Source organism: Oceanisphaera sp. W20_SRM_FM3, from assembly GCF_052119705.1.
Taxonomy (GTDB): domain Bacteria; phylum Pseudomonadota; class Gammaproteobacteria; order Enterobacterales; family Aeromonadaceae; genus Oceanimonas.
On the sequence record NZ_JBGQOP010000005.1, the window covers coordinates 113,579 to 162,007 of the forward strand.

At 51.6% G+C, this 48,429-nt stretch carries 42 protein-coding genes (1 of these 42 running past the window's edge); 10 read left to right on the forward strand and 32 right to left on the reverse strand.

Going from position 1 to position 48,429, the window contains the following annotated elements; translation table 11 throughout:
- A protein-coding gene (locus tag ACEN2G_RS04610; protein WP_442020294.1) for an ADP-ribosylglycohydrolase family protein crosses the window boundary here: on the reverse strand, positions 1–923 show its 5' portion. The gene continues 193 nt to the left of window position 1, outside the view; 923 of the gene's 1,116 nt are visible here — the first part of the coding sequence; the start codon lies at positions 921–923; the stop codon falls past the left edge of the window.
- 372 nt (positions 924–1,295) lie between these two features.
- On the opposite strand from ACEN2G_RS04610, the gene ACEN2G_RS04615 reads away from it, so the two are divergent.
- Positions 1,296–3,569 carry a putative bifunctional diguanylate cyclase/phosphodiesterase gene (locus ACEN2G_RS04615; RefSeq protein ID WP_442020295.1) on the forward strand — a complete coding sequence of 758 codons (2,274 nt, stop codon included), beginning with the start codon at positions 1,296–1,298 and terminating at the stop codon, positions 3,567–3,569.
- Between the two features lie 3 nt (positions 3,570–3,572).
- On the opposite strand, the gene ACEN2G_RS04620 is transcribed toward ACEN2G_RS04615, so the two are convergent.
- Together ACEN2G_RS04620 and ACEN2G_RS04625 are read right to left on the reverse strand one after the other, a co-directional pair.
- Positions 3,573–4,838 carry a glycosyltransferase gene (locus ACEN2G_RS04620; protein ID WP_442020296.1) on the reverse strand — a complete coding sequence of 422 codons (1,266 nt, stop codon included), beginning with the start codon at positions 4,836–4,838 and terminating at the stop codon, positions 3,573–3,575.
- Between the two features lie 117 nt (positions 4,839–4,955).
- On the reverse strand, positions 4,956–6,479 hold the full coding sequence (locus tag ACEN2G_RS04625) for a mannose-1-phosphate guanylyltransferase/mannose-6-phosphate isomerase (protein ID WP_442020297.1): 1,524 nt from the start codon (positions 6,477–6,479) through the stop codon (positions 4,956–4,958).
- Between the two features lie 800 nt (positions 6,480–7,279).
- Between ACEN2G_RS04625 and ACEN2G_RS04630 the strand changes: the two genes are divergently transcribed.
- Complete coding sequence (locus ACEN2G_RS04630; protein WP_442020298.1) at positions 7,280–7,585, forward strand: hypothetical protein; 306 nt, start codon at positions 7,280–7,282, stop codon at positions 7,583–7,585.
- Between the two features lie 97 nt (positions 7,586–7,682).
- Entirely contained in the window at positions 7,683–8,651 is a 969-nt protein-coding gene (locus ACEN2G_RS04635; protein WP_442020299.1) for a porin, read from the forward strand.
- A gap of 106 nt (positions 8,652–8,757) precedes the next feature.
- On the opposite strand, the gene ACEN2G_RS04640 is transcribed toward ACEN2G_RS04635, so the two are convergent.
- Both ACEN2G_RS04640 and ACEN2G_RS04645 read right to left on the reverse strand, forming a co-directional pair.
- Complete coding sequence (locus tag ACEN2G_RS04640; RefSeq protein WP_442020300.1) at positions 8,758–9,186, reverse strand: GNAT family N-acetyltransferase; 429 nt, start codon at positions 9,184–9,186, stop codon at positions 8,758–8,760.
- 40 nt (positions 9,187–9,226) lie between these two features.
- Positions 9,227–10,330 carry an ADP-ribosylglycohydrolase family protein gene (locus ACEN2G_RS04645; protein ID WP_442020301.1) on the reverse strand — a complete coding sequence of 368 codons (1,104 nt, stop codon included), beginning with the start codon at positions 10,328–10,330 and terminating at the stop codon, positions 9,227–9,229.
- A 163-nt stretch (positions 10,331–10,493) separates the two neighbouring features.
- On the opposite strand from ACEN2G_RS04645, the gene ACEN2G_RS04650 reads away from it, so the two are divergent.
- A complete protein-coding gene (locus ACEN2G_RS04650) occupies positions 10,494–11,201 on the forward strand; it encodes an inorganic diphosphatase (protein WP_442020302.1) in 708 nt (235 codons plus the stop codon).
- 159 nt (positions 11,202–11,360) lie between these two features.
- Here ACEN2G_RS04650 and ACEN2G_RS04655 read toward each other — a convergent pair whose 3' ends face one another.
- The 5 genes from ACEN2G_RS04655 to zigA form a co-directional block, all read right to left on the reverse strand.
- Positions 11,361–13,709 carry a Tex family protein gene (locus ACEN2G_RS04655; protein WP_442020303.1) on the reverse strand — a complete coding sequence of 783 codons (2,349 nt, stop codon included), beginning with the start codon at positions 13,707–13,709 and terminating at the stop codon, positions 11,361–11,363.
- Between the two features lie 502 nt (positions 13,710–14,211).
- On the reverse strand, positions 14,212–14,700 hold the full coding sequence (gene greB, locus ACEN2G_RS04660; RefSeq protein WP_442020304.1) for a transcription elongation factor GreB: 489 nt from the start codon (positions 14,698–14,700) through the stop codon (positions 14,212–14,214).
- A 132-nt stretch (positions 14,701–14,832) separates the two neighbouring features.
- A complete protein-coding gene (locus tag ACEN2G_RS04665; RefSeq protein WP_442020305.1) occupies positions 14,833–15,840 on the reverse strand; it encodes a catalase family peroxidase in 1,008 nt (335 codons plus the stop codon).
- Positions 15,841–16,226: 386 nt separating this feature from the next.
- Complete coding sequence (locus ACEN2G_RS04670; protein ID WP_442020306.1) at positions 16,227–16,655, reverse strand: hypothetical protein; 429 nt, start codon at positions 16,653–16,655, stop codon at positions 16,227–16,229.
- A gap of 292 nt (positions 16,656–16,947) precedes the next feature.
- Positions 16,948–18,162 (reverse strand): zinc metallochaperone GTPase ZigA, encoded by a 1,215-nt coding sequence (zigA, locus tag ACEN2G_RS04675; RefSeq protein WP_442020307.1) that lies wholly within the window; start codon positions 18,160–18,162, stop codon positions 16,948–16,950.
- 110 nt (positions 18,163–18,272) lie between these two features.
- Between zigA and ACEN2G_RS04680 the strand changes: the two genes are divergently transcribed.
- Positions 18,273–18,986, forward strand: a complete 714-nt coding sequence (locus tag ACEN2G_RS04680) for a DUF1826 domain-containing protein (RefSeq protein ID WP_442020308.1) — start codon at positions 18,273–18,275, stop codon at positions 18,984–18,986.
- Between the two features lie 360 nt (positions 18,987–19,346).
- Here the strand turns inward: ACEN2G_RS04680 and ACEN2G_RS04685 are convergent, their stop codons facing one another.
- The 4 genes from ACEN2G_RS04685 to sodC all read right to left on the reverse strand — a co-directional run bounded on the left by ACEN2G_RS04685 (position 19,347) and on the right by sodC (position 21,779).
- Positions 19,347–19,712 (reverse strand): hypothetical protein, encoded by a 366-nt coding sequence (locus tag ACEN2G_RS04685; RefSeq protein ID WP_442020309.1) that lies wholly within the window; start codon positions 19,710–19,712, stop codon positions 19,347–19,349.
- Between the two features lie 337 nt (positions 19,713–20,049).
- A complete protein-coding gene (locus ACEN2G_RS04690) occupies positions 20,050–20,298 on the reverse strand; it encodes a Rho-binding antiterminator (protein WP_442020310.1) in 249 nt (82 codons plus the stop codon).
- Between the two features lie 60 nt (positions 20,299–20,358).
- Positions 20,359–20,844, reverse strand: a complete 486-nt coding sequence (locus ACEN2G_RS04695) for an Lrp/AsnC family transcriptional regulator (protein WP_442020311.1) — start codon at positions 20,842–20,844, stop codon at positions 20,359–20,361.
- 401 nt (positions 20,845–21,245) lie between these two features.
- Positions 21,246–21,779, reverse strand: coding sequence for a superoxide dismutase [Cu-Zn] SodC (gene sodC / locus ACEN2G_RS04700; protein WP_442020312.1), 534 nt, complete (start codon positions 21,777–21,779; stop codon positions 21,246–21,248).
- A 386-nt stretch (positions 21,780–22,165) separates the two neighbouring features.
- Between sodC and ACEN2G_RS04705 the strand changes: the two genes are divergently transcribed.
- Positions 22,166–24,730, forward strand: a complete 2,565-nt coding sequence (locus tag ACEN2G_RS04705) for an EAL domain-containing protein (protein ID WP_442020313.1) — start codon at positions 22,166–22,168, stop codon at positions 24,728–24,730.
- Positions 24,731–24,954: 224 nt separating this feature from the next.
- Here ACEN2G_RS04705 and pckA read toward each other — a convergent pair whose 3' ends face one another.
- From pckA to hslR, 3 genes are all read right to left on the reverse strand, one after another.
- Positions 24,955–26,568 carry a phosphoenolpyruvate carboxykinase (ATP) gene (gene pckA, locus ACEN2G_RS04710; protein WP_442020314.1) on the reverse strand — a complete coding sequence of 538 codons (1,614 nt, stop codon included), beginning with the start codon at positions 26,566–26,568 and terminating at the stop codon, positions 24,955–24,957.
- 168 nt (positions 26,569–26,736) lie between these two features.
- Positions 26,737–27,597, reverse strand: a complete 861-nt coding sequence (hslO, locus tag ACEN2G_RS04715; protein WP_442020315.1) for an Hsp33 family molecular chaperone HslO — start codon at positions 27,595–27,597, stop codon at positions 26,737–26,739.
- Between the two features lie 182 nt (positions 27,598–27,779).
- Positions 27,780–28,175 carry a ribosome-associated heat shock protein Hsp15 gene (gene hslR, locus ACEN2G_RS04720; protein ID WP_442020316.1) on the reverse strand — a complete coding sequence of 132 codons (396 nt, stop codon included), beginning with the start codon at positions 28,173–28,175 and terminating at the stop codon, positions 27,780–27,782.
- Positions 28,176–28,394: 219 nt separating this feature from the next.
- Here hslR and nudE point away from each other — a divergent pair, with 219 nt between their 5' ends.
- Positions 28,395–28,952, forward strand: a complete 558-nt coding sequence (nudE, locus tag ACEN2G_RS04725; protein WP_442020317.1) for an ADP compounds hydrolase NudE — start codon at positions 28,395–28,397, stop codon at positions 28,950–28,952.
- A 2-nt stretch (positions 28,953–28,954) separates the two neighbouring features.
- A complete protein-coding gene (gene cysQ, locus ACEN2G_RS04730) occupies positions 28,955–29,785 on the forward strand; it encodes a 3'(2'),5'-bisphosphate nucleotidase CysQ (RefSeq protein WP_442020318.1) in 831 nt (276 codons plus the stop codon).
- 182 nt (positions 29,786–29,967) lie between these two features.
- Here the strand turns inward: cysQ and metJ are convergent, their stop codons facing one another.
- Positions 29,968–30,300, reverse strand: coding sequence for a met regulon transcriptional regulator MetJ (metJ, locus tag ACEN2G_RS04735; RefSeq protein WP_442020319.1), 333 nt, complete (start codon positions 30,298–30,300; stop codon positions 29,968–29,970).
- 249 nt (positions 30,301–30,549) lie between these two features.
- Between metJ and metB the strand changes: the two genes are divergently transcribed.
- Positions 30,550–31,710: a cystathionine gamma-synthase gene (gene metB / locus ACEN2G_RS04740; RefSeq protein WP_442020320.1), complete on the forward strand. Its 1,161-nt coding sequence runs from the start codon at positions 30,550–30,552 to the stop codon at positions 31,708–31,710.
- Entirely contained in the window at positions 31,710–34,148 is a 2,439-nt protein-coding gene (gene metL, locus ACEN2G_RS04745; protein ID WP_442020321.1) for a bifunctional aspartate kinase/homoserine dehydrogenase II, read from the forward strand. The genes metB and metL overlap by 1 nt, the downstream gene beginning before the upstream one ends.
- A 603-nt stretch (positions 34,149–34,751) precedes the next feature.
- Here the strand turns inward: metL and ACEN2G_RS04750 are convergent.
- The 14 genes from ACEN2G_RS04750 to ACEN2G_RS04815 all read right to left on the reverse strand — a co-directional run bounded on the left by ACEN2G_RS04750 (position 34,752) and on the right by ACEN2G_RS04815 (position 48,119).
- Complete coding sequence (locus tag ACEN2G_RS04750) at positions 34,752–36,182, reverse strand: aspartate ammonia-lyase (RefSeq protein ID WP_442020322.1); 1,431 nt, start codon at positions 36,180–36,182, stop codon at positions 34,752–34,754.
- Between the two features lie 513 nt (positions 36,183–36,695).
- Entirely contained in the window at positions 36,696–37,136 is a 441-nt protein-coding gene (locus ACEN2G_RS04755; protein ID WP_442020323.1) for an NUDIX hydrolase, read from the reverse strand.
- A 55-nt stretch (positions 37,137–37,191) separates the two neighbouring features.
- Positions 37,192–37,440, reverse strand: a complete 249-nt coding sequence (locus tag ACEN2G_RS04760) for a GlsB/YeaQ/YmgE family stress response membrane protein (RefSeq protein WP_442020324.1) — start codon at positions 37,438–37,440, stop codon at positions 37,192–37,194.
- A 192-nt stretch (positions 37,441–37,632) separates the two neighbouring features.
- Positions 37,633–38,709: a DUF1513 domain-containing protein gene (locus ACEN2G_RS04765; protein WP_442020325.1), complete on the reverse strand. Its 1,077-nt coding sequence runs from the start codon at positions 38,707–38,709 to the stop codon at positions 37,633–37,635.
- Positions 38,709–39,755 (reverse strand): imelysin family protein, encoded by a 1,047-nt coding sequence (locus ACEN2G_RS04770; protein ID WP_442020326.1) that lies wholly within the window; start codon positions 39,753–39,755, stop codon positions 38,709–38,711. Before ACEN2G_RS04770 ends, ACEN2G_RS04765 begins: the two co-directional genes overlap by 1 nt.
- A complete protein-coding gene (locus tag ACEN2G_RS04775; RefSeq protein WP_442020327.1) occupies positions 39,752–41,137 on the reverse strand; it encodes a di-heme oxidoreductase family protein in 1,386 nt (461 codons plus the stop codon). Before ACEN2G_RS04775 ends, ACEN2G_RS04770 begins: the two co-directional genes overlap by 4 nt.
- A 147-nt stretch (positions 41,138–41,284) precedes the next feature.
- Positions 41,285–42,547 carry an imelysin family protein gene (locus ACEN2G_RS04780; protein ID WP_442020328.1) on the reverse strand — a complete coding sequence of 421 codons (1,263 nt, stop codon included), beginning with the start codon at positions 42,545–42,547 and terminating at the stop codon, positions 41,285–41,287.
- A 353-nt stretch (positions 42,548–42,900) separates the two neighbouring features.
- Entirely contained in the window at positions 42,901–43,629 is a 729-nt protein-coding gene (locus ACEN2G_RS04785) for an amino acid ABC transporter ATP-binding protein (RefSeq protein ID WP_442020329.1), read from the reverse strand.
- Positions 43,626–44,270, reverse strand: coding sequence for an amino acid ABC transporter permease (locus ACEN2G_RS04790; protein ID WP_442020330.1), 645 nt, complete (start codon positions 44,268–44,270; stop codon positions 43,626–43,628). Before ACEN2G_RS04790 ends, ACEN2G_RS04785 begins: the two co-directional genes overlap by 4 nt.
- 98 nt (positions 44,271–44,368) lie before the next feature.
- Entirely contained in the window at positions 44,369–45,142 is a 774-nt protein-coding gene (locus ACEN2G_RS04795) for a transporter substrate-binding domain-containing protein (protein WP_442020331.1), read from the reverse strand.
- Positions 45,143–45,466: 324 nt separating this feature from the next.
- Complete coding sequence (gene ybaK / locus ACEN2G_RS04800; RefSeq protein WP_442020332.1) at positions 45,467–45,928, reverse strand: Cys-tRNA(Pro) deacylase; 462 nt, start codon at positions 45,926–45,928, stop codon at positions 45,467–45,469.
- 77 nt (positions 45,929–46,005) lie between these two features.
- The gene (locus ACEN2G_RS04805; RefSeq protein ID WP_442020333.1) at positions 46,006–46,665 is read right to left on the reverse strand and encodes a TPM domain-containing protein; all 660 of its coding nucleotides are present in this window, start codon (positions 46,663–46,665) and stop codon (positions 46,006–46,008) included.
- On the reverse strand, positions 46,556–47,479 hold the full coding sequence (locus tag ACEN2G_RS04810) for a TPM domain-containing protein (RefSeq protein ID WP_442020334.1): 924 nt from the start codon (positions 47,477–47,479) through the stop codon (positions 46,556–46,558). The genes ACEN2G_RS04805 and ACEN2G_RS04810 overlap by 110 nt, the downstream gene beginning before the upstream one ends.
- Before the next feature lie 28 nt (positions 47,480–47,507).
- Positions 47,508–48,119, reverse strand: a complete 612-nt coding sequence (locus ACEN2G_RS04815) for a LemA family protein (protein ID WP_442020335.1) — start codon at positions 48,117–48,119, stop codon at positions 47,508–47,510.
- Positions 48,120–48,429 lie beyond the last annotated feature (310 nt).

A 48,429-nucleotide genomic window follows, 5' to 3' on the forward strand; every position in this document is an offset into this window, starting at 1 on the left:
TCAAAATCATCGCTAAAACGCGCCGCCAAGTAATAGGCGGCCGGCACTAGCTGATAAATAGAGCAGGCCATGCCATAAGCTTCTGACACCCGCCAAGCGGGCTCGATGCGTGTCTCTGAGCTCGCTGCTAAATTAGCCATGAAAGCGGGCGTAAGCAGGGCATCGGCACAACTTAAGTTAGTGTCTGACAAATCGTCTAGGTCGAGCTCTTGGTCAGCATTGGTAGTAGGCGATAAACAAAAGGGCAGCTCACCTTGATCCACTTGTGCCAGTAATTTATCGCTAAGGTCGGCATCTAACGCCTGACCTTCAATCAGTAAGCCGAGCACCCCGTTAAACGCCAAGGTGTGGGCTAATACCATCTCATCATCTTGGGTTAGTCGGGTGTTAGCGTAGACGGCTGCGCTTAATAATTTAGGCCGGCCTGCATAGCAGGCGGCAATTCCTAAGCTGCGTTCTAGTGCTTCTGTGTTGTCCGCAGGGCCTGCACATTTTTCCCAAGGTAGTTGCAGTTGCACCCGCTTATGCCAAGCCTCGCGTATTGACTGGCTGGTATAACCGCCAGGGCCTTGCTTGGCGCTATTATCAAGCTGGCTAAAATCAAGCTGCGTAAACAAGTCTTGCTCTAAGCGTTGGCAAAAATCAGCTTGTTTGTAACCTTGCTGAGCAATCAGTGACGCTAGGGTTAAACGTAAGATAATCCCAGACTGAGACGGTTCACCGGCCGTTAAACCTTCGTGATAATGGCCGGGCTTAGGCGCGGTGTAACCCTCAATCCAGTCGCCATACTCGCGGCGCAGCTCGGCTAGGTCGTAATACCAATGGGGGCCAACGCCCAAGGCATCGCCAATAAAGGCGCCGATAATGGCACCCATAGCGCGGTCGGCTCGCTGTGCATCAGATTGAGGTATAAGTTGAGACATAAATTGTTCCTGAGCTGAGAGGTAAGGAATATCGGTTAATTGTACTGGCCGCCAGCTAACTCAACAGCCAGATGTCACATTATTGCCTACTCACTGGGATATATTTTTAGCCAATAACAGCGCTAGTGATCTCAGATATTTTATATGGTAAAAACAATGATATGGTGGAAATACAGAGATTTCATGTTACAAACTAGCTAAATCAGGATAATAGTACTAGGTGCGTTAAGTCACTGAAGTGATTATTAAAGAACAGTGACAAAAAGTAGCTAAGTATTAATGATGGTATCTCAAGGCGCGTCTTATTTATTCGAAATCCTAGCCTTCGATTATTCGCGCCTTCTCTCACTGGGGTTCAAAGGACATTTATTTTTGATTATCCATTTTGTGGAACATTCTGCCCTCTTGCTAGCACTGTGCTGGCTGCTAACGCTGAATTCTCGTCGCTCGGAAAACTATAATCGCAGGGCTAAGCTGACCAGCGGTATCTTATTAGGGCTTACCTCTGTGGTAGGCATGCTAATGGCTGTTGAGTTGGAAAGTGGCTGGGTATTTGATGGGCGCAGTGTGATCTTAAGCGTGGCCGCCTTTGCCGGCGGGCCTTTAGTGGGCACAGTGGCGGGGCTGTTGGCCGCGGCCTATCGGATCTGGCTAGGCGGCGCCGGTGTGAACGGCGGGCTTATGGTCATCATATTGTCGGTGCTATTTGGCTTGGGCTACCGCTTTCTTTACCAGCGTGGCAAAGTCGGTAATGGGCTGGTGACGCTGTTTTGCTTTGGATTTTTATTGCATGCCTTAGTCTTGCTGCACTTTATCTTTTTACCCGTGGCTAACAGTGGCGATATCGCCTTGCAGATGGGCGTGCCCATGTTAGTGGTGCTGCCGCTGGCGACGGTATGTTTGGCGTGGATGTTGGAAGATATTAAGCGGCGCAGCCAAGACGAGCGGGAGTTGCGCATTGCCGCCACCGCCTTTGAAATGCATCAAGGCTTGCTGGTAACCGATGAACACAGTCGAATTCTCAGGGTCAATCAGACCTTTAGTGACATCACCGGCTATCAGCCTGATGAAGTGCTGGGCAAGCAAGCTAGCGTATTAAGATCCGATTTCCATGGCGCCGATTTTTATCAAGCTATGTGGCGCCAGTTATTGGCTAACGGTCGCTGGCAGGGCGAAGTGGTGAGTCGGCGTAAGAATGGCGACACCTATCCGGAATGGCTGTCCATAAGTACGGTGCGCAATTATAAAGGCGAAATCAGCCATTATGTGTCTGCCATGGAGGACATGACGGAGCGCAAGGCTGCCGAGGCACAGATCCGCGGCTTGGCGTTTTTTGATCCCCTTACCGAGCTGCCTAATCGCAGTTTATTGCTGGAGCGCATGCAACATGCGATGGATGCCGCCAGCGAAAGTGGCCGCTATGGCGCCTTATTGTTTCTTGATTTGGACAGTTTTAAGAGCGTGAACGATCTACATGGCCGAGGGACGGGTGATAACCTGCTGTGCCAAGTAGCGGAGCGCCTCAACAAGGCAATGTATGCCAGCGATACGGCGGCGCGCTTAGGAGCAGACCAATTTGTGATCCTGCTAGAAAACCTCAGCAGCACTCGTCAACATGCGGCGGGTCGCGCCGAGCAGTATGCAATGCGACTCAAACAAAAGCTGCGCAAACCCTATTTTATCGAACAGTTGGAGTTGCACAGAAGCGTAAGCATCGGCATCACCTTATTTAACGATGCCAGTGAGGTGGTAGATAAATTGCTGCAAGATGCGGAGCTGGCCATGCATCAAGCCAAGGTGTCGCTGAGGCAGGGGGTGCGCTTTTTTGACCCGGCGATGCAAGAAGCGGTGAACACGCGCTTGCTATTAGAAGAAGATATTCAGCGCGGCTTGCAGGCTCAAGAATTTATCCCCTATTTCCAGCCGCAGTTAGATGATGCGGGCCGAGTGACGGGCGCCGAAACGCTGGCGCGCTGGCAGCATCCCACCCGTGGCTTGCTGGCGCCCGCAGGCTTTATTGAAGTGGCTGAACAGGCTGGAATGGTCGAGCTCATTGACCTACAGATGTTGCGCCAAGCCTGTTTACAACTGGCGATATGGCAGTCAATACCGAGTACGGCGACACTGGAGCTGGCGGTTAACCTCAGTGCGCGGCTGTTATATCAGCCCAACTTTGTGACGACCTTATTGGGGTATTTGAGCGAGTCTGGTGCGGATCCCCATCGCTTAAAGCTGGAGTTAACAGAAACCATGCTGCTCGACGACGTATCGACGGCCATAGCGCGTATGCAACAGCTTAGAGGCCATGGTATTCGCTTCTCCATCGATGACTTTGGCACCGGTTATTCGTCTTTGGCCTATCTGCAGCGGCTACCCATAAACCAGCTAAAAATCGATCAATCCTTTGTGCGGGAGCTAAGCGAAAGCGGCGGTAGCAGCAAGGCCATTATCAAGGCTATTTGTGCGCTCGCCGATAGTTTACAGCTTGAGGTCATTGCCGAAGGCGTAGAAACCAATCAGCAACGCCTGCAGTTACTCGCGCTAAATTGTAAGCACTTTCAGGGTTACTTATTCGGTAGGCCCATGCCCTTAGCAGAATTTGAACGTTGGCTGGAAGAGACTTTAACTGCTAGCCAGGCCAACTAATGATTACGCCTTGGCTTGATTATCTGTGGGCGTGGCATTTTTAGCGGCAATCCACTGCGACATGTATTTAGTGCTCATCATGCTGTGATGACGCAACATACTGCCGGTAAAATTCGCTAATCTGTGCTCGTCTAATTGATTGGCAAGCGCCGTAATACGACTGATCAACTGCTCGCCGAGTTGCTCTCCATCATAGCGCTGCTTTAATAGCGCCGTGCCTGCTTGTTGGGCTTGCTGCCAGCGCGCTTTATCTTGATACAAACTCACGGCTGCATCGGCAATCGCTTGTGCGCTTTCTGCATCATGGTTCCCAGATATTACTGTGCCCGGCCAGGGCTGCTCGCCGTGCATGCCCTCGCTGCCAATGGCGGTGGTCACGCTGGGGGTTTGCATCATCATGGCATCCAGCAGTTTGCCCTTAATACCGGCGCCAAAGCGCAGTGGCGCTAAGCAAATGCGCGCCTGCTCCATCACCACAAAGGCATCATCTGCCCAGCCTTTAATAAAGAAACCGGTTTTAGGATTATGCAAGGCGGTGGCCTTAGGCGGCGGATAAGAGCCATAAATATGCAACTCGGTCTCGGGCAACTGCTGGCGGATCAGCGGCCAAATGTGTTGTAAATACAGCACCGCATCCCAATTTGGGGCGTGGCGAAAATTGCCGATAGTCATAAAATGCTGGCGCTGTTCAAAGCCCAAGGTTTGCGCGGGTAATTGGGCTAAATCCACCATAAAGGGCAGATGCTGCAGCAAGCTGGCATCAACCTTAAAGGTGTCTTGCAGCAGCTGCATTTCAAAGTCTGAGATGATCAGCGACAGATCACAGCGCAAAATGGCGGCAATTTCACGCTTGGCAATATCACTCAATAAATCGGCGCGGGTCAGGGCTCGGTTGGCTTTATGGGCCTGATGGCGCGCTTGGCGCAAAGATTGTAAGTCTTCGGTATCGAGCACACGTAGCGCATTGGGGCAGTGCTTTTCTACTCGCCAGCCAAATTGCTCTTCCATCATAAAGCGATCGAACATGACGACATCTGGCGCGTACTGGGCGATATAAGAGTCAAAGCTATCGCAATTTAGCACTATGCTTTGGCTGCTAATGCCCTCGGCGGCGAGATCTATCATATGCTCGGTGCGCTGTGCGGGCGTAGCAAACTCCACCTGCCAGCCTTGGCGCTTATAAAGGCGCAAGATCGACAACATATGGCTGCCCGCCGCCGACGAGTTAGGCTCGGGCCATACATAGCCAATTACCAATACTTTTTTCATGAAAAGCCTGCTTTATTTTTTGTTAAGAGTGAAGGGCAAAGGGTAAAGAGGACGAGATAACGGCAAGACTACAGAAAATGCATTGTATCCAAAGACAGATGCTTACTTCTTCACCCTTCACCCTTCACCCTTCACGCGCTCGGCTCTGCCATAACTGTCTGCAAAGCGCACTATGTCGTCTTCCCCTAAATAAGCACCGGACTGCACTTCTATTAGTTCTAACGGCAGCTGGCCGGGATTTTCTAGCGCGTGCAGCTGACCCACGGGAATATACACCGACTGATTTTCATAGACCAAGTGCACCTTATCACCTTGAGTAACGCGGGCGGTGCCGCTGACTACTATCCAGTGCTCGGCCCTGTGATGATGTAATTGCAGCGATAAACGTGCTCCCGGATCAACGGTAATGCGTTTGACTTGATAGCGCTCGCCCTTGTCTATGGCATCAAACTTACCCCAAGGGCGATGACATTCACGGTGCACAATATGTTCGGTTCGGCCATCTGCCGCCAGCCGTGCCACCAGTTTTTTAACCTCTTGCTCCCGGTCTTTATGGGCCACCAATACCGCATCTTTAGTTTCTATAATCACCAAATCCGTCACACCCAGTGCCGCCACCAATCTGTGCTCGGCCATAATTAAGCTATTACTTACGTCTTCGATTAATACATCACCGCGCAAGGTATTGCCTTTATTTTCACAGGCGTTGTTTTCATAGACGTTGTTGCCATTGGCTTGATTATTCGGCTCAAGTTGCTGGGCGAGCGCCGACCAAGATCCTACATCGCTCCAACCGGCTGCCAACGGCACCATGGCGGAGTTTGTGCTGTGCTCCATTACGGCGTAATCGACGGAAATACTGGGGCTAGCGGCAAAGGCGGCGGCATCTAAGCGAATAAAGTCTAAGTCGCGCTCACTCTTGCTTAGCGCCGTCTGGCACGCGGCCAATATTTTGGGCTGCAAGTGTGCCAGCTCGCTCAGGTAGCGGCTGGCCCGCATCATAAACATGCCGCTATTCCAGTAATAATTGCCCGAGGCCAAATACACTTCGGCGGTGGCTTGGTCGGGCTTTTCGACAAATTCATCCACCACAAAACCCTCGGTATTGGCAATGGCCGTACCTCGGCGCAAATAACCATAACCGGTTTCGGCATGGGTGGGCGTTATGCCAAAGGTCACCAATTTGCCTGCTTGCGCCAAGGGTAAGGCGGCCGCTATCGCCGCCTGAAAAGCCGGTACATCGCTAATGGCATGATCTGCGGGCAGCGCCAAGATAATGGGGTCGGCTGCTTCATGAAGCGCGCTAATCTGCTGAGTATATAAGGCTGCCACCGCCAAGGCGGGCGCGGTATTGCGGCCCTTTGGCTCTAACATAATCTGTGCTTTATCGAGCCCTTGGGGGGAGCGCTTTGCTAATTGGCGCAGTTGTTCGGCGGCTAAAAATCTGTGCTCTTCATGGCAAATCAACAGCGGTGTGTGTATGCCCAACCCCACTTCTAAGCCTATTAGGCGGGTAAGTGTGGTTTGCAGCAGGGAAAGTTGGCTGTCGAGCAGCGCTAAAAACTGCTTTGGATGCTGCTGGCGAGAAAGAGGCCACAGCCGAGTGCCGTGACCACCCGCCATGATAATCGGAAATAACATACATACTCTTTTACTGATAAATAGAGATAGCCATCCGCATAAGAGCAGAGCATGCCCGCCAGTTTATGCCGCATGATATAGCGAGATGAGCGTGGAGCTGTAGCAGATAAGCTTATCCAGGCGCATGTTTTACTCAAGGCAAAAGCGACATTAGCACACAGACTTAAGCTCAGCAGCACAATGACAGCTGATGTTTAAGCCTAGGGCTGCAAAAATATGGCGGTAGGCGTATTAGGGCGAGGAGGGCTGCGCATCATTTTGGAGTAAGCGGGAGACAGGCTTAGCGACTCGGTTGCTCGGTATTTGAAATAAAAATTCGAGGTTTTCGTATTCTCAGCATAACTAACTGTAACCACTTTGGTGTGAAGACTTAGTGCAAAAGTACTAATTTTAGTGTGTATGTAGTGGAAGTGACCATTCATATCTCCTTTTTATGCTATTTTTGGTATGAAAAATAACCATTTGTAGGTTAATAAAGTTAACTTTAGACATTATTTTCATGTTTTTTAAAGAAAGTTATTCAGCACAATCCACTTACCTGATTTATTGGTCAGGTTTTTTGTGCTGCTTGGTCGCTTTTGAGACCCTTTAAGCTCTGTGGAGCCGCCTAATGTCGCAAAATATGATTACGTTTACAGTTTGTATACAAACAAATAAATTATTGTACCCATTAAAAACGAAGAGTAAGCTTTATTTCGTTCCAGCGGATTGATTAATTATCAGACCCTGTAACAAGGCAACGAATTAGGTAATTTAAATATTCGTTGCGCCCTTATAAAAATATAAAAAGGAAAATAAAAATGAATAAATCTACATGGGTTATTTCTGCAGCTGCTCTTGTTCTTGCCGCTTCTGCTAATGCAGGTTTTGGTGGCAATCATTCTTACAACCACAGCTACAACAATGGCTATGCTAATGTTGAAGTTAGCAAAGATGTGACTGCCGGCCCTAATGGTGGTGTATCTTTCGACAAGACCATCACTAAAGCCAATGGCGAAACTATTACCATTAGTAAAGATATTCAACGCGGCCCTGATGGCAGCGTTACTGTTAACAAAAACGTTAATGGTCAGCAACACTCTTATACTAAAAACTTTAAGCGTTAATATTTATCTAGTATAAGTAGCTGGTAATAAAAAGGGCGCTAATTTAGCGCCCTTTTTTATGAGTAATAATTTACTGCGAATTCATAAGAGCTCAGATATGAAAGTGTTCACAATATGTGCTTTGTTAATCACTAGCCCTGCGATGGCCCTAACATTTAGCTCGGCCGATCAAAATGATACCTTAGCAGTTAACGCCAAATTCAAATACCAATTGGGTGCGCTCGGCTATCAATGGGCAGAGCCTGATAAGGCGCAAGCGGTGGGCGGAGCCGATCAGCTTTCTCTGGGCTTAGCCGGTAGTAGTAAGCTCAATGAGGCCGTGACCTTGATCGGCGAAATGAGTTGGGATGTGTTGACTCACGCGGACACATCCCAGCTGTATGCGGATCAAGTCTGGTTAGGCGCGCGATTTTACGACCGATTGGACTTAACGGTGGGCCGCAGCGAAAGTCCTTTTACCCAAGTGACAGACTTAACTGATGTATTTAATATCTTTGGCGGCCAAGGCTATCGTTATCAAGATCTCATCTTAGATGATCAAGTTAAAACCAGTTACTATTATAATAATCTAGATGTGCGAGTGGCATACGCCATGAGTGACCATGATGCACAGACTAATAATTACAATACCAAAGCCCAAGCTGGAATTTCGGTCGGTTATCGTGCTAACAATGGCTTAGGCATGGTCATAGCGTTAGATAATAAGGCGTCTCACGATAAAAAGAGTGATGTTAATTCAGTCGCTGTCGGTGTTAGTTATATCAATAATAATGGTTTTTATGCCGCGGTTACCCATAATCGTAATTATTATCAAGCGGCATGGGATGTGCGTGAATTCTCAGCTTGGGAATCGGTCGCCTCTTATAGTTTCAAAAAGTTTGCCTTAGGTTTGGGTTACAACCGACTCAGTTTACAAAAGCCAGCAACAGAAACTTGGACTAGTGAAGTGATACTGGCAGGTGAATACTATTTAATTCCGCAAGCTAAACTATATGCAGAAGTATTATTAAACCAAATAGAAAACAAAGACCCTTTATATGGCGTGGGCATGCAGTATACTTTTTGATCTTAAAATTTTAGGACTGTATTGGGTGAAGTGTAAAGGATAAAGGGGACCAGCCAGTCCCAAAATAATAGAAAAAAACACTGCTGCTGAAACAGAGCACTTTCCTTCACTCTTCACTCTTCACTGTGTACTCCATCGACAAATGCGGAATGCCCGCATCCATAAATTCGTCACCATAAGGTGTAAAACCGAGCTTGGCATAAAAACCGAGCGCTTGAGTTTGTGCGCCTAAATATACCCGCGGATAGCCTAAGCGTGCCGCCTCATCGACCAAGGCCTGCACCACCTTGGCGCCCAGCCCCAAGCCTCTAAACTCCTTTAAAATCGCGATGCGTCCAATATGACCATCGTCCAGCATACGACCGGTGCCCACGTATTGGCCGTCTGCTGCCACCAACACCTGCATGGCGCCTTCATCCAGGCCGTCGAATTCCAGCTCAACGGGCACGGCTTGCTCTTGTATGAATACCGACTCGCGAATGGCGCGAATGAAGGACTGATATTTGGGGGTGAAGGCAACGATATTAACGGTCATGCGGGATCCTTGAACGTGAGAGAAAAGGGGTATGTTACACCTAAGATGGCCCAGTGGCAGCGGCTTGTCCCGGCACCAGTTGCAAGGCGAGCTCTCTGGCCAGCCGACGCAGCTCGGCGGCGTCGCTCAGTCCGTCAATAAAGCGTGCGGGGATGCCGGAAAGCCCGACGTGTGCGCCGAGCAGCGCGCCGGTGAGCATGGCTCTGGCCTGGTTTTGGCCGCCACCGTTGATGGCGTGCAGTACACCAGACTCGAAGTCATCGCTAAAACGCGCCGCCAGATAATAGACGGCAGGCAGCAGGTGATAGGCGGCACAAGGCATGCCGTACACCAGCGATACCTTCCAGGCCGGCTCGATGCGCACGCCGGCATCGGCCACCGCCTGCGCCATATAGGATGGGGTGAGCAGGGCGTCGGGTGAGGCGAAACGACCGGCTCGAGAGGGCTCGGCTCCTGCCGCCGGTGGTTGCAACTGATGCCGAGTAACCGCATGAAAGGGCAGTTCGCCGCGTTCAACCAGCTGCATCAAGCGGCCCGAAAGTTGCTCATCCAGCGGCTGGCCCTGCACCAGTTGCCCCAACACGGCGGCAAAGGCCACCGTCATGGCGACTATGCTGTCGTCGTTCTGGGTTAGTACCGTATTGGCGGCCACTGTCTCTGCCAATCGGGTGGGCTGGGTGGCGTAGCGTACCGCCAACGCCAGGATGCGCTCTATGGCTTCTGTGGTATCGGCATGGCCGCCGCACTCGTTCCAGGGCCGCTGCTGCGCCACTCTTTTATGCCAGGCGTCGCGTATCGACTGGCTGGTGTAACCACCGGGGCCGGCGTTGGGCGTGCCGTCCAGCAGCGGTAGCAGCGCTTCGTCCATTCGGCGGCAGAAGTCGATGTGGTTGTAGCCCTGGCATTCAACCAGTGAGTTCAGGGTCAGTTTGAGAATAAAGCCGGGCTGGGAGGAGTCTCCGGCCTGCAGCCCCTGGTGATAGCGACCGGCCCGTGGTGTGGTGTAGTCGCTAATCCAGGGGCCGTGATCCCGGTGCAGGGCATCTAGGTCGTAATACCAGTGCGGGCCCACGCCCAGCGCCTCACCGATAAAGGCGCCCATCAGCGAGCCGGCGGCTCTGTCTTGTAGTGGTGTCATGGCCATGTCCTTATTTGTGGGTATGGGTTCACTATATGACGTGAGCGATAAAAGTGTCGCGCGCCACCCGGATTTCTTTTGCTCGTTATCGCGTGCTTGGCGTTTGTCATTCGGCCGTCATTGTTCATTCGCATACTGGTTCACTCATCATTCAAGGAAGTGGAACATCATGCAAAAAATTCTCACACTGACCGCAGCCAGCTGCCTGGCGGTATTGGCTAACACGGCCAGTGCCGATGCATTGGGCGGCCTGGCCTTCTCGGACACGACGCCTCATACCGTCGCCATGACACCCAAGGACAATTTCACGGTCGTGGGTACGAAAAACCTGATGGAGATGAAGGCCCTCAACCAGGATGGCACAGTGCGGGCGATTGTCGAAATACCGACCGGAACCTCAGCCAAGTGGGAAGTCAGCAAAGAAGACCCGAAAGCGGTCTACTGGGAATACAAGCAGGGCCAGCCGCGAGTCGTCAATTATCTTGGCTATCCGGGTAACTACGGTGCCATTCCGGGTACCGCCTTGCCGAAAGAACTGGGCGGCGACGGTGATCCGCTCGATGTGATTGTGTTGGGGCAGGCGGTGCCACGGGGTGAGGTGGTTGATGTACGGGTGATCGGCGTGTTGAAGATGCTGGATGATGGCGAGCAGGATGACAAACTGATTGCCGTGCTGACCAAAGACTCCCCGTTTGCGCATGTCGACAGCATGGCGCAGCTGGATGCAGAATTCCCCGCGGTCAGCCAGATTATTGACCTGTGGTTTGCGCATTACAAAGGGCCAGATGGCGGCATGGAAGGCTTGGGTTTTGAAGACGCCGAATCGGCGCGTACTGTACTGGAAGCGGCGGCGGCAAATTTTGAAGCCTTGCGCTGATGCCTATGTGACTTTTATATCTTTGATATTTTATTTTGCATAGATCGTATATGTAACTGAGATCCCTTTGGCCGAGTTAACTCCGGCCTGGTTACAGCCTAATCCTGCACTTGATGCAGACAGGCCCGCAATACGCCGGGCCTGCCAATTACGTCTAACTTACTTTTTCTTCTGCAAGGCGGCGGCCAGGGCTGCGCCCATGGCACCTTGCGGGGCGCTTTGTTCCTTGAGGGCAGGGCGAGGGGTGTTCTGGCTCTTGCCGCCGTTACCGGCAGTACTGCGATTCGCCGCTGGCTTGCGTTCTTCCCGTCGCTGACCGGCCTGATTAGCGCTGCCATGATCGGCGGCGTTCTGTTCCAGTCTCATGGTGAGCGCGATGCGCTTGCGCTGCAAATCCACTTCCATCACCTTGACCTTGACGATATCGCCGGCTTTCACCACTTCGCGCGGATCCTTGATGAAACGATCGGTCAGCGCCGAGATATGTACCAGACCGTCCTGATGCACGCCAATATCCACGAAGGCACCGAAGTTGGTGACGTTGGTCACCACGCCTTCCAGCACCATATCCGGGATCAGATCCGAGGGCTTTTCTACCCCTTCCATAAAGCGGGCGGCCTTGAATTCGGGGCGCGGATCCCGGCCCGGTTTTTCCAGCTCTTTCAGAATGTCCTGCACCGTGGGCAGACCGAAGTGCTGGTCGGTGTAGTCTTTCGGGTTCAGGGTGTTCAGCAGGCTGGCGTTGCCGATCAGGCTGTGTACCGGCTGTTGCAGCCCCTCCAGAATGCGCTTTACTACCGGATAGGCTTCCGGGTGCACCGACGAGGCATCGAGCGGGTTCTTGCCGTCGCGAATACGCAGAAAGCCGGCGCACTGTTCAAACGCCTTGGGGCCTAGGCGCGGCACCTTGAGCAGTTGCTTGCGATCGGTAAATACCCCCAGTTCGTCACGATAGGCGACGATATTCTGCGCCAGAGTCGGCGTGAGACCCGAGACTCGAGTCAGCAGCGGCGCCGAGGCCATGTTGACGTCCACGCCCACGGCGTTCACGCAGTCTTCCACTACCGCATCCAGGTTACGGGCCAGCTGGGTTTGTGATACATCGTGCTGATATTGACCCACGCCAATGCTTTTTGGGTCTATTTTTACCAATTCGGCCAGCGGATCCTGCAGGCGACGGGCGATGGACACGGCGCCACGCAGCGATACATCCAGATCCGGAAATTCGTTGGCCGCCAGCTCGGAGGCGGAATAAACCGAGGCACCGGCTTCGCTGACCACCACTTTTTGCAGCTTCAGCTCCGGACTTTGCTTGATCAGTTGCTCTACCAGACGTTCGGTTTCACGCGAGGCGGTGCCGTTGCCGATGCTCACTAAACTGACGTTATGGCGGCGGCACAAGTCATCCAGGGTACGTAGGCTCTGTTCGACCTTCTTGAAGGGTTCAAACGGGTAAACCGTATCTTGCGCCAGCAGCTTGCCGGTGCCATCGACCACCACTACCTTGACCCCGGTGCGAATGCCCGGATCCAGGCCCATGGTAACGCGGGCGCCTGCGGGAGCGGCCATCAGCAGATCTTGCATATTCAGGGCGAAGACCTTGATGGCTTCTACTTCGGCCTGCTCCCGAGCCTGGCCCAGCAGCTCGGTTTCCATCTGCAGCGACAATTTCACCCGCCAGGTCCAGCTGATCACACTGGCCAGCCAGGAATCGGCGGCACGGCCTTGCGCTTTCCAGCCGACAAAGCGGGCGATAATGGCTTCGCAGGGATGGGCGTTGGTTTCAGTTTCCACGGCGAGCGACAAGCTCAACACCCCTTCGTTACGCCCACGGAGCATGGCCAGCAGCCGGTGGGAGGGGACGCGGCTTATCGGCTCCTGATGTTCGAAATAGTCTTTGAATTTGGCACCGCTTTGTTCCTGGCCTGCCACTACCCGCGCCTGTAATTGACCCTGCTGCTGCAGGTATTGGCGCACCGCCTCCAGCAGATCGGCCTGCTCGGCGAAGCGCTCCATCAAAATGTATTTGGCGCCATCCAGCGCGGCTTTTTCATCGGCTATTCCGGCCTCGGCGTTAATGAAGCGGGCCGCCGTTTGCTGGGGATCCTGGTCAGGATTGTCAAACAGGGTGTCGGCCAGCGGTTGCAAGCCGGCCTCAATGGCAATCTGCCCCTTGGTACGGCGCTTGGGTTTGTAGGGCAGATAGAGATCTTCCAGTCGGGTTTTGGTGTCGGCCGCCAGCAGCTCTTTCTGCAGCGCGTCGGTCAGTTTGCCCTGTTCGGTAATGGAGTTGAGGATCACGCCGCGTCTGTCTTCCAGCTCCCGCAAATATCCCAGTCGGCTGTCGAGGTTACGCAATTGGGTATCATCAAGACCGCCGGTGGCCTCTTTTCGATAACGAGAAATAAAAGGCACGGTGGCGCCTTCATCCAACAGCTTAACGGCGGCATCCACTTGAGATTTAGCGACACTCAGCTCAGTGGCCAAGGCTTGATTGATATTGGACATCTTTACTACTCCAAGTCGCCGGCGAGATGCCCACGACCAATAATGAAAGGCGATGTGCTTAAAGCCAGTCCCAGTGCAGATGAATAGTGCGGGGCTGGCTGAATGAAAACTCGTTCGGCTCAAGATTTGAGAAATAGCCCTTAGGCGATGAGTGAGCCGAGAGCCCTATTATGAAGCAGATGGGGGCTGCAAAGAAGAGAAGGGTAAATAGCCGCGACAAGTAGCGCTGCAGAAATGATGAATACTTAATTATTAATGTTGAATGAAAGGAAAATAGTTATTAGCCAGACACTCTTCAAACCCCAAAACCGTGCCGAACAAGTTGGCACACTACAACAGACGAGCATACTAAAGGGTGAGCATTAATAACGACACCGTTTTCCTGATGTTCATCAGGAAGACGGCAAAAATACAATACACGCCATATCTTATAGTTTGGCGCTTTAGCTGCCGATGCTGCGTTAGCAAGAATGCTCTTAACTGACGGCTTAGGGCTGACCGCTTACGGCTTTGTTTCGAAGGGCTGGTACTGGATCTTGTTGATATACCACTCTTTGATGCCGGACGGAGTTTGTACCTGCACTTCGTCGTCTACCTGCTTGCCGATCAGGGCGCGGGCCATGGGCGAGTTGATGGTGATGTAATTATTCCTGGGATCCATTTCATCACTGCCCACGATGCGATAACGCACTATGTCGCCGTCATCGTTTTCCAGCTCCACCCAGGCACCGAAGAATACCTTGCCATCCTGGCGCGGATCGTAATCGACGATTTTCAGATCTTCCAGCCGCTTCATCAAAAAGCGTACCCGGCGGTCTATTTCCCGCAGCCGCTTCTTGCCGTAGATATATTCAGCGTTCTCACTACGATCGCCGAGGGCGGCGGCTTCCGACACCGACTGGGTGACGGCGGGGCGCTCTACCTTCCACAGCTGTTTGAGTTCTTCGTCCAGCTTGTGCCAGCCGGCACGGGTGATCAGGTTGGTTTTCATACGGATATGCTCAATGGCTCGGCAAGTGTCGGCTATTGTGTCCCAGCGTCACATAAGAAGAAAGCCCCTGGCGGGGCCGAGGGCTTTGATTATGGTTATGCGGATGAGGTTTCTAGCGCGCTTTTCAGCTTTTTAATTTTGCTGTGCTGCTTCCTGGCTGCGTTTACCAAAGGAGATCGCATAGGCGGGAGAGCGGGCCTGCAGTATGGGATCGTCCGAGGGCTTAACGCCGTTCGACAGCCGCAACGGGTCGAAGTTGATTGATCGGCAGTCGGCATCGGCCTCGGTGTCCACGGTTTGCAGTCGCAGGGTGCCGGCACTTATTACCTGATGGGGTCCGGTCCAGGGCTGGCTGGGGTCGGTCAGTTGGTCATCCTCGTTGGCCAGGGTGAGTTCCATCCGCCAGCGAATGTCATCTGAGTCGAGCGTCGACTGCAATCGTTCCTGCAGATAGTCGGTGCCGAGCGATTCAGCCTGCTCGGTATTCAGATAGGCGGGCTTGTCTTCTATCGGTATAAAGGCCCAGCGTACCGGCGTACTCTTGCCGTCGGCAGTTTCCAGAATAAAGGTATTGATGCTGTTGTAGCTCAGCCGGTGATAACCGGCAGGGATACGGGACTGGCCCGCCAGAGCCTGTTTGAGTCGCTGGGTTTCGGGAAAGGCCTGTTCAAAAGCCTGTATCTTGGCGGGGTCCGGTTTGCCGGTGGCCGGATCCGGGGTGGTGGCCAGCTGCTTTTGCAGGAAGCCTTCGGGCGTCGCCACATCGAAGAAGGGAATATCGAGCATGGCCATCTGGTGTAGCTGGCCATCGGGCAGGGTAAAGCGCAGCGCCATGCCGTGGGCATTGGGTTTGTTGTCGGGGGCATGCAGGTTGCCACCTGCCTGGGAAAAACGACCGATAACGGGAATGGCATCGCCCTGGAACAGCAGACTTCGGCTCAGAGCAGCGGCTTCTGCCGAGGCCTGAAACTCGCCACTGAAGCAAATGCCCTTGGTGTGATTGCGGCGTTCACCCGGGTAGATGCCGAACTTGTTTTCCAGTGTCGACACGATTTGATTGGGGGTGGCTTCGGCATTGACGCTGAGTGTGTAGCCGGTACACAGTGCTGCGACAGCCAAACACAGTACGGGTTTCTTCATGATCTTCCTTTATCTGATAATCAAACGAGACAGAAAAGACCCAGTGTAAGTAAATTAAATTCCAGTTTAATGTTAATTTTTTGTGCGTTTCTTTCCGTGCTGGCGCCGGTGCAAGCCGGTACAAGTGATTAGGTTGGTTTTTATACGGATATGCTAAAGGGGTTGGTCAGTCTTAGCTGTTGTCACTTAGTCTTATTTGGGAGGAAAGCACCAAGTAACTCGTCATGTAATATTATAAATCACTATATTTAATAATATTAACGAGTCTAATGTATTGGTGTAATGAAAGGGGCATTAATCAAGCGTGTAAAGATTAAAGGTGCCAGTGTCATACATGGATTTGCCATGCATGACAGGCACCTTTAACTGGCATCTGCCTTATATCTTTATTCGTAGCTGTATTTTTCTTCTACTTTTCTTTTGTTCATGACGTATTCGGTGGTATTCAGTTCACCGGTAGCTAACTTGTCATCGAGTTTAGACATTTCTTTTCTCTTGTCACTCTGGAGCTTTTGCTTGGTGATGTCGTAGTTGATTTCCATGGCACCCTGGTATCCGCTGATAGGATCCCATAAAACCGAAATTGGCCACAGCAGCAAATTAACGATACCCAGACCTGGCTCGCGAGCATAAAAAGAACCACCGCCCGGCAGGATTCCCAGAGCCGCGCCTGTTGACGGGTTCTTCTCTTCCACCAATACATTGTCATTTTTAAAGGCTTGATACTCCCGCTTTTGCACGGAGTTAAGTCCTGAGGCGCAGCCGGTTGTCAGTGAAGTAACCAGGGCGAGCATTAATAAAGTTTTTATTTTCATTCTTTCATCCCTAAAAGTTATTTTTATATCGAGTTTAATCCGAAACTTGAAATAAAATGCTATCGTTGTTCGGTTAGGCTGTACTAATGTACAAAAAATACGAAAGGTTAAGTATTTTAACGGTCTATTTTTCTTGTTATACGGTACTGCCTGCCAATAAATGGCGCATGGATATTATACAAAGGATGGTAAATAGTCCATTCCTTTGGTATGGCTATTAATGAATATTTAATAGCCTATAGTGATATTTATTTTTTATTTTCCATTAATATGGTCGAGGAAGGCGATTGTTTTATTCCCAGGCAGGAAATGGATCGGGTAGTTGCTGCCAGTAATGTTCGCCCTGAGCCATTTCCTGCTCGCTAAGCAGGCAGGTGTCCAGCTGGCGGCATAATTCGGCCTGATTCAGGCCCTGGCCGATAAACACCAGTTCCTGGCGCTTGTCGCCGTAGGGCTCCTGCCAGCTGGCCAGAATATGGGCGCGGCTTTCTTCTTCGTCCGGCCAGTCTGCTGCGGGAATGGCGTGCCAGAACAGGCCGGCTCCGCCGTGATAGGCGATGCCGCCAGCTTGATGCCATTGGCCGATATAGTCGGGTCGGCTGGCTAGCCAGAAAAAGCCCTTGGAGCGCAGCAGCTTGCCGGCTTGTTCCGGTTGTTGCAGCCAGTTATAGAAACGCTGGGGATGAAAAGGCGTGCGCGCCCGATAAACCGTGCTGCTAATGCCATATTCTTCTGTTTCTGCGGTATGTTCACCGCGCAGGGTTTGCATCCAGCCGGGAGCATTGGCGGCGCGTTCAAAACAAAAACGACCGGTATTTAAGACTTGATGAATATCCACTTGGCCTTGGCTGATGGCAATGATTTCTGCCGCTGGGTTTAAGCTACTTAAAATCGCCCGCAGCTCACTCAGCTGGCTGGGCGAGACTAAATCGGTTTTGCTGAGCAGCAACACATCACAAAACTCTACCTGATCGATCAACAAGTCGGTCACGCTGCGCTCATCGTCCTCGCCTAAGCTTTCGCCTCTGTCGTGCAGGTTATCGGCGGCGTTAAAGTCCGCTAAAAAGTTCACCGCATCCACCACAGTGACCATGGTATCTAGCCGCGCGATTGCACTGAGGCTCACGCCGTCTTCATCACTAAAAATAAAGGTTTCTGCCACCGGCAAGGGCTCGGCAATGCCCGTGGACTCAATTAATAGATAATCGAAGCGGCCTTCTTTGGCGAGGCGCGTCACTTCCAGCAATAAATCTTCGCGCAAGGTACAGCAAATGCAGCCATTGCTCAGCTCGATTAACTGCTCTTCGCCACGATGTAGGCTAACCTCGCGGTTAATGGTGGCCGCATCTATGTTCACTTCGCTCATGTCATTGACGATCACCGCCACGCGCAAGCCTTGGCGATTATTCAGCACATGGTTGAGCACTGTGGTTTTACCGGCACCGAGAAAACCCGATAACACGGTAACGGGCAGGCGAGCGTCATCAGAGGCATGAGGGTTAAACATGGTTAATTCCGAGGTTAGATAGAAAATATGGCTTTGTTATAACATAACAGTTGATGTAAGAATAGTAGCCACAATCACTGTTTCTTAACTCAGAACTAGGATGTTCACTTATGACGCTTGCCACGCCACTTGACCCTTGCAATACCGCTCAGTCCGAGACCACCTCATTCTGTACTATTCAGCTTGGCCTAGACGCCATCTCTAACCACCATCTTTGCTCGGCCCAAGCGCCGGCTATTTTGGCGCAGATTTATCAGCCTGAATGTCAGGTTGCCCTTTGGCAAAGACCCGTGCCCTGTGAGGCGGGCGTGTATATTCGCGGTCTAATGCAGCACCGCCAGCATATTAATGTGCGCCAGTTACTGCCGGTGTCTGCCGTGACTGAGGCGCTGAGTGCAGTATTGCCAAAACTGGCGGGCCATGAAGATTTTGTCGCCGATGTGCAGCAGTTAGCCGACATGTTTGGCTGTTTATTTGAGCTTAATTATCTAGGATTACGCTTGGCTAGCTTAGACACTGCCATGTGCCCCAGCTTTCATGTGGATCAGGTGCCGTGTCGGTTAGTGACCACCTATCACGGGCCGGGCACCCATTGGTTAAACGCCGCCCAGCGCCAACCTTTGATTGGTGAAGCCGAGATTAAAGACGACATTAAAGGCAAGCGCCAAGAGCCGCAACATTGGCAGCAATTAGCGGTGGGTGAGGTGGCGTTATTAAAAGGCGAGGGCTGGCAAGATAATATAGGCCGAGGTTTATGGCATAGATCTCCGCCGGTACCAATAGGCGAACGGCGCTTGTTTTTATCTTTGGATATGGCGGAGTAAAAAAGAGAGATAAGTGAACATAAGTAATCACGCATAACTTATGTGGTTGTATGCTACTGCCCAACTTGGCAAAGAAAAAACGAACACTTAAATCTATTTTTGCCACGGAACCCACGGACGAAGAGCGACAAACCAAGAGCATATCTCTTGTAAGGTCTTACCAAGTCAATGTTCGCTTTGGTCTTAATCTTAATTTTTCCGTGGGTTCAGTGGCGAAAAAATCTTGAGTCTTTAAAAGCAAAACTTCGACAAAATCCACATTAGTTTCGAGGTGTTACTTAGCTATAGCTCTTTTGACTTTCCCTGAACTACATTCTGAAGAAGCTAAAATAAAAACCCGCTAATCGGCGGGTTTTTATTTTAGCCTCTATTACAGTCAGGCATTGTTGTATCGATGATTTGGTCACCTTCAACTCTGAAACCCATTGAACCAACTATAAAGGAATGGTTTAGTTGTGTAACTACTACATCAGTTAAACCAACGGCGCATTTATCTGTTTCAATTGCTCTGTCCATCGCTGTTTTAACGTTAGGTATGCCGAGAGGAAAAAGAATGACTGGATAGGTATCCTCACCTGTAACTCGCTTACCTTTTACAAATTTTGCGGCATTAATATTGTAGTTTTTAGTACTACCAACAGTCATATCTGCTACTCGAACAGTACAAGCTGAGAGAGTAATAGCAGAAAGTACTGCGACTAATATTGTTTTTTCATTATTTGACACCTTGCGTGTTTTTTGTGCGTTCTTATTTAAGAACTAGAGTTGAGACAGCTTCTGTCGCCGGACGCAAAGATAACAGATTCATTGGAATCATAAAGTAAAACAGGAATCGGAATAGAACGGGGTGCTTAATAAAGGTAGGTAATGTGAGCTTTACGACGCTGAAATGCCAAGGCGAACCAATATTCTGCAAAGTTGACATTTACGCCAGCCATGACTAACACCAGCATGTCCGTGGCCATAGTGTATCTCTAGAAATATTGGATTTGGTATGCTGGCAGATGGCTCTGTTGCCTCCGAGCAGAAGCTCAAAGATGCGCTTATATTACCCAATCTGATATTAGTTAAAGGCAATGTAGTCAAAATGGGGGTTAAATGCGGCACTTTTCATGCTAATCAGTTCGGCTAAGGGCACCAATATGGTTCTGTGCTCCACCAGCACTTGGATGCACTCTTGTCGGTTGTGATCGCGAGTGGTATCTATGGCGATGCCATTAATCACGTCGCCCGAATTGAGCGTTAAGATCACGGGATAACGATACAGGCAGGCAATTTCGATATAGTCGTGCTGTTCACAGTTCATCATCATCTTGCTCCTTATCCGCCATATGCTCGGTGCTTAAGCTCTTACGCTTAAGTTTTAACTAAGCTAACCCAAATGATCCAGCGGCAAGGCGGTTTCGTGTTTAATACGGCGCAGCACAAAGCTAGAACGTACGCCGGTAACGCCACTGACGCGGGTGAGTTTGCCCAGTAAAAACTGCTGATAATGCTCCATGTCGCGCACTACTACTTTTAACTGGTAGTCGGCTTCAGTGCCCGTAACCAAATCGCATTCTAGTACTTCAGAGAAATCCTTAATGGCCGCATCAAACGATTCGAAGCGCTCGGGGGTATGGCGATCCAGTGAGATATGAATGTAGGCCTGTAAGCTTAAGCCCAGCTTATTGGCGTTCAACAAGGTGACGTGGCTGGCGATTAAACCTGCATCCTCCAGCGCTTTTACGCGCCGGGAGCAGGGTGAGGGTGATAAGCCGATGCGCTCGGCCAACTCAAGATTGCTAATGCGACCGTTGGCTTGCATCAGCTCTAAAATACGGCGGTCTGTTCTGTCGAGTTGCACTAGATTGCTCAATTTATTTACTCTGCGCTATGACTATTCATATTTTGCATTATAAAGAGATAATCATTGCGTGGTAAGGGCAATTTAGCCTTAACTTTGCAACCACTCCCCCTGAGATGCGCGCTATTCTATTTGCATCTGCTGGAGACAAACAGACCGCTACTCGCGGAGCCTGTTGCAAGTCGATAAACCCTATCGGTAAGCGCCACTAGGCCGCATTTTAAGAGAATGTTAGGCTGAGAGCCGGGCCATAAGCCCACGGCAATAGTAGATAATCGTAGCGGCTAGGCCGATAAAAAAAGAGCACTCAAGGTGCTCTTTTTTTATGCGTGAAAAATATAAATGTGAAGGTGAGGTGTAAATGGTGAGGTGTAACCAAACACTAAACTTTCCCTTCACCCTTCACGTGTAAGTTACTTAATCACACCACACGCCATGCGTACGCCGCCGCCACCCAAGGCCGCTGGGCTGTCACTAAAGTTGTCACCACCGGCGTGGATCATAATGGCGTGGCCTTCAATTTGGCTGAGTGTCTTCAGTCTCGGGGCCAATACTGGGTATTTAGCATGGCCGTCTGCATCCACATACAGGGCGGGCAAATCACCTAAATGGCCTTGATCGTCATAAGGCCCTAAGTGCTTGCTGGTTTTCTCCGGGTCAAAATGGCCGCCCGCCGCACCCGCGGGGACTATTTTTCCGTCATCGCCTTTTTTCGTGCCGCAGTCTGAGTTTTCGTGAAGATGAAACCCATGAATACCCGCTGCTAAATTGGATAAATCAGGGCTAAATAACAAACCATAAGGGGTTTCCGTCACCTTAATATTGCCGAGCGCTTGAGCCGTACCTTGTTCATTGACTTGATGCACTGTAATGCTGATGTCATTAGCCAGTGCCGTGCTGCTAATGGCGGTGGCTAAGAGGGCGGTAGTGAATAATGCATGCTTCATAATAACTCCTAGTGTTAGGCAAATGAGTGTTAGGCAAGTTAGCGCTAGGCAAATTGTTATACCTAGAATGTACCAGCCTAGATCAAGCGCAAGCAAGATTCGAGTCAGTTTGGTGAAGAGGATGAAAAGTTAAATATCACCATGGTTTATGCAAACTGTGGCTGTATAGATGCAAATTACTCAGCCTCGACACTAATAACGGTGGGCTAACTGGTCATGCGTTTAGCCAGTAGTCGTTTAGCGAGTGGAAAAGAATAGTGGTCAGCCCCACCATAATTTTCTGAGCTGTTCTATGATTATAACTTCATCTCGAGGTATATACCGCCAGCCCTTAAGACTCGCGGCTGAGCTAACTAAGTATAGTGACCAAGACAATGAGCATGGATATGCGACTGCAACATAATCAGGATGATTCGCTGCACGCTTTGACCAAGCTAATAGCGAAAGAAAATACAGACTGGCAGCAATTGTGCCAACAAGCGTGCCACAGTGGTGAGGCGTTAAGTACTTGCTTGGTATTTTTTTCTGATCTTGAGCCAACGCCCTTGTTGGTGATGGGGCGAGATTGGCCCTTATCACCTAAATGGACGCTCGCCGACTACCAAAAAATTTGGCAGAAAAAAGCCTTCTATAAACCCATCACAGGTCCCGACTCTCATGCTCACAGCTTGATAGCCGTGCCTATTGGTCGTCGTGAGGTGAAGGGCTTATTGTTGCTTAAGTATCAAGCTCAGGCGCCTTTGCTGAACCAAACTCAGCGTCTGCTGTTGGATACCCTAGCGGCGCACGCGGCATTGCTGTGGCAAGAAAAACTCTGGCAAGAGCCGCCATGGCCGGCCGCTCCATTTGTAGAGTTAGGGCAAGAACATAAAATTTTTCCGAGTCAGCGCCAGCGAGAGCAGACCTCGCGCCGTTTACTCAAACGTCTAACAAAGTTATTTAACGATGTGCCGATCCCTATTAATGCCTTTAACGCACAAGGGCGTTGTTTATTATGGAATCAAGCCTGTGAACAAGTGTTGGGTTGGAGCAAGGTGGAAATTGAGGCACACCCAGCGCCGCTGCAGTTGTTTTATCCGGGACTTCATGACCAACAGCAAGTAATAGCGGCGTTTAATGGTGCCAATAATTCTGAGTTTCAAGAGTGGCAGCCGCGCCATCGCAATGGTCAGCTGCTTACCATGTTGTGGGCTCATATCAAGTTGCCCAACGGCGATACTTTGTGTGTAGGGCATGATATCAGTGCCCAAAAAGAGATGGTGCACATACAACGTCTCGCCACCAATGTATTTGAGTCAAGCTATGATGGCATCATGGTTACGGATGCGGATCATTGTATTACCCATATTAATCCGGCGTTTACGCGTATTACTGGCTACCGCCTCGATGAGGTGGTGGGGCGTTATCCGGATTTATTACAGCACTTACCCGCCGAACGAAAATTATATTTTGAGTTATGCGAGCACTTTAAAACTCACGATGATTGGCAAGGAGAGATCACTAGCCTAAGAAAGAATGGCGAGAGTTATTCGCTGTTGTTAGCGATTACGGTTGTAAAAGATGAGGCCGGCCAAGTGCTTAATCATGTGTCTGTACTGTCGGACATTACATACTTAAAGCGACATGAGGCGCAGTTGCGGCATCAAGCGTTTCACGATGCGCTAACGGACGTGCCCAATCGACTGCTATTTGGTGAATTGTTAGAGCGGGCGATTGCCGGCGCCGAGCGTAATGAAGGCCAGCTGGCGGTGTGTTATCTGGATCTCGATGGCTTTAAAGCAGTGAATGACAACTTGGGCCACGCGGCGGGTGATAAACTCTTGATTGAAGTGAGTCGTCGGTTGGGCTTAATTACCCGCAGCTGTGATGCCATGTCGCGCTTGGGCGGCGATGAATTTGCGCTGCTCTTTACCGGTCTACATTCCAGTTTAGAATGTGATGAAATTATTAAACGAGTACAAAAAATCATTCACGAGCCAGTAGATCTGGATGGCGAAATCGTGCGCATTTCTGCCAGTATCGGTGTCGCCTTGTATCCACAAGACGCAGATGAAGCAGAGCTGCTGCTACGCTATGCAGATCAGGCTATGTATCAGGCTAAAAAACAGGGCAAAGACGGTTATGTCTTCTTTGATGCCACCTTGCCTCACCAAGAGCACAGCCGACAACAGCAATTAGCCTTGGTGAGCCAAGGCTTTAAGCGTGGCGAGCTGCTGTTGTATTACCAACCGGCGGTAGATTTACAGACCCAAAATGTGGTGCGCCTAGAAGCGTTATTGCGTTGGCAAGATCCCGAGCGTGGCTTATTAGCACCGTCAGATTTTTTACCCATAGTTGAGGGCAGCGTCTTAGAGTTGGAGCTGGGGCTATGGGTTATTGAACAAGTATTGCAGCAGATTCAGATCTGGCATGAGCAGGGCCTGACCTTTAAGGTGAGCTTTAATGTCAGTGCCGGACAATTGCTGCATGCAGACTTTACCGAACAGCTAGCTAAGTCACTGGCTGCTTATCCCGCCTCTTTCGCACAAATGTTAGAGATGGAATTTCAAGAGACAGCCGTGCAGGCTGATATTAATAACGCAGTGGCCGTGTTGCAGCGTTGTCGCGCCTTGGGCATTAGCGTCTCTTTAGATAATTTTGGTACTGGCTATTCGTCGTTAAGCCATTTAAATCAGTTGCCTATCGACACCATTAAAATCGATCGCAGTTTTATCAGTGACTTATTATCCAATGCCCATGACTTAAGCATGGTCACCAGCGTGATCCAGTTGGCTGCCACCTTAAAGCTAAACGTGATGGCAGAAGGCGTAGAAGAGGTGGAGCAAGGGCAACGTTTACTGCAATTAGGCTGCACTCAAGTGCAAGGTTACGGTATTTCACAGCCCATGCCCGCCGCTCAAGTCGGTGACTGGTTAACAAGCTGGAACAGTAATCAGCATCAAGGCCGCTGAGTCATGTGAGGCGTGAAAAGACAATTTTTCAACCTCAATGGCTCACATTAAAAATAAACACCGCTCGAGGCGGTGTGGCATCAGAACCTGCTACGCAGGTTTTAGCGGCTAAAGCACGTTACTACATTTGTATACCTTGCCCAGACAGATGCCGCTGGTGGGTTGTTTGTCTCGGCGCTTGGTGCTGGGCGCGTTATTTTCTCCTCCCCCCTCCCCCCTCACCCCTACAACTGTGGCCCAGCGGCAACCAAGGCTTGGCCTTGTTGGGTGTCGGTAAACTTCTCAAAGTTGTTGATGAACAGCGTCGCCAATGTGTGTGCCTTTTCCTGCCATTCGCGGCTATTTTTATAGGTATTGCGCGGGTCTAAGATGTCGTGGTTTGTCATACCCGCTAACTGAGTCGGGATGGCCAACTTAAAATAGGGCAGCTCGATAAAGTCCGCATCGCTAATGGAGCCATCTAAGATGGCATTAATAATGGCGCGAGTGGCCTTAATGGAAATGCGTTGGCCACTGCCGTTCCAGCCGGTATTCACCAAGTAGGCTTCTGCCCCGGCCGCATCCATGCGTTTGGCTAACACCTCGGCATATGTTGTGGGGTGTAGGCTTAAAAAGGCGGCGCCAAAGCAGCTAGAAAAAGTGGGTGTAGGCTCGGTAACGCCGCGCTCTGTGCCGGCTAATTTAGCGGTAAAACCCGATAAAAAATGATACTGCGCTTGCTCTCGGGTCAGCTTGCTCACCGGCGGCAGTACGCCAAAGGCATCGGCAGTTAAGAAGATCACTTTCTTGGCGTGGCCCGCCCGAGATATGGGCTTAATAATATTATCGATATGGTGGATAGGATAAGACACTCGGGTATTTTCGGTCTTGCTACCATCGTTAAAGTCGATACTGCCGTCGGCCAAAACGGTGACGTTTTCTAATAGCGCATCGCGGCGAATGGCGGCGTAAATCTCTGGCTCTTGTTCGGCGCTCAGCTTAATGGTTTTGGCATAACAGCCACCTTCAAAGTTGAACACGCCATCGTCATCCCAGCCGTGCTCGTCATCGCCGATCAAGGCACGTGCCGCATCGGTAGAGAGGGTGGTTTTACCCGTGCCACTCAAACCAAAGAAGATGGCGACGTCACCGTCTTTACCTACGTTGGCCGAGCAATGCATGGCTGCTATGCCTTTTAGCGGCAATAGGTAGTTCATCATGGAGAACATGCCTTTTTTCATTTCTCCGCCATACCAGGTGCCGCCAATCAGCTGCATGCGTTCGGTGAGATTAAATGCCACGAAATTTTCGCTGTTTAAGCCCTGTACCTGCCAATGAGGATTGGTGCATTTAGCGCCGTTCAGTACCACAAAATCGGGCACAAAGTTGGCAAGCTCGGCTTTGGTTGGGCGGATAAACATGTTTTTCACGAAGTGCGCCTGCCAAGCGACTTCGGTAATAAAGCGTACGGCCAGCCGAGTATCGGGGTTGGCGCCGCAAAAGGTATCAACTACAAATAACCGTTTGCCAGAGAGCTGGTTGCTGACCAGACTTTTTAGCTCACGCCACGTTTGCTGGCCGATGGGCTTATTGTCGTTTTTACCCTGATCGGCCCACCACACGGTGTTACGCGTGATGTCGTCACGCACAAGGTATTTATCTTTTGGGGAACGGCCGGTAAAGATGCCGGTGTTCACGGCGACGGCGCCTAAATGCGTTTCCACGCCTTGTTCGTAACCGCTTAAATCGCTGCGAGTTTCTTCAATAAAGAGCTGTTCATAGGTTGGATTATGCAAGATGTCGGAGACATCATGGATACCGTAGGGGGAAAGGTCTAACTGCGAAGCGTGAGAGATCATAAGAACTTCCTATCGAAAAGAGATTCGATAAGCATAGGCACAGCTGTTATTTATGGCGGAAATTAATAGTAAAAGAGTGTTAATTAGCGGATTTAGTTCAAGTTTTAGGCGTCGCCGTTTAAAAGGGCCACTAGGCCCAGTTTGTTCATATCTAATGAGTGGGGTCGCTTAGTGCAAGGTGGGCGGCTCATTAAACAGAGTTTTAATGTCTGCTTCTTCGAAAGTATATTCTTGGCCGCAATAGTCGCAATTCATCTCAATTTTACCTTGCTCTGCTATCACATCGAGCGCTTCGACTTCGCCTATCTGCAACAAGGCGTGTTCGCATTTTTCACGGGAGCAGGTGCACTGAAAGCTGACGGTTTGTGGATCAAATACCCGCACCGCATCTTGGTGATATAAGCGATACAAGACTTCATGGGCGTCTAAGTGGAGCAGCTCCTCAGCCTTAATGGTCTGGGTGAGCGCTTCAAGGTGCGAGAAGTCGTCGCCTTGGCCATCCGGCAGTGCTTGTAACAGCATGCCAGCACAGCGCGGTGTAGCGTGGCTTAAGTCGGTAAATAACCAAATGCGCGTGGTGAGCTGCTCGGATTGAGCGAAGTAATTCTCTAAGCTTTCACTTAACGAACGCTCGCCTAATTCCACTATGCCTTGATAGCGTTCGCCTTCATTTGGGGTAATGGTTATCGCTAAATAACCTTTGCCAACAATATCTGACAGCTGGTCGCTATTAGGCACTTCGCCTTCCCAGCGGGCCACACCGCGTAACTGCTGCAGGTTATCGCCGTTGATCACCACCAAGGATACCGGGCCATCGCCTTGCAGTTGCACGGTAATGTGGCCTTCAAATTTCAAGGTAGCGGTTAGCAGGCTGGTGGCGGTAAGTAATTCACCGAGCAGGCGCTGCACCGGAGCCGGATATTGTTGCGAGGCGAGTACTTGCTGATAACTGTGCTGCAGTTGTACCAGTTCGCCGCGTACTTGATAGTTGTCGAACAAATAGCGATGCAGTGTGTCGATGTGAGTCATAAAAATCCTGTCTGGCCTTGGGCCCTGGGGGCGATACTAAAAGGTTGAGTGCTAAGGGTTTGCTACTAAAGCTGTGTCATCTTAAATATGGGGGCAAGCTGGCGACTAACAAGGGCCAGTCTTGGACTTGGCTCTGTCTTTGTTTAGCTTACGGCTTCAAGCTTACCGCTGCCCGAAGGGCGTTATTCTTGCCCGTGTTTAATCTTTAGCAAAGAGCGGCGCTCTTTTTTATCGGGCCGCCGCTCTGGGCTGGGCGCAAACTGAATATTGAGTTTACGTGCCTCGGCATTTTTTTCACATTTTTGAATACTGGCCGCCGTTTCTTCATACAAAGCTTGGGCTTGTTCGGCTTTGCCTCTGTGCTCAGATACTTCCAGCACTAAGACTTCTCGCTCGTCTGTGCCTTGGCGTAGTTTTATTAAGCTGCCTACTTCTACCACTTTACTCGGCTTGCTACGCTGATCATTATAATGCACCTTGCCGCCTTCAATCATGGTGCGAGCAAGACTGCGCGTCTTATAAAAACGGGCGGCCCATAACCATTTATCCAATCGCACACCGGCGTTTACTGCTTTCATAGGCTCGCTCTTTTGTCGTTAGCTGTTTGTTTTTATAAAAACGTGTCTTTATAAAAACAGACGATGCATGAGTCATGCTTAAAAAATAATGATACCAGAAGCTATGCTATTCGGCTGAGTAGGGAGTAGTTAAGCGACTTGCAGGCGCATATTGTAGGCAGACGTTTAGGCTAAGTTACGATAATCTCTGGGTAGGCTTAGCCAAAAGATGGAAGTAACGTGGCGGATAACAAGCAAAAACCTCAAATTCTACATACGGAGCTGGTGGCAGAGAGCCGCTTATTCAAGGTGGAGTCGGTACATCTTAGATTTAGTAATGGTGCTGAGCGCTTCTATGAACGCATGAAAAGCGGCGGCCGTGGCGCCGTTATGCTGATCCCTATGCTGGATGAAAGCACCATCTTATTGATCCGAGAATACGCCGCCGGCACCGACAGTTACGAGCTGGGTTTTCCTAAGGGGCTGATAGATCCCGGCGAAAATGCCTTTGAAGCCGGTAACAGAGAGTTGATGGAAGAGGTAGGGTATGGCGCCAAGCAACTTATCCCGTTAAAGCAAGTTACGCTGGCGCCGGGCTATTTTGGTAGCCGCATGGATATCTTATTGGCACGGGATCTGTATCCTGAGCAAAGAGAAGGGGATGAGCCGGAGCCACTTGATGTGGTGCCTTGGCAGTTAGATCAACTGGATGCGTTGATGGCAAGGCCTGACTTCAGTGAAGCGCGCAGCATTTGTGGAGTCTACTTGCTGCAAAATTGGCTCAATAAAAAGGAGTAAATATGGATGTTTCTGCCTTGTTGCCCAGCGTGATTTTGGCCGCCCGTGAGTCGGGGGCGTTAATTTTATCGCTCTACCATAGCGGCGACTATCAAGCACAGAATAAAGACGATAACAGCCCAGTCACGGATGCAGACTTGGCTGCACACCTGTTTTTAAAGCAGGCGCTGCGAGAGATTGCCGATATTCCTGTGTTGTCAGAAGAAGGCTGTGAAGTTTCATTGGCTGAGCGCAACAGCTGGCCGCGCTATTGGCTGGTAGATCCATTGGATGGCACTCAGGAGTTTATTGCCGGCAGCGGTGACTTTTCGACCATGATAGCCTTAATTGAGCACGGCAAGCCGGTGCTGGGCGTGGTCTTCGGTCCGGTGAACAATCTTTTGTATTACGCGGTGAGCGGCCATGGCGCCTTTAAAGAAGCTAATGGGCAAACGCAGCGCATCAGCGCCAGCCATTATGATGCGAGTCAACCGCTGCGAGCGCTGCGCATTACCGTGAGTCGTCGGCAAAATGTTGACTGGGTGCGCGCGCGTCTGATCACGGATTTAGAATATGAGCTAGTGCCGCTGGGTTCGAGCTCGCTTAAGTCTTGCTTAGTCGCCGAAGGCGGCGCCGATATTTACATGCGCATTGGCCCTACCGGTGAGTGGGACACGGGCGCGACCCAGTGCATAGTCGAAGAGGCGGGCGGGCGTATCGTGGATCTTTACTTACAGCCTTTAAGTTATAACCAGCGTGACACCCTGATTAACCCCAACTTTATCACCATGGGCGATCCTGAACTGAACTGGCCCGAAATCTTGTGTAATCCGCAGGGTAATGGGGATAAATAGTAGCCTTGCGGCAGCGGTAAGCCGTCAGCGAACAGTTAAACACAGATATTGTCGTGCCCGTCGCAACTCTCTGTTGATAAACAAGTGATGGCGATAAGGACAGCGTAGCGCCTATGGCGCTAAAAATTAGACACAAAAAAACCGCAGTCAGCATTAAGCTAACTGCGGTTTTTTTACGTGGTTTATTCTGCGTCGTCGACGTCGAAGTCTTCAATCTCAATGCCAAGGCTTGCCATGATATCGCGCGCCCGAGTAGGGATCTGATCGGACACGTCTTTACGCAAGTCATCATCTTGTGGCAAAGGCTGGCCGGTATAAGCATGTAAGAATGCTTCACACAGCAGCTCGCTGTTGGTGGCATGGCGCAAATTGTTCACCTGCCGCCGTGTGCGCTCATCGGTTAATATTTTTAATACCTTGAGAGGTATGGACACGGTAATCTTTTTTACCTGTTCATTTTTTTTGCCGTGTTCGGCGTAAGGGCTGATATAGTCGCCGTTCCATTCAGTTTTCATTATCTACCCGCATCCATTATCTATCTGCATCAAGTTATCAAAAGTAAAGATTACCGCGAGATTGTAACCCCTACACCTTATGTTGGCAATCCAACGGCTTAAGTCTCTAGCCGTCTAGGTGGCTTGACGGCCTGTTCGTGCTGAGTTACTGTGCGCGTAAGCAATAGCAAATCTAATCACAAAATACTGAAAACGATAGATTTAAAAACATATTTAAAAATAAGGCTGCCAGTGGGCAAAGGAGAGGATATGCCAGAATACCAGACTCAAACTAATGCGGTTCGCACCGGCATTGATACGGACACCCAGCATGGTGCCGTGGTTCCCCCTATTTACCTGACCAGCACCTTCTCCTTTGAAGACTTTGGCAAACAACGTCGTTTCGATTACGCCCGCTCGGGCAACCCGACCCGCCAAACCTTAATTGATGCGCTCACCAAATTAGAAAAAGGCGCCGGCGGTGCGGTAACGGCCAGCGGCACTGGCACCATCAACCTGATCGTGACCTCGCAATTAAACGCCGATGATTTACTGATTGCGCCCCACGACTGCTACGGCGGCACCCATCGTCTGTTTAATGCCTTCGCCAAAAAAGGCCACTTTAAGGTGGAATACGTCGATCAAACCGACGAAGTCGCGTTAGCCGCGGCCATGGCGAAAAAACCGAAGATGCTGTGGATTGAAACGCCGTCTAACCCTTTGTTGCGGGTGGTCGACATTGCCGCCTTGTGTGCGGCGGCCAAAAAAGTAGGCGCACTCAGCGTGGTAGATAACACCTTCTTATCGCCGATTTTACAGCAGCCACTGACCTTGGGCGCCGACTTAGTGGTGCACTCCACCACTAAGTACATTAATGGCCATTCGGATGCGCTGGGTGGGGCCGTGATTGCCGCCGATGCGACTTTGGCGGAAGAGCTGCGCTGGTGGGCTAACTGCTTAGGCGTAACCGGGCCGGCGTTTGATAACTATCAAACGCTGCGTGGCCTGCGCACGCTTGGGGTGCGTATGCGCCAACACTGCGAAAATGCGGATGCCATCTTGGCCTATCTGCAGACTCGCCCCGAGGTTAACGCCATTTATCATCCTAGTCTGCCCCATAGCCCAGGCCATGCAGTCGCGGCCCGCCAGCAGAAAGGCTTTGGTGCCATGCTCAGCTTCGAGCTGAACGTAGAGGAAGCGGGCATGCGTGCCTTCTTGGGCGAATTGCAGCTATTTTGCTTGGCAGAGTCGTTGGGCGGCGTAGAAAGTTTAATTGCCCACCCTGCCACTATGACCCATGCGGCCATGCCAGAAGCGGACCGTTTGACCGCCGGTATTACCGACCAACTGCTGCGCTTATCGGTCGGCATCGAAGATGTGCAGGACTTAATCGCCGATTTAGACAATGCATTTAAGGTGTTAAACAAGTAATGACTCAGCACAGCCAAAATGAGGCGCTTAACACTCAGCGCGCGGTCCATAAATTTGGCGGCAGCAGTTTAGCCGATGCCGCGGGTTTGCTGCGCGTGGCCGATATTATTCGCAATGAGGGCCAAGCGGATGCATTGATAGTGGTGTCGGCCTCCGGAAAAACCACCAATCGCCTCATTGAGCTGCTTAATCTGTTTGATAGCGGCGACAGCGCCGCGGCCACCACGCTGGAAGGTATATACAGCTATCAGCAGGCGCTTATCGCCAACACGCTCCCTGAGACCGAGGCTGAACTGTTGCAAGCTTTGCTGGATACAGACATCAACACCATAGCCCATGTGCTAGAAAGTCAGCGGCTCGATGATTATCAGCGCAACTTTATTCAAGCCTTTGGTGAGCAGTGGTCAGCTCGGCTGTTGAGTGCCTTACTTTGCAGCCAAGGTGTGGCTGCGGCTACCTTGGATGCTCGGGATTTTTTACGGGTCAGCGGTTCGCCGGTACAGGTGGACGATGCAGCCTCTCGCCAATTATTGGCGACTATTTTAAACGAGCAAAGCGAGCGTATCTTAGTGGTCACCGGCTTTATTGCCGGCGACCATCAAGGTCGCACCCGTTTATTGGGCCGTAATGGCTCGGATTTTAGCGCGACCTTGTTGGCCGCACTGGCCGACAGCTCACACACTACTATTTGGAGTGATGTGTCGGGCGTGTTTAGCGCCGACCCAAGACGCGTATCTGAAGCGCAATTATTGCCGCGCTTATCATTAGCTGAGGCCGCTGAATTGGCGCGTTTAGGCTCTAGCGTCTTGCATAGCCGCACCTTGGGGCCGGTGGCCGAGAGCCGCCAGCAGTTGATGCTGCGCAGCAGTTATCACCCAGGTGATGGTCATACCCGTATCTTGCGCCATGATCCACGAGATCCGGGTGCGCGCATCGTTACCTCGGTGGACGATGTGATCTTGATTGAGATGAACATCTCGGATCGCTATCAAGAGCGGGTGAATGCGCTTACCGATTGGCTGACTCGCCGTGAGCTGGTGCCCTTGGCTTGTAAGCGTCGCCCCGAGCGCAAGTTATGGCAAATAGCCTTTACCCCAGAGCAAGCACAGCAGGCGTTTTCTCTGTTGCGCGACCATCAACCGGCCGGCGGCTTTGAAGACTTGCAGCAGCGCGAAGGCTTTTCGTTAGTGGCCTTGGTGGGTAAGGGCGTGACCGCTCAGCCTGAGCAATGTTTGCATTTTTACCATGCGTTAAACGAGCAGCCGCTGGAATTTATTCAGCCGGCGAAAAACGGCCTCAGCCTAGTGAGTGTGGTGCGTAAGATGGTGTTGGAGCCGCTGCTATTGCGCCTGCATAACAGCTTGTTCAGCCGGCCTAAGCGCATTGGGCTGATCTTGTTTGGTCGCGGTAACATTGGCCAAGCTTGGCTGAAGTTATATCAAGCGCAACAAGCTGAGCTTGAGCAGCAACTCAATGTACAACTGACTTTGTTTGGTGCCTTTAACTCCCAAGGTGGAATGTTATCTAGCCAAGGCTTAACCGTGGATCAAGTGCTGAATGATTTTCAACCAGAACCTGTGGCCTGGCCTCACTGGCTAGAAGAGGTTGCCGAGCATGGTTTTGATCAGCTGATAGCGCTCGATTTTACTGCTTCGAGCGCCTTAGTGACGCATTATCCGGCACTCGTGGCGCAGCGTATTCATTTGATTGCCGCCAACAAACTGGCCGGCGCGGCACCGCAAGCTATGTATTTGCCGCTGAAACAAAGCTTGCTTGAGCACAACGTGCAGTTTTTAAGCAATGCGACAGTTGGTGCGGGTTTGCCGGTGCAAAGCAGCATTAAGCAACTGCAACACTCGGGCGAAATGGTGCGCAGCATCAGTGGTATTTTCTCCGGTACCTTGAGCTGGTTATTTCAGTATTTTGATGGCAGCGAGCCATTTTCTGAGCTAGTGCTACAAGCTTGGCAACAAGGCTTAACCGAACCCGATCCGCGCGAAGATCTCAACGGCCAAGACGTACAGCGTAAGCTGGTGATCTTAGCTCGCGAAGCGGGCTTCGACATAGATCCGGCTAAGGTAAAAGTACAGAATCTGGTGCCCGAATCTTTGCTGTCGCTCGATAAAGAAGCCTTCTTCGACCGCTTAAACGAGCTGGATGGGTTTATGGTCGACGAGCTGGCTAAGGCCGAGGAAGTGGAGGGCGTGTTACGCCATGTGGCGCGCTTCGACGGCGCTACGGGTAAGGCCGAAGTGGGGCTAGAAGTGGTGAGCCGCGATCACGCCTTCGCCCACGTACGGCCCGGCGATAATGTGTTCGCCATCGAAACCACTCATTACCGCCAAAACCCCTTGGTTATTCAAGGGCCAGGCGCGGGCCGTGAAGTGACAGCCGGCGCCATGCAAGCCGACTTATGGCAATTGCTGGAAAAACTGTGAGGAGTGAATAGTGAGGGGTGAAGAACAGCGCCCAGCACCAAGCCGGTGTCTACTGTAGGTATGTGCTTGTAGTAGCGTGCTTTAGCCGCTAAAACCTGTGTAACAGGTTCTGATGTACAAAATGCACCCGTATATAAAAAAGGCTCCTAGATAGGAGCCTTTTTTATATACGGGTGAAGAGTAAAGGGTTAATGGTTACCTGATTACGTATGAACTTCAGCCATGATGCGCGTTGTTTTGGTTTGTTCTTTGTAGCAGCCCGTCTCTTTAATAAAGAGGACTTCGGCTGGCCAGCTTTGCTGGCTGTTACTGAGGTTTAGATTTAGACCAAAACACCAAACCGGGCCGAATAAATTGGCCCCTACAAGGTCAAAACACCAAACTGAGCCTCATATTCTTTACCGAAGAGGCGGCACCTCCCTGTAACCTATTGAATTTATTGATACTGAACTCACTGATATATGGCTGAGCTTTGTGGGTAATCAGGAATGGTTAAGAGCAATATCTAATTTTCAGACAGGATGCACTTTCTGGCGTCTTGATGTTATTTCGTCCACTTCACCCTTCACCCTTCACCCTTCACCCTTCACGCTTTACCTTTAATTAGCCACAGTGGGTCATGGCGTTGGGCGATAAAATTTCCGCCAGCTGCTCATCGGTGAGCAGACCTTCTTTGCGCACCAATTCCGCCACGCCTAAACCGCTCAACAGCGCCTGACCGGCGATGCGGCTGGCGTTATCGTAACCGATATGCGGAACCAAGGCGGTGACTATGCCGATGCTGTTTTCAACAAAGAAGGCGCAACGATCTTCGTTGGCGGTAATGCCACGAATGCACAGCTCATCCAGCATATGAATGGACTTGCGCAAGATACGGCAGTTATTCAGCAGGTTGTAGATGATCAGCGGCTCCATGGCGTTTAACTGCAGCTGCGCGGCTTCGGCGGCCATGGTAATCGTCATGTCGGTGCCCATCACCTGAAACGCGGTTTGGTTCATGGCTTCAGGAATAACCGGGTTCACCTTGCCGGGCATAATGGAAGAGCCAGGCTGCATGGCAGGCAGGTTTATCTCAGAAAAACCTGTGCGTGGGCCACTGGACAATAAACGTAAGTCATTGCTCAACTTAGATAATTTAACGGCTAAGCGCTTTAAGGTACCAGAGAAAGTGACGAAGGCCCCCATGTCGGAGCTGGCGGCAATCAAGTTGGGCGCCAAACAGACCGGCAAACTACTGATCTCGGCCAGTTCACTCACCGCTAAGCGGGCATAACCGGCTGGCGCGTTAATGCCGGTACCAATGGCTGTGCCGCCTAAATTCACTTCACATAACTGCAGGCAGGCTTCACTGATGCTGGCGTTTTCTGCGGCCAGATCTGCGGCAAAGGCATCGAATTCTTGGCCCAAGGTCATGGGGACCGCATCTTGCATCTGGGTACGACCCATTTTCAAGATATCAGCAAACTCTGTGCCTTTAGCGGCCAAGCTTTCTTTTAAATTCGCGACCGTCACCATCAATTCTTGGGCGGCGAAGACGATGGCCAAGCGTGCAGAAGTGGGGTAAACGTCGTTAGTAGACTGTGAGCGATTTACATCGTTGTTCGGGTGCAAGTGCGCGTATTGACCGTATTCGAAGCCGAGCTTTTTCAAGCCGATGTTGGCGATCACTTCGTTGGCATTCATGTTGGTCGAGGTGCCGGCGCCGCCTTGAATTAAGTCGACGATAAATTCTGCATGATGTTCACCATTAATCAGCTCGGCACAGGCGGCTTGAATGGCGTTATTTTTGTCGTCGGTCAATAAACCGTGCTTATGGTTAGCGCGGGCGGCGGCGGCTTTCACCATGGCCAGTGCTTTAACCAGTTCAGGGAAGTGGCTGATGGGCATGCCGGTGATATCGAAGTTTTGCTTTGCGCGTTGCGTCTGTATGCCATAAAGGGCAGTAGCGGGTACGGCTTGACTGCCGAGTAAGTCGTGTTCGATGCGAGTTTGAGTCTGGCTTTGGGGGGGTTCAGTAGCGAAGTCGATATTCATAAGTCCCTTTAGAGGTTAGGTAAGTAAAATAGCGCCGATGACGGCTAGGTGCAGAACAGGCTCAGCAATCAAAGCTATTGGCATCCGTTTGATGGGAAGGCAAGGGCTCAAATCTAGATGAGGAGGCCGATCGAGCCTGAGAAACTATAAGTTTGCATTTTTTTCGCATAGCTATTCACATGACAAGACAGAGAGCTTTGCGACTAACGATTGCTGTTTCAAGCATGCTAAAAGACCTGAACAAGGCCTAAACAAGGTGAAACGCCAGTAAAGATAGCGAAATGGCGGCGGCTTTCCTAGTGTCTAGTGCGAGATATTCATTGGATTTGGTGGTTTTTTCTATTTTTATGGCTCAGTGCATAAAAGGCCGTAGGCGGGCCGGCTGGGTGAATGAGAGCAAGTTTTTCCCCAAACTTTCGACCCACACTTTTGACTCAAACACAGCTAAAAACCTAAGCGTAAATTCCCCGCGAGACTGAATGACTAGTCAGTCTCGCAGGAATGTGGCAATTTTTAACCTAAGCGCGAGCGCTCAATGATGGCGGCTAAATCTGGACATAAGGGGCAGGGCAGCGCTTGGGGTGAAAACCAACCCACGGCTTCTGCATCATCCAAGGCTTGTGCTTCTCCACTCACATAATGGCCGCGCACCGCCACCATTACATAATGATGGGCTAATTGATCGTCATTACCGTTCTCTAACACATCGAAACAGGCGAAGGGTGAGTCCATGTTTGCATGAATGGTGGTTTCTTCTAGCAACTCCCGGGCCGCACCTTGGGCCATGGTTTCGCCCCATTCCAACTTACCACCCGGAAAACCCCAATGGCCCGCATGGGGCGCAAATTTACGCTTCACCAACAATACCTGCTCTTGCTGCCAAACGATGGCAATCACGCCGACTTTTGGCTTTGGATTGCTAGGTTGTTGATTATTCTGCGCTAACAACGCCATCTGTGCTCCTAAAGATACAAATAAGGCTTTACCTTAGCGCAGCTCGGCGCTGATATCACTTCTTAAGCAATCGATATACGAACAGCAAGGCGAGTGCACCGACAATAGCGGTGAAGAAACTGCCGAGGTTAAAGCCGGTGACCACGCCAAAGCCCAGTTGGGTACCAATCCAGCCGCCGACGAAGGCACCAGCCACACCCAGTAAAATGGTCATGATAAAGCCGCCGCCGTCACGGCCGGGCATTAGCCACTTGGCTACCACACCGGCGATCAGACCAAATACAATCCAACTTAAAATTCCCATTACCTAACTCCTGATATAAGTAAGACATAGCGCTCAGCGCGAGTTTTGTTAAGGGTGAAGCGTGAAGGGTGAAGAGGACGAGATAACACTAATACTACAGAGAAAGCATCGAATCTGAGTGTTGGTTTTTCCCCTTCACTCCTCACCCTTCACCCTTCACAGTTTACGGCGGTTAGTTTTGCCGTTATATCGTTAGGCGTCAATGAGAGCCCAGTGATTATCCCACTCATAGGACGAATAGAAGCGCTGCTCGCGACCACTGCTGTCGAGCAGGCGGATGCCACCCTGGCCGCTCCCCAGCCAGATGTTGCCGTCTTGCTCTGCGGCGCCGGAGGCATCGGGCAGCGGTGCAATGCGCAGCAGCTCGCCACTGTGGCGATGCCACAAGCCATAGCAGTTGCCCGGCGGTGAGGTGGCGGCAATCAGGGTGTCGGTGACGGCGATGCTGGCGATGTAGTGATTAAAGCGCGCCCAGTCGAGCGTGGTGCCGCCCAGTGCCTGCAACGGCTGGCCGGGCCGATGGCGGACAATCAGCGGCGGGTAGTCGTCCGGCTCGCCCCGGTATTGCTGACCGGTGAACACTTCGCCGTCATGGGTGACCGCCAGATGACGAATCGACTGGTGCTTGTTTGCCAGCGTAGCCTGTTCCAGCAGTTCGCCAGTGGCGGCATCGAGATAGCTCAGACTGGGGGCCATGCTGTTCAGGTTGAGCGGCTCACGGCCATAGGTATGCACGCCGCCGACCCCCACCACTAGATTGCCGCTTGGCAGCAGACGTATTTCGTGCGGACCTATGCCGAAGCCTCGATATTCCGCCATTTTTTCCAGCCTGCCCGCGATCAGTTCGTAAACGCCGATGATGCCTTCGCTGCTGTCGCTGACACCTTCGGTGGTAAACAGGCGTCGACCGTCGGCGCTGAACACGCCGTGGCCGTAATAGTGACGCTGGGGGTCGGCTTGGCGTACCTGCAACAGGCGGCCTTCGGCATGGTCGAACAGACAGAGAAAGCCGCCCGGACGACGGGCATGACATACCGCCAGCGGCTGGTGAGGATGCACCGCCATGCCGTGGCCTCGATCGGGCAGCGGCAGCTCATAGCGCAGGCTGCCATCCAGGTTGAGCGCCTGCACCACATAGCGCCCTTGTTTACGGCGTCCGCCGCCAATCAGATAGCGTTGCGGGCTGCGGGGCAGGGCGCAACCGGCCAGCCCCAGGCTGCACAAGACGCCGGCGGCCGACAGGCCTTTTAGAAACTGGCGCCGTTGCATCAGTCACCGTCCGAGGAGTTGAAGCCGAGGTTCAGTCCCAGCTCGTCGGGCAGGCGCTGTTTCAGCTGGTAACCCAGTTTATCGAACGACAGCTTGAAGCGCAGCAGGGCGGCGTAGCGATCCCCTTCCAGCCAGTAGCCCAGGCTGTCGCCTGCGGGCAAGTGTTTGAGGGTGTCGGCAAAGGCGTGGTCTAGCGCCGCGATAACGGCGGCGTGATCCTGGTCTTGTTGTTGCGAACCTTGCAGATAGGTGCGGATACCGCCATTGCGGTATTCCTGCTCCAGAGAGATCAGGCTGGTACGCAGAAAATGCAGCGACTGACCGCTGCGCCAGGCCTCGGCAAACAGCGGCCGCGGATGCTCGACGGTGTTGAGCGGCAACACCAGCTTCTTTTCGATGCGCTCGTAACGATGAGCAAGCTGACCCAGGATCTGGGTTAGCAGGGCGGTGCTGCCACCCTGTTGCTGCATTTGGTTCAGCTGTTGCTGGTAGCCGTCGGCATCGTGCCAAGCTGCGTTCAGTCGTTGGCCATTGGCGGTCAGTTCGGCAGCGATGCCGGGCAGTAGCAGGCAGCGTTGCCGAGGAGTGAAGTCGTTTTGCAGCAGGTATTCCATGGCGCCCAGAGTACCGGTGATGCCTTGCTGTCGCACGGATTGGCCCTGCTCGGCGGCGGTCAGCTGGCGTTGCAGTTGCTTGCCGGTGGTGTCTTTCTTGTCGGGCCAGAATTGAAAGGCAAAGCTCAGGCCTTCGGCATCCAACGGGCCATCGCTCTGGCCCTGATGGGCGCTCCAAGCGGCAAAGCTGCTGCGCCAGTGTTGCTGCAGTGCGGTTAGCCGCGCGGCTTGTGTGGCAGATGATGACGCTTGGCAATAATCGCTGCCAGCCTGTTGCAGCTGCTGCAGTTCATCGGCCAGTTGGTCGGCCTGCGAGCGCATAAAGGTCAGATGGTAGTTGGTTAACGCCTGCAGGGCGGGATCAACCGGTGGCCGGCTCTGGCAGGCAGTGAGGGTGCCAAGGGTGGCGAGCAGCAACAGCGTTTTTTTCATAAGGACTCCAGAAAGGCGATGAGTTGAGTGCGTTCGTCGGTGCTCATGGCGATGACGCTTTGTTTGGCGGCCTCGGCTTCGCCGCCGTGCCAGAGAATGGCCTCCAGCAGGGTGCGGGCGCGGCCATCATGCAGGTAATAGGCATGGCTGCCGGCCACTTCACCGGCATAGCCCAGGCCCCAGAGTGGCGGGGTGCGCCATTCATGCCCGTTGGCCTGAAACTCGGGTCGGTTGTCGGCCAGTCCGTCGCCCATGTCGTGCAGCAGCAGATCGGTATAGGGGTAGATTTGCTGGTGGCTCAGAGCAGCACTGTCATGCTCGCCTGTGGTATACGAGGGGGTATGGCAACTGCTGCAGCCCAACGCCAGAAACAGCTGTTCGCCGGCGGCCACGTTGGGATGATCCAGGTTGCGGCGGGCGGGAACGGCCAGATGTTGGCTGTAGAAGGTGACCGAGTCCAGAATGTCATCGCTGACTTCGATCTGGCCACCATCGGGATACTGTTCGCAATGTTGCGCCGGGGTGCAATCGTCGGCAGTGACCATGCTCGAGGTCAGGCCCATGTCGCCGGCAAAGGCACTGGCATTTTGCTGGCGCAGGTTAGGCTGGCCGGCTTTCCAGCCGAAACGACCGATGGCGGTCTGCTCTGCGGCAATGCCCCACACCCGGTTGGCGCGACCGCTGATGCCATCGTGATTCTGATCTTGTGGATCTTCTCGTACCAGTAGGTCGGTTTCATCGATGGCTTCCAGCAGCCCCAGGCCAATCATGGGCGGGGCGATGCGGGACGAGAACAGGGTGTCCGGATGCAGGGCGCCGTAGCTGGGATCGGCCACCGTCAGTTGTGGCTGGCGCAGTTCCACCTTGGTGCCGTCTTTCAGGCTCACGACATGGGTCTGGTAGTCGATCTGTACCTTGCCTTCCGGGCGAACGCCGGGAATGGCCATATCCTGCAGCTGGCCGCCATAGCTGGGTTCGTTGAGCACACCATGCACCCGTAACCATTCCTGTTGCTTCGGGCTGCCGTCGGTCGGAATCGACAGGCGCACCAGCATGCTGACCGCGTTGTCGTCGGCAAACTGCGGCGGGTGGCCACGGCCGTCCTTGACGTGACAGCTCTGACAGGCGTTGGTGTTGAACAGCGGACCCAAGCCGTCGCGGGCATCGGTGGTGGCCGGAGCCATCACCCAGGGGTTGCGAAAGAAGCTGTTGCCGACCGAGAAGTCCAGACGCTTTTCAAAGCTGAGGTTGGCGGCGGCCATGGAATAGGCGTTGGCACCGGTTTTGTCGGTGGTGGTGTCGCCACCGGGCTTGGCCGGGTTGGCTTGTGCATTTAAGACTAGGGTGGCGCCGAGCAGTGCGCTTGAAAGTCGAAACAACATATTGAATCCAGAATAAAAAACGGTGAAGAGCGAAGAGAGATGAGTAAAGAGGAAAGTACACCGTCTTTAGATACGCTGTACTTTCTGTGGCCTGGGTGTGATTTTCGCCCCCTTCACTTTTTACCCTTCACCCTTTACAAGATGAGCCTAAGGCTCGAGATCGGCGATGTCTTGGTTCAGGTTGTTAATGCCGATGGCGTTGGCGGCAAGCTCGATGGCACGGGTCTGCTCGACCAGGCCGTCGATGGCATCCATCACCAACTGGTTACCGGCCGGGTTGTCGGCGGCAATCAGCTGATCAAAATGCACTTTGTTTAGCTCGGCAGAGGCAACCAGTTGGTAGACACCCTGTTCGCTCGCGCGCATCTGCACGCCAATCTGTTTGGCGGCGCCGCTGTCTTGTTGCGCTACCAGCTGCAGCAGCGAGGGACCCTGCAGGGTGCTGCCGTCGATGCGCTGGTACTCGCCGAACATCAGGTTAACGATGCCTTTCTCGTTGTAATAGTTGGCGTTATGGGTATTGTCGGAGAAGCAGTCGTGCTCGTCTTCCACCGAGTTGGCCACCAGTGCCACTTTCATCCGTTGACCGGCCAGCTCGCCCAGCGACAGGGAACCCATGCCAAACAGCATGCGGCGCAGACCGTCTTCGGTGGGCAGGGCGGTCAGTTCGGCGCGATAGTTGTCGCTTTGGTCGGCTTGCCACTGGTTGCTCATCCAGCCGAGATCGCTGACCAGCAGCTGACTGGCGGCCTGCAGGTAATCCCGACGGCGGTCGCAGTTACCGTTGGTGCAGGCTTCGCCCACTGCATAGTCGGTGTAGGGGCGTTCGCCAGCACCGGCGTTGGTGCCATGCAGATCCTGCCCCCAAAGCAGAAACTCGATGGCGTGATAACCTGAGGCCACGTTGGCTTCTGAGCCGGCCAGTTCATTGAGGCTGGCCAGCAGCTCGGGAGTGATGTTGCTGACATCCAGCCGTTCGCCACCAACCTGCAGTGTTGTGTTAGCGACGATATTGGCGGCGGCGCCGTCGTTACCCAGCTCGTGCTGATAGCCGGCGGCCACATAGTCGATCAGCCCTTCATCCAGCGGCCAGGCGTTGAGCTGGCCTTCCCACTCGTCGACCACTGGGTTTCCGAAACGAAACACTTCGGATTGCTGATAAGGCACCCGGGCCGCAATCCAGGCGGTGCGCGCTTGGGCTAGCGTTTGTTCGCTCGGATTGGCTAACAAACGCTTGATGGCCACATCTAATTGCTGGGCGGTAGTTAACGCGTCGCCGTATACCGCATGAGCGATATCCGCATAATGCTCAACGACTTGGCTTTGAGTAATGTCAGCGGTTTTAGTATTGGCGCAACCACTAAGCAGGGCACCAATGGCAGCGGCCAACACTAATTTAGGATAAGGCATTCGAGCATCCTTTTTGCAGGTAACAACCGCATGCGGTCGAGTATGAGTTTGAGAATCGTTTGTGTTCAGGGTGGGGAGTGTAGCGGTTTTAGGCAAAGGGTCGCAACAAATAATTAGTCGAATGAGGGCAAGGCGAAAAGAGGAAATATAGTGGTGAGTGGAGCGCCTTACACGGTACGCCGTAAGTTAAAAAAGACGCTGTGGGTCTTTAACGTACGGCTAAGGGAGAGGCCGTACGCTTTACGTCGTACGCCATACGTAAAAACCAAGCGGTGTTTATCTTTAACTTATGGCGTACAGCGTATGGCATAAGTTAATGCTCAGATCTTTAGTTGATCGCTTATCGCTATCCCTTAAAGGATTTTACTTAAAAACTCTTGGGTTCTGGGCTCTTGAGGGTGATCAAATAAAGCAACGGGATTATTTTGCTCTAAAATACGTCCCTCATGAATAAACACCACGCGGTCGCTCACTTCGCGGGCAAAACCCATTTCGTGGGTTACCACCACCATGGTCATGCCCTCTAGTGCTAATTGTTTCATTACGGCTAATACTTCACCGACCATTTCTGGATCCAGCGCCGAGGTGGGCTCATCAAACAACATGATTTTTGGATTCATGGCCAGCGCCCGTGCTATGGCCACGCGTTGTTTTTGACCGCCGGATAATTCGCCCGGATAGGCATAGGCTTTATCGGACAAGCCCACTTTGTTTAATAATTCCAGCGCCGCTTTTTTAGCCACCGCCTTAGGCACGCCTCTGGCCTTGATGGGCGCTAAAATGATGTTATCCAACACACTTTTGTGGGGGAATAAATTAAAATGCTGAAACACCATGCCCACTTCTTGGCGAATTTTATTAATGTTGGTGCTGGGCGCGGTAATGTCTTGGCCATCAATAAGCACTTGGCCCGAGGTAATTTCGTCCAGTCTATTTAAGCAGCGCAAGAAGGTGCTCTTGCCGGAGCCTGAGGCGCCAATCACACACACCACTTCGCGGGCGGCAATGTTAATCGAAATATCTTTAAGCACTTCGTTGGCGCCAAAGGATTTTTTTAAGCTGTGTACTTGGATGATGTTCATGGCAGTCGACATCTCCGTTCTAGGTAGCTAGACAATAAAGAAAGCATGTAAATCACCACAAAGTACATGGCGCCTACGGCGATCCAAATTTCAAAGGCTTTAAAGGTGGCGGCAATTTGCACCTGTCCTTTTTGAGTGAGGTCCGCAATGCCGATCACCGACAGCAAAGAGGTGTCTTTTAAGCTGATGATGGCCTGATTGGTGAAGGCCGGTAACATGCGCCGAAAAGACTGCGGCAAAATAACGTAGCGCATACTTTGGCTGCTGGTTAAGCCTAACGATCGCGCCGCCTCGTTTTGGCCTTTATCCAGTGATTGAATACCGGCGCGGATAATTTCCGCATAATAAGCACCGGCATTAATGGCTACGGTGAAGATGCCAGCCGACTCGCGGTCGAGACTAAAAAAGCCTAATGAATTTAAGCCAAAGTAGATAAAAAATAGCTGCACTAAAATGGGGGTGCCGCGAATGATATCGACAAATATTTTCGCCAGCCAAGTGAAAGGTTTGAACGGCGACAGGCGCAGCAGGGCAAGTACCAAGCCAATGCCAAAGCCCAAGATAATGGCGATAACAAACACTTTTAAGGTGACTTGTAGGCCTTGCCATAAGTAGGGCAGAGATTGAATGACCACATCCATAATGGGATCCTTGTGCAAGGTCCTTATAAAAAGTCCGTGTAAAAAAATCGCTAGCTAAGACGATGATCTAGGCCCTGCTAGCGATCTTAGTGCTGGGCTTATTCTAAGTAGTGATTGATGATTTTATCGTACTCGCCGTTTTCTTTAAGGTTGTTCAGACCCGTATTAACCATATCCAGTAGTTCGTCGTTTTTACCTTTTAATACCGAGATCCCGTAGTTATCACCGGTCAGGCGCTCGCCCACGGTTTTCAGCTTTAAGCCGCCGTTGGCGATGGCATAACTGATCACTGGGTAGTCTTCCATGAGTGCATCGGCTGTGCCATTGGTCACTTCTTGAAACATGGATGCGCTGTCGCTGACTTGGATGATGCTATAGCCGTATTCTTCGGTGTTTTTATCGGCAAAAGAGGCGCCCACTGTGCCGTTTTTAACGACCACTTTCTTGCCCGATAAGTCGTTGAGGCTAGTAATAGTTTGGTTAGTATCAGGCACTACTAAGGATACGCCGGCAGAAAAATAAGGATCAGAAAAGTCTACGGTTTCTTTACGCTTATCAGTAATGCTCATGCCACCCATGCCGATATCCAGCATGCCAGCTTGCATGGCGGGAATGATGCCCGAGAAGTCCATTTGTTCGATCTTAATATCGAAACCTTGATCTTTGGCGATGGCGGTAATCAAGTCCACATCTATGCCGATTAACTTGCCATCTTGAGTAAATTCAAAGGGAGGATAGGTGTTATCTACGCCAACTGTATAAACTTTTTTAGCTTCGCCTACGGTATCTGTGCTGGCCGTGGTGGCGGGGTTATCGCAGGCCGTTAGGCCAAAAGTGGCAACCATACTTAATAAAATAATGTTCTTTTTCATACTGACTGACCCCTTCCTTAAGGTTGGCTAATATTTCATTACATTTGAGTGTGGTGCTTAAATGTGAAAAATGTAGGCTTCATACGAAGCTGTAGTATAAACAATAGTCTATAAACTAAAAAGTGCGACTCATTTGCACGCTATGAGAAAAGAGAATTAGTGTCAATTTATTGTTAAAGCTACACTCCAAAACTGCGTGTGAGCGCCCATGGTTAGCTTTTCCGGCTGCGATACGTCTGAAAGGTGAACTGTACGCTTTACGCAGTACGCTATAAGTCAAAACCACGCGGTGTTTGTCTTTAACGTAAGGCGTACAGCGTTCTTTTACTCAGCAATCTCTGCAATCACGGCGCCAAGTAGCCGTTGCAAAACGGCAGCACTCACGCCCAATGACAGGCCACGCTTGCCGCCGGACACCAATATTTCGCTATGTTGCAGCGCGGAGGCATCGACCACGGTCGGCAAGCGCTTCTTTTGTGCGAACGGGCTAATGCCGCCCACTTTGTAGCCGGTGAGGCGTTCAGCCTTGGCGGGTGCCATCATTTCCAGCTTTTTCATGCCTGCCGCTTTGGCTAAGCGTTTTAAATTTACTTTGTTTGATGCGGGCACCAGCGCCACTACCGCGCCTTGCTCACCTTCGGTTAACAGTGTCTTGAATACCTGAGCTAACGGCACTTGTAGCTGTGCTGCCGCGTGGGCACCAAAGTCGTCATGGGCGGTGCAGTCATATTGATGCAGGGTAAAAGTCGCGTGTTGTGTTTCTAAGAACAAGATGGCGGGTGTCATAGCTGAGTCTCAGTGGTGAGGGCAAGATTTTATTATGTAAAAAAGCCGGTGCTTAAATTACAGAGGCAAGTCGATGCTTATAAAACAACCGGCATATCAGGTAAGGCATTAGTCTGGTGGTCTGGGCTGTGCGGCGCGTGAGTTTTTAAGATGGTTTGTATGGCATCCACCGCCGCCATCAGCCCCTCAACATACTCACCTTTAGCTAACCGGGTCTGCAAGTCTGCACACACTTGCTGCCACTGAGCACTGCTGGCATCTATACCTCGGTCGGCAATAATTTCTATGGCCCGTTTATCGAGTGCCAGATATAACAGCACGCCGCTGTTTAACGGCGTATCCCACACCCTCAAGCGGCCATAAACTTCAAGCGCGCGCAGATGAGCATCTTTCTCATGGCTCGGCATCATGGCTTCTACTGCCACCACTAATTCTCCGCTGTGCTCCGATTCACTTTGGCGGATCCGCTCGGCCACTTGTGCTAGTACAGACTCATCAAAGTGTCGTCTGCGTAACCACTGGCCTTCTAGCGCCGCTATGCCGGTTAACTGTTTGAATTTATTTTGCATGTTTGCTCCCAATCCCCAATCACTCGCCACTAGGCAGCTTTTTACCAGCCACCAGATTTTACCAGCCACCAGAGGCACCGCCGCCACCACTGCTGCCGCCACCGCCGCCGCTAAAACCACCGCCACCACCTCTGCCGCCGCGACCAAAACCACCACCCAAACCGCCACCTAGGCCGCCCAACAAGCCGCCTCTGCGTGAGGCGAGGCCTGAATTGCCTTTACCACCGGCACCAAAGGCTCTACCCAATAAAGATAAGATCAGCGCAATAGCTCCCGCCACGATAGAAATAGGCAGGCTGCCAAAGATAAAGAAAGAGAACACACCAATCAGTAATGCAGCAGCCAGCGGCGGTAATACAAAGGCGAAAAAAGCCAAAGGCAAGAGCAGGCCTAACGAGTCTTCTTCATCTGTGTCTGGCTGTTTTGCTGGGGGCGGTAAATCTTCTCCCGCCACTAAGGTCATGATTTTATCTACGCCTTCGTTAATGCCACCTACGTAATCATCCTGTTTAAAATAAGGAGTGATAAATTCCCGTATGATGCGCCCAGCCTGCAAGTCGGTGACCGCGCCTTCTAGGCCATAGCCCACTTCGATGCGCAACCGTCTGTCGTCTTTAGCCACCACTAACAGCACGCCATCATCAATTTTTTTACGGCCCAGCTGCCATTGGTCATAAACGCGGCGGGCATATTGGTCTATGCCATCTTCACCTGTGGTGGGCACGACGAGTACAAAAATCTGTGCGCCTTTGCTTTGCTCAAAAGTTTGCAGCTTAGCCGTCAAGGCCGCTTTTTGTGCGTCGCTAAAAGTGCCTGTGGTATCTACCAGCCAACTGTCCAGCTGAGGAATGGCCACACTTTGTGCAACAACAGGCCGTGCCAAACATAAAGCCAGCGCCAGTGTGACGGCCAATATTCGCCAGCCGCTCAACCAGCGATTGGGCTTGAGGTGCAAAAGATGAAGCGAATGCTGAAAAATCATGGCGGCTCCTTTTTTAATTAACTCGGTGTTAATTTGCCTTGCTGCTTGGTATATCGAAGCGCACTTCTGGGTTTTTCATAATCTCAGACTGACGCTCTACGCCGTAGTTGTCCTTCACTTTATAACCCATCACCTTGGCTGTGATCACGGCAGGGAATTGGCGAATAAACTGGTTATAGGCTTGTACCGCTTGCACGAAGCGACCGCGCTCGGTGGCGATACGATTCTCTGTGCCCTCAAGTTGGGTCATTAAATCCCGCACTACGCCGTCACTTTTAAGATCAGGATAATTTTCAGACACCGCCATTAAGCGTGATAGTGCCGAAGACAATTCACCCTGTGCTTGGTTAAAGCGTTGCATCAAGGCCGGATCGTCTAAGTCATTCACGCTGATATTTATTTGCCCCACCTTAGCGCGCGCCTCGGTGACATCGATTAGTACGGTGCGCTCCTGACTCATATAAGCATTTACTGAGCTCACCAGCTTAGGGACCAAGTCGGCGCGCCGCTCATACTGGTTTAAGGCTTGTGACCAAGTGGCTTTTACGTCTTCATCTAAGGTCTGAATCTGGTTATAGCCACAGCCACTTAACAACAGCGCCATTAAAGAGGCGAATAGCCAACGAGCAGGTATGGTCATGGGATTTTCCTTTAGCGAGTAAGAGTTAAGATGAGTCGTTATCGTTTATAGCAGATGCGCTCACATTACTCATTATGAGTGGGATATGTTATATCGCCTTCTTGAGTTAGTACCGGATCGGCGTTTCATTTGCCCACCTCACGATCTTCCATCACGTTTTCTTGTTTGAGCCAGCCAATGGCATGAAAAAGCCCCAGTGCTGACGAGCACTGGGGCTTTTTCTTAGGTTTTACTGGAATGGCCCCGAATAAGTAGACACTTCTTCAGAGTGAGGAAGTGTATGCAATACCGAACCAAGCGTAAATTTAGT

Coding starts and splice junctions, on each gene's coding strand:
- hslR (WP_442020316.1), bottom strand. CDS start 28,175: ATGAAAGCAGTAAACGCCGGTGTGCGATTGGATAAATGGTTATGGGCC.
- ACEN2G_RS04785 (WP_442020329.1), bottom strand. CDS start 43,629: ATGAACATCATCCAAGTACACAGCTTAAAAAAATCCTTTGGCGCCAAC.
- ACEN2G_RS04620 (WP_442020296.1), bottom strand. CDS start 4,838: ATGAAAAAAGTATTGGTAATTGGCTATGTATGGCCCGAGCCTAACTCG.
- ACEN2G_RS04795 (WP_442020331.1), bottom strand. CDS start 45,142: ATGAAAAAGAACATTATTTTATTAAGTATGGTTGCCACTTTTGGCCTA.
- ACEN2G_RS04790 (WP_442020330.1), bottom strand. CDS start 44,270: ATGGATGTGGTCATTCAATCTCTGCCCTACTTATGGCAAGGCCTACAA.
- sodC (WP_442020312.1), bottom strand. CDS start 21,779: ATGAAGCATGCATTATTCACTACCGCCCTCTTAGCCACCGCCATTAGC.
- ACEN2G_RS04750 (WP_442020322.1), bottom strand. CDS start 36,182: ATGAATATCGACTTCGCTACTGAACCCCCCCAAAGCCAGACTCAAACT.
- ACEN2G_RS04680 (WP_442020308.1), top strand. CDS start 18,273: ATGACGCTTGCCACGCCACTTGACCCTTGCAATACCGCTCAGTCCGAG.
- ACEN2G_RS04670 (WP_442020306.1), bottom strand. CDS start 16,655: ATGAAAATAAAAACTTTATTAATGCTCGCCCTGGTTACTTCACTGACA.
- ACEN2G_RS04690 (WP_442020310.1), bottom strand. CDS start 20,298: ATGATGATGAACTGTGAACAGCACGACTATATCGAAATTGCCTGCCTG.
- ACEN2G_RS04655 (WP_442020303.1), bottom strand. CDS start 13,709: ATGTCCAATATCAATCAAGCCTTGGCCACTGAGCTGAGTGTCGCTAAA.
- ACEN2G_RS04815 (WP_442020335.1), bottom strand. CDS start 48,119: ATGACCATACCTGCTCGTTGGCTATTCGCCTCTTTAATGGCGCTGTTG.
- greB (WP_442020304.1), bottom strand. CDS start 14,700: ATGAAAACCAACCTGATCACCCGTGCCGGCTGGCACAAGCTGGACGAA.
- ACEN2G_RS04645 (WP_442020301.1), bottom strand. CDS start 10,330: ATGGCCATGACACCACTACAAGACAGAGCCGCCGGCTCGCTGATGGGC.
- ACEN2G_RS04635 (WP_442020299.1), top strand. CDS start 7,683: ATGAAAGTGTTCACAATATGTGCTTTGTTAATCACTAGCCCTGCGATG.
- ACEN2G_RS04705 (WP_442020313.1), top strand. CDS start 22,166: ATGCGACTGCAACATAATCAGGATGATTCGCTGCACGCTTTGACCAAG.
- ACEN2G_RS04775 (WP_442020327.1), bottom strand. CDS start 41,137: ATGTTGTTTCGACTTTCAAGCGCACTGCTCGGCGCCACCCTAGTCTTA.
- ACEN2G_RS04755 (WP_442020323.1), bottom strand. CDS start 37,136: ATGGCGTTGTTAGCGCAGAATAATCAACAACCTAGCAATCCAAAGCCA.
- ACEN2G_RS04780 (WP_442020328.1), bottom strand. CDS start 42,547: ATGCCTTATCCTAAATTAGTGTTGGCCGCTGCCATTGGTGCCCTGCTT.
- metL (WP_442020321.1), top strand. CDS start 31,710: ATGACTCAGCACAGCCAAAATGAGGCGCTTAACACTCAGCGCGCGGTC.
- zigA (WP_442020307.1), bottom strand. CDS start 18,162: ATGTTTAACCCTCATGCCTCTGATGACGCTCGCCTGCCCGTTACCGTG.
- ACEN2G_RS04625 (WP_442020297.1), bottom strand. CDS start 6,479: ATGTTATTTCCGATTATCATGGCGGGTGGTCACGGCACTCGGCTGTGG.
- ACEN2G_RS04665 (WP_442020305.1), bottom strand. CDS start 15,840: ATGAAGAAACCCGTACTGTGTTTGGCTGTCGCAGCACTGTGTACCGGC.
- metJ (WP_442020319.1), bottom strand. CDS start 30,300: ATGAAAACTGAATGGAACGGCGACTATATCAGCCCTTACGCCGAACAC.
- hslO (WP_442020315.1), bottom strand. CDS start 27,597: ATGACTCACATCGACACACTGCATCGCTATTTGTTCGACAACTATCAA.
- ACEN2G_RS04810 (WP_442020334.1), bottom strand. CDS start 47,479: ATGATTTTTCAGCATTCGCTTCATCTTTTGCACCTCAAGCCCAATCGC.
- ACEN2G_RS04640 (WP_442020300.1), bottom strand. CDS start 9,186: ATGACCGTTAATATCGTTGCCTTCACCCCCAAATATCAGTCCTTCATT.
- pckA (WP_442020314.1), bottom strand. CDS start 26,568: ATGATCTCTCACGCTTCGCAGTTAGACCTTTCCCCCTACGGTATCCAT.
- ACEN2G_RS04650 (WP_442020302.1), top strand. CDS start 10,494: ATGCAAAAAATTCTCACACTGACCGCAGCCAGCTGCCTGGCGGTATTG.
- cysQ (WP_442020318.1), top strand. CDS start 28,955: ATGGATGTTTCTGCCTTGTTGCCCAGCGTGATTTTGGCCGCCCGTGAG.
- ACEN2G_RS04765 (WP_442020325.1), bottom strand. CDS start 38,709: ATGCAACGGCGCCAGTTTCTAAAAGGCCTGTCGGCCGCCGGCGTCTTG.
- ACEN2G_RS04630 (WP_442020298.1), top strand. CDS start 7,280: ATGAATAAATCTACATGGGTTATTTCTGCAGCTGCTCTTGTTCTTGCC.
- ybaK (WP_442020332.1), bottom strand. CDS start 45,928: ATGACACCCGCCATCTTGTTCTTAGAAACACAACACGCGACTTTTACC.
- ACEN2G_RS04760 (WP_442020324.1), bottom strand. CDS start 37,440: ATGGGAATTTTAAGTTGGATTGTATTTGGTCTGATCGCCGGTGTGGTA.
- metB (WP_442020320.1), top strand. CDS start 30,550: ATGCCAGAATACCAGACTCAAACTAATGCGGTTCGCACCGGCATTGAT.
- ACEN2G_RS04770 (WP_442020326.1), bottom strand. CDS start 39,755: ATGAAAAAAACGCTGTTGCTGCTCGCCACCCTTGGCACCCTCACTGCC.